This is a genomic window from Polymorphospora sp. NPDC050346 (assembly GCF_040655695.1).
GTDB classification, from domain to species: Bacteria; Actinomycetota; Actinomycetes; order Mycobacteriales; family Micromonosporaceae; genus Polymorphospora; species Polymorphospora lycopeni.
The window spans coordinates 183472-241142 of sequence record NZ_JBFAKM010000008.1 but is presented as its reverse complement, the minus strand read 5'-3'; the positions used below and the strand labels follow the sequence as shown (position 1 = coordinate 241142).

Sequence of the window (57671 nt, the reverse complement as noted above, 5' to 3'; positions counted from 1 at the left end):
CGGTCGACAGGGCCACGTGCACATCGGCCAGGGTCCCGTGCGTGAACGTGACGATGTCGTCGCGTCCGTCGCCGTTGAAGTCGCCGGTCAGCGTCGTCTCACCGGACAGGCCGAAGAAGTCGTTCCACTTCACCGACGTACCCGCGAAACCCGAACCCGTCGAGGTCGAGACGTACACGTCGGCGAGTGATCCGTGGGTGAAGGTGACGATGTCGTCGCGTCCGTCACCGGTGAAGTCCGTCGGCGAACCACCCATCGGCCGCGCTCCCGACGGGCCGGAGTTGACCAGCGCGATGTAGTGGTTCCAGTTCCAGTGCGGGCCCGGGTCGGTGTGGGTGTTGCCGGGGATCTCGTGGTGGCCCTTGATCGCCGCCCGGGTCTTCGGCAGGCCGAACTTGTCGGCCAGGTGCCGGGTCAGCGCCGCCGACGAGCGGTACATGGCTTCGGTGAACCAGGCCGGATTGTCGACGAACCCCTCGTGCTCGATGCCGATGCTCGACGGATTGGCCGACCGGGCGTGGTAGGCGGTGTCGCCGTCGCGCACCATCTGCGTGATCTCACCGTTGCTCGACTTCACCACGTAGTGCGCGCTGACGCTCGACGACGGGTTCTGGAACCAGCTGATGGTGCCGGCGTACGAGCCCTGGGTCACGTGCACGACGATCGTGGTGACCCGCTGCGAGCGGCCGGGCGCGTAGTTGCTCGGGTGGGCGGCGACCCAGCGGGCCGGCGGGTATTCGGGCAACGCCAGTGGGGTCACCTGCCGCTCCCCCGCCGCGCCGGCCTCGTGCCGGCCCAGCTCGGGCCGGACCCGCTGGGCGGGCACGCTGACGTGGTGGCCGGTGCTGGCGTATCCGCTGATGCCCTGCCGGAGCAGTTCGTAGACATGGTCGGCGTAGAACCGCGCGGTCGCGTCCTCCCGGGCACCGGAGTAGCGGGCCACGACCGGATACCAGGCCCCGAGCCGGTCCCGGTCCGCGCCGGTCAGCCCCAGTTCGTCGGCGTACGAGCGCAGCACGGCGGCGGCACCGTCGATGTTCGCCGGCACGGCGGCCTTCAGTCGTTCCACCGGCTGGCCGGTCAGTTCGGCGGCCCGTTCGAGAGTGCGGCTGGTCGGGTTGCTGACCAGGTGCATCATCCCGTAGCCGTTGGCGGAGCTGGGTTTGCCGTCGTGCTGGTCGAGCCGGCTCTCGCCGTACCCGACGGCGACGAGCAGGTCACGTGGTACGTCGTGGCGGGCGGCGGCGGCGCCGAACGCGTTGTCGAGCCAGTGTGCGGTGCCGGCTGGTGCGGCGGACGCGGGCGCGGTGCCGAGCAGGAGACTGCCGGCAAGTGCCGCGCCCAGCAACGCGGCGGTCCGGCGCCGCCGCCGGATGGCGGAAACGGTCATCGTGGTGCTCCTGTCTAGAGCGTGGTTTCGCCGTTGAGGCCGAAGAAGTCGTGCCATTTGGCGGCGGGGCCGAAGGTGGTGCCGGTGGAAAGTGCGACGTGTACGTCGTTGGTGGTGCCCTTGGTGAAGACGACGATGTCGTCTTTGCCGTCGCCGTTGAAGTCGCCCAGGTAGGGGAACTCTCCGGCGATGCAGAAGAAGTCGTGCCACTTCACGGTGGTGCCGGCGAAGCCGGTACCGGTGGAGGTGGCGGCGTAGACGTCGGCGTTGGCGTCGCAGGTGAAGGTGACGATGTCGTCGCGTCCGTCGCCGTTGATGTCGCCGATCCTCGGCTGTTCGTTGCCGACGGCGAACAGGTCGTGCCATTTCTGGCTGGCGCCGAACCCGGAGCCGGTGGACAGGGCGACGTAGACGTCGGCGAGGGTGTTGGGTCCCTGGGTGAAGACGATGATGTCGTCGCGTCCGTCGCCGTTGACGTCACCGACCGCCGGGAACTCGCCGTTCAGACCGAAGAAGTCGTGCCACTTCTGCTCGGTGCCGACGAAGCTCGAACCGTTCGACAACGCCACGAACACGTCGTTCGTCGAACCCCTCGTGAACGTCACGATGTCGTCGCGGCCGTCCCCGTTGAAGTCCCCCACCGCGGCAACCTCCCCGCCGGGTGCGAACCAGTCGTGCCACTTCGTCGCACCCGCGAACGCCGACCCGGTCGACAGGGCCACATGCACGTCGGCCAGGGTCCCGTGGGTGAAGGTGACGATGTCGTCGCGTCCGTCGCCGTTGAAATCACCGGTCAGCGTCGTCTCACCCGACAGGCCGAAGAAGTCGTTCCACTTCACCGACGTACCCGCGAAACCCGAACCCGTCGAGGTCGAGACGTACACGTCGGCCAACGACCCGTGCGTGAACGCCACGATGTCGTCACGGCCGTCACCGGTGAAGTCCGTCGGCGAACCACCCATCGGCCGCGCCCCCGACGGAGACTGGCCGCAGTTGTCGCTGGTGAGGTAGCGCTGGTGATAGGAGCCGGGGTACGGCGCCAGCGACACCCCGTTGATCCGGATGGTCTGGCCCACCCCGTTGAGTAGCTGCTCGTAGTGGACGTGCGCGCCGGACGAGTTGCCGGTGCTGCCGGTCAGTCCGATCTGCTGCCCCTGCCGGACGAAGGCGCCGTTGGGCACCGAGAACGCGTTCAGGTGGAAGTAGTACGTCGTCCAGCCGCCACCGTGGTCGATGACGATGTAGTTGCCGGCCCCGTTCGGCTGCGAGTGGTGCCGGGCGACGCCGTCGGCGGACGCCACCTGCGGGGTGTTGTTGGTGACGCCGCCGTCGGCGCGTACGAAGTCCAGGGCGAGACGTACCTCGGCGCTGTGGTGGCTGTACGTCCACCGCTGCCCGCACGGGAACGGTGCCTTGAAGTTCGGTGCCGCGTACGCGACGGCGGGCGCGACCACGATCGCCACCGCGGCGACGGCCGACGCGACGAGGACGCGGAGCAAATTGGTCATGGATCGGCGGGACATGCGGCTCCTTCCGGCCGGCGCACTCGGCGAACGGCTCTGTCGAGACGGTGGGTCGGCGCGTGGGCGGCCCACCGTAGGCGGAGGGTCTGGGCAGGCGCGAAGGGTCAGGGCACGCTCGGCCGGGGCAGTTGGCTGCCGGCGGCCAACTGGTCATGCCACTTCCAGGCGTTCTGCACGAAGCGGGACCCGTCGGAGAGCGACACGTAGACGTCGGCGGCCGTGCCCCGGGTGAACGTGACGACGTCGGCCCGGCCGTCGCCGTCGAAGTCACCGACACCGGGCGCCTCGGTGCCGACCGCGAAGGTGTCGTGCCACCTCGCAGCGGCTCCGAAGCCCGAGCCGGTGGAGCGGGCGACGTACACGTCGGCGGCCGCGCCGCGGGTGAAGGTGACGACGTCGTCGCGGCCGTCGCCGTCGACGTCGGCGAGGGCGGGCAGCGCGGTGCCGGCGGCGAGGTTGTCGTGCCACTTCCAGCCGTCCTGCACGAAGCGGTTGCCGTCGGAGAGCGACACGTAGACGTCGGCGGCCGTACCGCCGGTGAAGGTGACGACGTCGTCGCGGCCGTCGCCGTCCACGTCGCCGACGACGGGGGTCTCGGTGCCGACCGCGAAGTTGTCGTGCCACTTCACGCCGGGACCGAAGCCGGAACCGGTCGACAGCGCCACGTACACGTCGGCCCCCGCACCACGGGTGAACGTGACGATGTCGGCCCGACCGTCACCGTTCACATCACCGACCGCCGGGATCTCGGTGCCGACCGCGAAGAAGTCGTGCCACTTCACGCCCGGACCGAACCCGGAACCGGTCGACAGCGCCACGTACACGTCCGCCGCCGCACCACGGGTGAACGTGACGATGTCCGCGCGGCCGTCACCGTCGACGTCGCCGGTCAGCGGGATCTCGGCGTCGATCGCGAAGAAGTCGTGCCACTGGGCGGCCGGACCGAACGCCTGCCCGGTGGACCGGGCGGTGAAGACGTCCGCCGCCGTACCCCGGGTGAAGGCCACGGCGTCGTCGCGGCCGTCGCCGTCGACGTCGCTGGTGTTGCGGGCCCGGGTGGTGGCGGAGACCTCGGCCGAGGCCGGGCCGGTGTTGCCGGCGGCGTCGAACGCGACGACCCGGTAGTGCCAGCGCTGCCCGGCCGGCAGCGGCCCGTGCCGGAACGTCGTGGTGCCGCTGGTGCCGACCAGGTTCGCCGGGTTCACCGGCACCCCCGGGGTGCGCGAGCCGTAGATCCGGTAGCCGGCCACGCCGGCGTTGTCGGTCGCCTCGGCCCAGGTCAGGGCCAGAGCGTGGGTACGCCCGCCGGTCGTCGCGATGCTGCCGACCGGACCGGGCGGCTGCGTGTCGGCGTACGGCGGCACGAGGCTGTGCGCGGTGTAGCGGCTGGCTGTCCACGCCGGCTGGCCGGCGGCCGGGGTGAGGGTGACGGTGACCGTCGACTTCCCGGCCGTCACCGACGCCGGCAGCGGGAACTCGTCGGTCAGCCAGCGCTGGAACGTGTTGCCGGTCGCCTGCAGCCACACCCCGACCGGTACGCCGTCGACGGCGACCGCCGCCTGCTGGCCGGCGACCCGCTGGTCCCCGGTACGACGCAGCCGTACGCCCTGGTTGGCGGGGTCGACGGCGAGCCGGAAGCTGATCGCGGCGGTGCCGGCGCGGACCTGGCCGTCGACGCCGACGTTGTCGTCGTCGCCCTCGAAGGTGGCGGTGAGCGGGTACTGGTTCGCGGCCCCGTCGCCGTAGGCGTGGGCGGTGCGGCTGGCCGGGTCGCCGACGACGAGGGTGTCGGTCCGGGCCGCGGCGACGGTCGGCTGGGTGTAGAGGTAGGCCGTCGAGCCGTAGTCGGCCGGCATGTCGTTGGCCGGGCCGTGCTCGATGCCGAACCGTAGGCTGGTCGCGTACGACACCGCGTCGCCGATCATCAGCCGGTAGGCGACGTCGCATTCGTCGCCACAGCCGCCGGAGCGCACATTGTGCGCGGTGTTGCCGGTGAAGACGCCGCTGTAGACACCGCGGTTGAAATACCAGCCGGACTCGTAGAAGTCCTCGGTGCCGGTGCCGTAGATCTGGGGTGTGGCGGCGCCGTCGACGTACACCCGCTCGTCGCCCTCCAGGTAGTTGCGGGTGTTGCCGGCGGGGATGTGGCCGCGCATGGTCTGGGTGACACCGACGAAGCGACCCCGGCCAGCCTGGTCGGCGAGCGTCCAGTCGCGGCCGGCGACGGCGGCGCCACGCCGGGACTGGGTGGTGAAGTGGCCGGAGTCGCCGCCGGCCGCCAGGGCAGCGGTCCATTGTGCACCGGGTGCGGAGGTGACCTCGGCCTGCAGGCCGGTGACCGGGATGCCGGTGGGGTTGGTGACGGTGACGGTCGCGCCGGTGCGGAACGGCATCGGCCACCAGGTGCTGTACCAGCCGCCGGGTGCGGTGTCCATGGCGAACATCAGGGACCGGACGTGCCGTTCACCGAGTCCGGCGCCGAAGAACTCGGCGATCGGCGAGTCGACGGTGGTCCGGCCGTCGAAGGTGATCCGCAGTCGCAGCCCGGTCAGCAGTGGATCGGTGGCGGCGGCGTCCGGCACCCGTAGCCGCAGTGCCGTGATCGCCCGTGGGCCGGTGAGGGTGGCCAGGGTCGCCTGGCCGCCGGAGGGCACCGACACGGTGGTGGCCGTGGTGGCGGCGCCGGGCTGGGCCGGCTTCGGGTCGCGGGTGCCGGCGGCGCGCAGCAGGTTCACCACGTCGGTCGCCGGGTCGGTCGGGTCGAAGGTGCTGATGCCGGTGGCGTCGGCGAAGGTGCGGTAGGTGACGTGGTGGAAGAGGGGATTGTGCTGGGTGGTGATCCGCATCGACCGGCGGTAGGGCATCGGCACCTTGACCGTCACCCCGCCGGAGGTCTGGTCGGCGTTGGTGACCAGCGGGAAGACGAACGGGGCGCCGAGGCCGCCGTCGACCAGGCGCTGCAGGCCGGTGTCGACGACGGTGACGCCGTCGAACTCGATCCGGATCCACCCGGTCGCGGTCACGTTGCCCTCGTCGCGGGTGAACCAGATCGACTGGATCTCACCGGCGCCGCGGTCCTCGGCGATGACGCAGCCGCCGGCCGTACGCAGGCAGGAGTGGGCGCCGCTGAATCCGTCGTCGTTGGAGCCGTCGCGGGCGAAGCTGGAGAACTGCTTCGTACGGGTGCCGGCGGCGAGGTGTGGAAGCTGGTCGAGCCGGCGGTAGACGTCCCAGCCGACCGGCCCGCGGGCGGCGGTCGTGACGACGGCAGTGGGCGACGTGGGCCCGGCGGTCGCGGGTACGGCGACGGCGACGGCGGCGACGGTCGCCGGCAGGGACACGGCCAACGCGGCGGCGATGACGGCTCGTCGGATCGTGTGGACGCTCATGATGGCCCCCGAACTGCCGGGCACGGATCAGTGTGCGCAGTCAACCCCGGACTTCGATACATGTCAATAGTTGACTGTCTGCAACGACTGGCCGAAACTTAGCTCCAAACGACCGCACCCACCATGGCCATGACGTGCGAAAACCGCCACCCGGCGACCAGCGGGGCCCATCGCGGGTTCCGCCATCACATCGATTGATCTCATTTGATTGATGGCGAGGTGCAGAATGCGACGACGCCTTCCGAGCGGCCACCGGCGCCGCCCCGGCCCATCCACCCTGGCGGCCGCACTCGCCGCCGTACTGCTGCCGGGCGCGCTGCTGCCGGCCCCGGCGTCGGCGTCGACCGCCGCCGGCCCCGGCGCGCCGATCGGCACGCTGGCCTGCCCCTCGATCCCGGCCAACCACGACCCGTCGATCATCATCATCGTCAACCGGGTCGGCCGGAGCCTGAACGTCAACGACAAGGTCATGCTCGCCGGCTTCGAGGCCGGCTGGGTCGAGTCGCACATGAACAACCTGCCGTGTGGCGACAAGTCGTCGCTCGGCGTCTTCCAGCAACGCCACGACTTCGGCTGGGGCACCCCCGAGCAGATCATGGACCCGGTGTACGCATCGACCCAGTTCTTCGTACGCGCCATCGACTGTGACCGCCGCTACCCCGGCTACACCGCCGGCCAGGTCGCCCAGTGCGTGCAGCGGTCCGGCTTCCCGACCCGCTACGACCAGTCGGAGGCGAAGGCCCGCAGCCTGCTCGCCGAGGCCCGGCGGGCGATCGGCACCATCGGCGGCACCCCGACCGACTTCACCGGTGACGGCCGCGACGACATCGTCACCTTCACCCACGGTTCGCTGGCCGACGTGTACGTCTCGTCCTCGACCGGTTCCGGCTTCGCGGGTACGTCGGTGAAGTGGAACGACTTCTTCGGCCTGTCGGGTGAGACGACGCTGACCGGCGACTTCAACGGCGACGGACGCGACGACATCGTCACCTTCACCCACGGATCGCTCGCCGACGTACACGTGGCCCTGTCCACCGGTGGTGGATTCGCCGGCGCCTCGAAGTGGCACGACTGGTTCTCGCCACGGGCCGAGATCGCGGCCGTCGGTGACTTCAACGGGGACGGCCGCGACGACATCGCCACCTTCACCCGGGGAACCACCAACGACGTCTACGTCGCCCTGTCCAACGGATCGGCCTTCATCGGCACCGAACAGAAATGGCACGACTTCTTCGGCCTCAACGGCGAATTCCCCGCCATCGGCGACGTCAACGGCGACGGACGCGACGACATCATCGTCTTCACCCAGGGACCCAACACCCTCGCCGACGTCTACGTCGCCCTCTCCACCGGCAGCGGCTTCGGCGCCAGCCAGAAATGGCACGACCTGTTCGCCGTCGGCAACGAACAACCGAGGATCGGCGACATCAACGGCGACGGACGCGACGACATCGTCACCTTCACCTGCGACGGCAACGCCGACGTCTACGCCGCCACCTCCACCGGTACCGGCTTCGCCGGCACCACCGTCAAATGGCACGACTTCTTCTGCATCGCCGGAGAGTTCCCCTACCTCGGCGACTTCAACGGCGACGGCAAAGACGACATCGTCGTCTTCACCAAGGGCACCACCAACGACGTACACGTCGCACTTTCCACCGGCACCACCTTCGGCCCCGCCGCCAAATGGCACGACTTCTTCGGCCTCAACGGCGAAACCACCCTCTAGGAGCCCAGCGGATACCGGTGCTCGGCGGTGAAGCCGAGCACCCGGGCGGCGGCGCCGACATCGATCGGCGCTGCCCGTCCGGGCAGCGGCAGCCGCCGGGGCACGCCCGGATAGAACCGGCCGAGCAGTTCCCCGGTCGGCTGCGGCGCGAGCGTGTCCGGCGCGGCCACGAACAGCACGTGGCAACCGGTGATCGGCCGGGTGACCGCCAGCCAGACGACGGTGGCCGCGTCCCGGGTGTCCAGATAGCCCCACAGATGGGCGGCCCCGAACCCCGGATCGTCGACGTAGCGGGCGGCGATCTCCGGCAGGGTGTCCCGCGGACCGCCGAGCAACGGGAACCGCAACGCCACCACGGTCATCCCGTAGCGGCGCGACATCATCGCCGCGGTCGCCTCGTCAGCCTGCTTGGACAACGCGTACGGGTCGGCGACCTGCGCCGGCACCGCCTCGTCGACCGGCAGGTAGGCCGGGCTCAGGGGGCGGGGCGCGAACGACAGCCCGAGCACGGCGATGCTGCTGGCGATGGCGGCCCGCCGGACACCGGCCCGAGCCGACTCCTCCAGGGTCACGAACGTCGCCCGCGCGTTGCCGGCAAACACCTCCTCGGGGCTGCCCATCGTCGGCGCGGCAAGCGCGGCGCAGTGCACCACCGCGTCGACATCGGCCAGCGCGGCCCGTACGGCGACCGGATCGCCGGCACCGCCGACCACCACCCGGTCGGCCGGCAGGTCGCCGGGGTCACGCAGGTCGAGCGCGGTCGCCGGGACATCCCGGGCGGCGAGCAGGTCGAGCACCGCCCGGCCGAGCCGGCCGGCCGCACCCGTCACGAGAACCCGGCGGGGAGCACTGGTCAATCGGATCACCACCCGGTGTCGTGCGGATCGGACGTCCGGATCAGGGTGGCACCCGGCACCACCCCCCGTCACCCCGCGGTCGGCTGTCCCGTCCGGGCCGCTCGGTCCGGGTCGCCCCAGCGGGTCCAGGCGTCGTCGACCACCGCTTCGACGGCATCCGCCGCCGCGCGCAGGTCGTCGACGGTGAAGGTCTCCCCGCCACCGCCGCGCCAGCGCACCGCGCGGTCCTGCAACGCCGTCCAGGCCGGGAAGAGCCGGCCCAGGTACGCCCCGGCGTCCGCCTTGGCGACGACGGTGCCGTGGGCGAGCGTGTGGTGCAGCCGGGCCGGGCCGAGGACCAGCCACGACACCGCCTCGCCGGGCACCGGTTCGGCGCCGCCCAGGTCCCCGGTCTCCTGCCGCGCCCGGCGTGCCAACGGCCGCCAGTAGTCGCGCAGGTTCTCCAGGTTGTAGCGGCGCAGGGCGGCGGGGTCCACGGTGATTCCCAGGTCGGCGACGGCGGGTCCGCGTACGGCGATGCCGTGCTGCCGCAGGATCGTCCACAGTACGGGGTTCAGTTCGCCGCACGGCCGGTCGGCGTGGAACTCGCCGTTGACGACGAACGGGACGACGCGCCGGTCGTCGGGCCGCGCGGCGAACGTCGCCGGGTCGAGGTAGACGCCGTCCAGGTGCGGTCGCCCGGCCAGGCCGGCGTGTACGGCGCGCAGCGCGGTCAGGTCGTCGGTGGTCGCCGGGCGCGCCGTCCCGATCACCAGGTCGATGTCGCTGTGGGCGGGTTGCCAGGCGCCGAGGGCGGCGGAGCCCGCGATGTAGAGCTTCGTCACGAAGCCCGGCAGCGCCGTGTCGACTGCCCGCAGGTAGCGGTCGGTGTGTTCGGCGAACATCGGGACACCGTACCGGCCTCGGCCGGGTGGGTGGGGCGGGCTCAGCCGGTCGCGAGGCGGGCGGCGCGCAGCACCAGGTAGTGCCGTTCCGGCAGGCTCGTCGTGCGCCCGGCCGCCGCCCGGTACGCCTCGGCCGCCGCCGGCCGGTCGCCGGCCATCTCCAGCAGGTGCGCCCGGGCCGCGAAGAGCCGGTGGTGCCCGGCCAGACGGGGGTCTTCGGCGAGCGGGGCGAGTGCCTCGAGGCCGGCGGCCGGCCCGTGCACCATGGCCGCCGCCACGGCCCGGTTCAGGGCCACGACCGGGCTGTCGGTGATCCGTTCGAGGACCCCGTAGAGGGCGAGGATCTGCGGCCAGTCGGTCTCGTCGGCGGTCAGCGCCTCGTCGTGCAACGCGGCGATGGCGGCCTGGACCTGGTATTGCCCGACCGGGCCACGGGGCAGCGCGTGGGTGACCAGCGCGATCCCTTCGCTGATCGCGGCGGCGTCCCAGAGCCGGCGGTCCTGGTCGGCCAGCGAGATCAGTTCGCCGCCCGGACCGGTGCGGGCCGGGCTGCGGGCCTCGGTCAGCAGCATCAGCGCGAGCAGGCCGGTGACCTCGCTGTCGCCGGGGAGCAGGGTGTGCAGGGCCCGGGCCAGCCGGATCGCCTCCGTCGACAGCTCGACCTGGCGCAGGTGCGGCCCGGCGCTGCGGGTGTGCCCCTCGTTGAAGATCAGGTAGAGGACGTGCAGGACGGCGCCGAGGCGACGTACCCGGTCTTCGGCGTCCGGCTGCCGGAACGGGATCCCGGACGTCTTGATGCGCTGCTTGGCCCGGCTGATCCGCTGCGCCATGGTCGCCTCCGGAACCATGAACGCGCGGGCGATCTCGGCGGTGGTGAGGCCGCCGACGGCCCGCAGCGTCAGCGCGATCGCCGACGCCGGTGACAGCGCCGGGTGGCAGCACAGGAAGAGCAGCACCAGCGGGTCGTCACGGTCGGCGAGCATCTCCTCGTCGGCGGCCGGCGCGGCCAGCCGGTCGGCCGGTTCCCGCCGGGCGACGACGTCCTCGCGTCGCCGCCGTGCCTGTTCGGCGCGGATCTGCTCGACCAACCGGCGGTGGGCGACCTGGATCAGCCAGCCACGCGGGTTGTCCGGGACGCCGTCGGCCGGCCACTGCCCGAACGCGGCCAGCAGCGCCTCCTGCACGGCGTCCTCGGCGGCGGCGAAGTCACCGGACCGCCGGGTGAGCACGCCGACGACCTGCGGCGCGAGTTCGCGCAGCAGGTCGTCGACGGCACGGTCGTCGCCGGCCAGGGGTCACACCTCCACGGGCGGGGCGGACATGACCGGGCGTACCTCGATCGGCATGTTCAGCGGCCGGCCGCCGGGACCGGGTGCGGCCGACACCCCGGCGGCGATCTCGACCGCCCGCTGCGGGGTCTCGCAGTCGACGATCCAGTAGCCGGCCAGGAACTCCTTCGTCTCGGGGAAGGGGCCCTCGGTGACGACGGGGCCGCCGTCGGCGCCGGCGCGTACGATCCGGACCTGGTCGGGGCCGGCCAGGCCCTGCCCCTCGACCAGTTCGCCGGTCGCGGTGAGCTTGTCGTTGGTGTCGCGCATGAACTCGATGTGGGCCCGGATCTCCTCGGGCTGCCACGTGCCGATCTCCGGGAAGTCGGCGGTCGCCGCGCTGAACTGCATCAACAGCATGTACTTCACGTCCTGCTCCTCACACCCTGGGCGCCGGTCGTCCGACGCTCTCATGGTCAGGTCGAGGCGGCGGGACGGTTCTCGACATCCCGCGCGGATTTTTCCCGGGGATTTTTCCGCTCGACGGTGGCGCGGGCGACGGCGCCGACCTCCGGCCCCGCCGCGGCGACCCGGACGCCGTCCGGCGCCCAGATGCCGGACCGGCCGGCCGCCCGGTCGTATCCCTCGCCGGTCGACCCGGCGAAGCTGGCCATCGCGACCCAGACGCCGTACCCGGTCGCGATCCGGCGGGCACGCTCGTCGTGCACCCCGGCCTCCGGTTCGTTGTCGAGCACCCCGGCGGCGTAGATGTCGATGCCGAGGGCGGCGGTGTCGGCGGCGTGCCGGGGGATCCCGGTGTCCTTGCAGACGGCCAGGCCGAGCCGCCAGCCGTCGACCTCGACGACGGCCGGGGCGGGTCCCGGGGTGAACCGGGTGGTCTCGGCGGCGCCCAGCCACTGCTTGCGGTAGGCGACGGCGGCTCCCGCGCCGTCGACGGCGAGGACGGCGATGTGTGACCGGCCGTCCGCACCGGCCACCGGGGCGCCGACCAGCGCCACCGATCCGGCGGCGGCGCAGGCGGCCACAAGGGGTGCCAGGCGCGGATCGCCGGGCTCGACCTCCGGGGTGTCGAACTCGTACCCGGTCAGCGACATCTCGGGGAAGACCACCACCCGGGCGTCGGCGCGGCGGACCAGTTCGGCGTGCGCGGCCGCGTTCGCCCCGACGTCGTGGGCGATGCACGACGGTTGGGCGACGGCAACGGTGAGCGGCGTCCGCATCGGGTCTCCTCGCAGGGTCGGCACCGGGCCCAGGTTCTCACGTCCGTCGGGCAGCAAACGGATGCCCGTACGGGCCAAACGGGCAGACCCTATGCCGATTAGATCGTGTTTTGTACGCCTATACCCCACCGCCACCGTTCGCCCATCCGGGCAAACCCAAACCCGATTCAGGGCATTTCACCGCTTGGAGCCAACGTTTCGACGGTGTTAGAAATTCATTACGGTCAACTCATGTGAGCTGGGGCACAGCGAGGAGGTGCGGGATGAGCGCTGACGAGCGTCAACACCGGATCCTCGCCCTGGCCCGCGGCACCGGCGACGTCTCCGTACTCAAGCTCGCCGCCGACCTCGGCGTGTCACCCGAGACCGTCCGGCGCGACCTGCGCCTGCTCGAACAGCACGGGCTCGTCCGGCGCACCCACGGCGGCGCGTACCCGGTCGAGACCGCCCGCTTCGAAACCACCCTCGCCACCCGGACCACCCGGCAGGTGCCGGAGAAGCGACGGATCGCCGCCGCGTCCGTCGCGCTGCTCGGCGACGCCGAGACCATCTACATCGACGAGGGCTACACCCCACAACTCATCGCCGAGGCGCTGCCCACCGACCGGCCGCTGACCGTCGTCACCGCGTCGCTGGGCACCGCCGCCGCGGTGGCCCGGCTGCCGTCGGTCACCGTACTGCTGCTCGGCGGCCGGGTCCGCGGCCGGACCCTGGCCACCGTCGACCACTGGGCCACCCGGATGCTGGCCGACTTCGTCCTCGACCTCGCCTTCGTCGGCGCCAACGGGATCTCCCGCGAGCACGGCCTGACCACCCCCGACCCGGCGGTCGCCGACGTCAAGGCCCAGGCGGTACGCGCCGCCCGCCGCCGCATCTTCGTCGGCGTGCACACCAAGTTCGGGGTCAGCAACTTCTGCCGCTTCGCCGAGATCGGCGACCTCGAGACCATCGTCACGGACTCGGCCCTGCCGGCGTCCGAGGCGCACCGCTACTCGCTGCTCGGACCGGCGGTCATCCGCGCCTGACCGGCCGCACCGCGCACCCACTCCCACCCTTTTGGAGGTTCGCTGTGCCCATTTCCCGGAAGGTCATAGCCACACTCGCCGCCGCCGGCCTCGGCCTGGGCGCCTGCTCGGGGGCCGGTGGTGGCTCCGGTGGCGGCGACGACAAGACGATCACCGTGCTGATGGTCGGCAACCCGCAGATGGAGGACATCGCCAAACTCACCGCCGAACAGTTCACCAAGGAAACCGGCATCACGGTGCGGTTCACGATCCTGCCCGAGAACGAACTGCGCGACAAGGTCACCCAGGACATCGCCAACCAGGGCGGTCAGTACGACGTCGCCACCATCGGGGCGTACGAGGCACCGATCTGGGCGAAGAACGGCTGGCTGCAGGAGCTGAGCACGTTCGCCGACGCCGATCCCGCGTACGACCGCGCCGACCTGCTGGAGCCGATCGTCGAGTCACTGTCCGGAGAGGACGGCAAGCTGTACGCCGCACCGTTCTACGGCGAGTCGTCGTTCCTGATGTACAACAAGGAACTCTTCGCCGCCAAGGGCATCACGATGCCGGAACGGCCGACCTGGCGGCAGGTGGCCGGCTTCGCCGCCCAACTCGACGACAAGGCCGGCGGCGTCGCCGGCATCTGCCTGCGCGGCCTGCCCGGCTGGGGCGAGGTCTTCGCCCCGCTGACCACGGTCGTCAACACCTTCGGCGGCACCTGGTTCGAGAAGGACTGGACCCCGAAGGTCAACGCGCCGGAGTTCACCGAGGCGACGAAGTTCTACGTCGACCTGGTCCGCGCCCACGGCCAACCGGGCGCGTCCCAGTCCGGCTTCACCGAGTGCCTGAACACGTTCGGCCAGGGCAAGGCCGCGATGTGGTACGACGCCACCTCGGCCGCCGGAACGCTGGAGGACCCGGCGGCGAGCCGGGTCGCCGGCAAGGTCGGCTACGCGTACGCCCCGGTCGAGAAGACCGGCGCCGCCGGCTGGCTCTGGGCCTGGGCCTGGGCGATGCCGAAGACGACCACGCACTCCGAGTCGGCGTGGGAGTTCATCTCCTGGGCCACCAGCAAGGAGTACGAGAAGCTGGCCGGCGAACAGCTCGGCTGGTCCCGGGTGCCGTCGGGCAAGCGGGCCTCCACCTACGAACTGCCGCAGTACCAGGAGTCGGCGCGGTCGTTCGCCGACGTCACCCTGCGGGCGATCGAGGAGGCCGACCCGGTCAACCCCGGACTCCAGCCCCGGCCGGCGCTCGGCGTGCAGTTCGTCGGCATCCCCGAGTTCGCCGACCTCGGCACCAAGGTCTCGCAGGAGGTAGCGGCCGCGATCGCCGGCGGCACCACGGTCGACCAGGCGCTGGCCGACGGGCAGAAGCTCGCCGAGGAAGTCGCCGCCAAATACAAGTAGCCGTTCGGTGGGGGCGCCACCCGCGCCCCCACCGGCGCCATCGCCGAGGTGACCCCGATGACCCAGACCATCCGACCGGCGCCGGCCCCGGCCCGGAAAAGACCACCGCCGCCGGTCCGCGGCGGTGCCCGGGACCGCCTGATCCGCCGCGCTCCCCTGCTGCCCGCCCTCGTCTTCGCCATCGTCGTGACCCAGATCCCGTTCCTCGTCACGATCTACCTGTCCACGCTCTCCTGGAACGCGCTGCGGCCGGGTGAACGCGACTTCGTCGGGCTGGCCAACTACGCCGACGTGCTCACCGACGACCGGCTGCGGGCCGCGCTGGTCAACACCGTCGTGCTCACCGCGAGCGCCGTCGTCGTCTCGGTGCTGCTCGGGCTCGGCCTGGCCGTGCTGCTCGACCGGCGCTTCCCCGGCCGGGGCGTCGTACGCACCCTGCTGATCACCCCGTTCCTGGTGATGCCGATGGCCGCCGCCCTGCTGTGGAAGCACGCCTTCTACAACCCGGCGTACGGGCTCGTCAACGGTGTCCTCGGCGGCAGCACCGACTGGGTGTCGTCGTACCCGATGGTCTCCGTCGTCGCCACCCTGGTCTGGCAGTGGACCCCGTTCATGATGCTGATCATCCTGGCCGGTTTGCAGAGCCAGTCGCAGGAGACCGTCGAGGCGGCCCGGGTCGACGGCGCCGGCCCGTGGCAGGTCTTCACCCGGCTCACCCTGCCGCACCTGCGGCCGTACCTGGAACTGGGCGCCCTGCTCGGCTCCATCTACCTGGTGCAGACCTTCGACGCGGTCTTCACCATCACCCAGGGCGGCCCGGGTACGGCGACCACCAACCTGCCGTACGAGATCTACCTGACCACGTTCCGCAAGTTCGAGTACGGCGAGGCGGCCGCCGCCGGCGTCGTGGTCGTGATCGGCACGATCATCGTCGCCACGTTCGCGCTGCGGGTCATCTCCGGCCTCTTCCGGATGGAGGACCACCGATGAGCGGGCGCCGAGCAAGCCGGTGGGGCACGGTCGCCTGGGCGGTCGGTGCCTGGGCCGCCGGACTGTTCTTCTTCTTTCCCGTCCTGTGGATGGTGCTGACCGGCTTCAAGCGCGAGGTCGACGCCGCCAGTAACCCGCCCACCTGGACGTTCACCCCGGTACTCGACGGCTACCGGCAGGTCTTCGACCGCGACATCACGCCGTACCTGCTGAACTCGCTGACCGCGAGCCTGGTCTCCACCGCGCTGGTCCTGCTGCTGGCCACCCCGGCGGCGTACGCGCTGTCGCTGCGTCCGGTCGGCAAGTGGCGCGACGTGCTGTTCTTCTTCATCAGCACCAAGATGCTGCCGGCCGTCGCCGCCCTGCTGCCGATCTACCTGCTGGTCCGCGAACTCGGCATGCTCGACAACATCTGGACCATGGTCGTCCTCTACACCTCGATGAACCTGCCGCTGGCCGTCTGGATGATGCGGTCGTTCCTGCTGGAGGTGCCGCCCGCGCTGATCGAGGCGGCGGCGGTCGACGGCGCCGGACTCGGTACGACGATCCGCAAGGTGCTGCTGCCGCTGGTCGCCCCCGGCCTGGCCGCGACCGCGCTCATCTGCTTCATCTTCAGCTGGAACGAGTTCTTCTTCGCGGTCAACCTGACCGCGACCAACGCCGGTACCTCGCCGATCTTCCTGGTCGGCTTCATCTCCTCGGAAGGGCTCTTCCTGGCCCGGCTCTGCGCCGCCGCGACACTGGTCTCGCTGCCCGTCGTGCTGGCCGGCTGGTTCGCCCAGAAGCAACTCGTCCGGGGACTCTCCATGGGAGCGGTCAAGTGAAGGCAGCCGTCATCGTGACACCCGGTCAGGTCGCCCTGGAGTCGGTGCCCGACCCGGCACCCGGCCCGCGCGACGTGGTCGTACAGGTCGCCGGCTGCGGCATCTGCGGCACCGACCTGCACATCATGGACGGCGAGTTCGCACCGGCCTATCCGGTCGTGCCCGGCCACGAGTTCGCCGGTGAGGTGGTCGCCGTCGGCGCCGGGGTCACCGAGGTACGCGTCGGCGACCGGGTCGCGGTCGACCCGTCACTGCACTGCGGCGAGTGCTACTACTGCCGGCGGGCCCGGGGCAACCTCTGCGAGAACTGGGCGGCGATCGGGGTCACCACCGCCGGCGGAGCCGCCGAGTACGCGGTCGCCCCGGTGAAGAACTGCTTCGTCCTGCCCGACGGGGTGCCGACCGCCGACGCCGCGCTGATCGAGCCGCTGTCGTGCGCCGTACGCGGATTCGACGTGCTGCCGCGCCGCCTCGGCGACCACTACCTGATCTACGGCGCCGGCACGATGGGCCTGATGATGCAGGAACTGGCCAAGCGGTGCGGCGCGGCGTCGGTGTCCGTGGTGGACCTCAACCCGGACCGGCTGGCGACCGCCGTCCGGCTCGGCAACTCGGCGGCGGTGGCCAGCGCCGCCGAACTGGACCGGCCGCGCGGCTGGGACGTCGTCATCGACTGCACCGGGGTCGAGGCCGCCATCGCCGACGGGTTGACGCGGGTCGGGCCGGCCGGCACGTTCCTACAGTTCGGGGTCTCGTCGTACGACGCCCGGGCAACCATCGAACCGTTCCGGGTCTACAACAAGGAGATCACCATCACCGGCTCGATGGCGGTGCTGCACAGCTTCGAGCGGGCCGGTGAACTGTTCGCCGCCGGCGTGCTCGACCCCGACGTCTTCGTCAGCCACCGGTTCCCGCTCGACGGCTACGCCGACGCTTTGGCCCAGTTCCGGGCCGGCATCGGCCGCAAGATCCTCATCACCCGGTAGCCGGCTGCCCGAGGACGTGCCCGGCCCCGGCCCCGGGCTGGGCGGTACCGGACAGCAGGCTCTCCATCGCCGGCCGGGGCAGGGACGGGTTGGCGGCGGCCGCCTCGACCACGTCCGGGTCGGGGTCGGCGAGGAGTTCGACGACGGTCCGGGCCGGCAGCGCCGGGTGGCGGGCCGCGACCGGCCGGGCCCGGTCGTCGTCGAGGCAGCGCAGCAGGGCCGGTGCGGTGGCGTTGGCATGCCGGGCGATCTCCCGCAGCGCCTTGCGAGCCGGCGCGTGGACCGCGATGTGGTGCAGCAACCCGGCCGGGCACGCCGGGTTGGCCGCGACGCGGAAGCTGACCCGCGTGCCGTGCCGGTCCACCATCGAGCGCAACCGGCCGGCGGTGAGCACGGGGTTGGCCGCGATGGAGGCGACCACCTTCGCGTCCGGGTCGGCGGCGAGAGCGTCGATCACCGTGGCGGGCAGGTCGGCCCGCTGGGCGAGCAGCATCCGGACGGCGGGCACCGCGGAACCGGCCAGCAGCTCGATCTCCGCGGCGGACGCTGACGAGATCCGTCGCAGCGGCGTCGGGCCGATCCGGGTCGTGGCGGCGAGCCGGACGAGCACGTCGATCGGGACCCGGGGATTGTGCGCCAACTCCCGCCGCACACCGTAGGTGAGGTCCGCGGCCATCTCCCACATCAGCGACTCGTCGATCGCCGGGTTGGCCGCCACCTCGCCGCGCACGCCCGGTATCGGATCGACGGCCAGCCGGCGATAGGCGTCCGGCGGCAGGTCATGCCGCCCGGCGAGCGCCCACCGGACGAACGTCTCCCCGTCTGCGATCAGGGGCGCCACCGCGCCGGGCGGCGTCGCCGGGTTGCGGGCGGCGGCTTCCCGGATGCCGGACACGGCCGACTCGTGACCGCCGCCGCAGTAACGGCCCGGATACGGCTCCGGGTTCGGCTGGCAGACGGGGCAGAACCGCGCCGCCGGCCGGCCGCCGTCGGTCGCCAGCGCCGCCAGCAGGTGCGGTGGGGTGTCGCCGTTGAGAGCGAGTGCCCGACGTACCTGGGTATGCGGATGCCGGGCCAGCGTCTCGGCGTACGGCCGGACCGGCGCCGCCGACAGCGCCACCTCCGTGACCACGTCGACGTCGGCGTCTTCGGCCAGCACCGCCAACACGTCGGCCGGTACGTGCCGGGCGGCGGCGAGCCGCGTCCGTACCGATGGGTCGGGGTGCCGGGCGAGTTCCCGGGCCCACCGCTCCGGCCCGCCGGTGGTGTCGAGCAGGACGAGCCGCACCTCCGGGTCGTCGGCACCGGGGTCACCCTCACCGAGTAGTCCGCGCCGGGCCAGCCGTGCCGCCACCGGACTTCCGCACCGCGCCACCAGCGCCCGCACCTGGGGCCCGGACAGGTCGGCGCGGTCGGCGAGCAGCTCGCCCAGCGCGGTGTCGGCAAGCGCGACCAGCCGGTCGAGCAGGTCGGCCGGCAGAGCCGGATTCCCGGCCAGCCCGGTCAGCACGCGGCATCACCGCGCCGTCGGCCGAAGAGCAGGTCGACCTGGACGGGCTGGTGGAAAGGGCCGGCGCCGACCGCCGCACCGACGCCTTCGGCGAACCGCTCCCGGTCCGGCCCGGTCGGCAGCTCCGAGGCCGGGAACGCGGTCAGCACTTCACCGACGAGGCCCGGCAGGTCCAGGTCGGCGGGGTACGCGACCGAGGTCGCCGAGACGGTCAGCCCGGCGGCGGTCAGGCCCTCGCGGTAGCGCCGCTGGTCGGCGTCGTCGGAGCCGCATCCCCAGGACAGGTCGCTCCCGGTCCACGACTCGAGGAAGGCCCGCAGTTCCCGGGACCAGGGCGCGTCCAGCAGCCACAGCGGCCGGCCGTTGGTGACGACGGCGAATCCCCCGCCCGGCCGGACCAGGTCGGCCACGGCCGGAAACAGCCGCCCGGTATCCATCCAGTGCAGTGCGGTCGCCACCGTCACCACGCCGACCGAGCCGGCGCCGAGGAGCACACCGACCGCCGGGACGTCGGCGTCGTCGCCGAGCATCCAGGCCACGTTGCGTACGTCCCGGCGCGCGGCGGCCCGCCGCGCGAGGGTGAGCATGTCCGGCTCGGGATCGACGCCGACGACGGCCCGGAGCCGGTCGGCGAGCGGAAGGGTGAGTTGGCCGGTGCCGCAGCCGAGGTCGACGGCGACGTCGTCGGCCGAGAGCGCGAACGCGTCGACTATCGCGTCGACGACCGGGGCGGGATAGCCCCGCCGATAGGTTTCGTAGAGTCGGGCGACCTCACCACTGAACCCCAGATCCATGGCCGCAGCGTGTCAGGTCGTGCCGGCGAAAGACAGGCCGGTACGCCGAGAGCGGACAGCGGCCGGCCCCGGGTGCCGGGCGTCGGCTGTCCGTCATCCGGGCATGCGCGTTCACGCCCTCGGATACAGTGACGAAACCGGGCGCCCGGATATCGGCCCTGGACACCACCGCGGAAGGTGGTGGAACCCGAGCCCCGGCGGGAGGTGCGCGATCATGACGGGACTGCCGCTGCCGGCCCGCTTCGACCTGCGCCGCCGTGCGCACGCGAGCGCGTGGACCCGGGGCCGGATCGCCCACGGCGACCAAGCCGCCGGCGCCGAGTAGCCGGCACGTCCGAGCCGGCCGACCGTACGCCGGTCGTCGCTCTTCTCCGGCCGTCCACGGCCCGGATCCCGGCCCGCCCACGGCAGGCCCCGCCATCCCCGCACAGACCGCGATTTCGCGTAGGAGCCCCATGGACACCGACACCATCCCCACGATCTTCGGCGCCCGGCTGCCCGACTGGGTGACCGACGAGATCGCCGACGACCCGCCGGTGCTGGCCGACGTCGAGGAGCGGATGCGGCTGGTGCTCCGCCTCGCCGACCGCAACCACCGTGAAGGGACCGGCGGCCCGTTCGCGGCCCTGGTCACCGACGCGGACACGGGACGCATCCTGTCCGTCGGGGTGAACCTCGTGCTCGCCGCCGACCTGTCCGCCCTGCACGCCGAGATCGTCGCGATCTCGCTCGCCCAGACCCGGTTCGGCACCTGGGACCTCGGTGGCCTCCCCGGGCTGCGGACCGAACTCACCGTCAACTGGCGGCCGTGCGCGATGTGCTACGGCGCGACGGTGTGGTCCGGTGTCGGCCGACTCACCATCGCCGGCCAGGGTGACGAGGTCGAACACCTCACCGGATTCGACGAGGGCCCGGTCCGTGACGACTGGCAGGAGCAACTCGTCAAGCGCGGCATCGACGTACGCACCGACATCCTGCGCGACGAGGCGCTGGCGGTCTTCCGCGCGTACGGCGAACGGACCGACGCCACCGTCTACAACGGCCGCCGCGGGTAGCCCACCCGGACAGCGGGACGGGCGGGGAACAACGCCGTTCCCCGCCCGCCCCGGTCAGGAGCCGGTGCCGCCGGACCGTCAGGAAGTCCTGGTGCCGACCACCTTGACGTCCTTGACCCGGCCGATGTTGTCGAACGAGCCGAAGCCGACCCGACCGGAGCCGAACGTCTTGTCGACCGCGGTCATCAGCGGGTCCTTGGCGCCGTCGAGGTAGACGGCGACCTCGCCGGTCGCCGGCAGGTGCTTGACCCGGACCTGGTGCCACTCGGCGTCGGTGATCGCCGGCGGCGCGCCACGCCAGCCGTTCCACTGGTGGTCGATCCGCTCCCGGTCGGCGTTGTTGACCTTGTAGATGCCGTTGTGCGGGTAGATCATGTTGTCGGTCGACAGGTGCGCGTAGTAGTACTCGGTGTCGGACTTCCAGCCGAAGACGATGATGACGTCGCGGTTGGTGACCTCGACCGGCGTGTCCAGGCGTACCTTGGCGTCGATCTGGACCGCGCCGAACGTCGGTCCGGCGGTCAGGACGGCGTACTCGAACGGGCGGCGCGGGCCGGGCCGCGACACGCCGGCCTCGGCCAGGATCACCTCGTTACGGGTGAACTGCCACTTCGACGGCGTGATCGGCGCCCAGTTCCGCGCCCCGGTGGTGTTGCCGACCCGGTTGGTGCCGGTCTTCTCGCCGGCGAACTCCTTCGTACCGGTGACCTTCCAGATCTTGCCGTTCGCCTTCGAGAACAGGTACAGCTCACCCGAGGCGTCGGCGGCGAACCGCAGGTCGGCGCGGTTCGGGTCACCCTGCGAGCCGGGGCCGGACAGGTCCTGGATGCGAATCCAGTTGCCGGTGGCGCCGTCGACCAGCTTGAGCTGGTGCAGCGGGGCGAGGTCCTTGCCGCGCCGCATCTGGTTGACCTCGGTGTAGAAGACCCGGCCGTCGACCAGGTCGCCGAAGACGTACTTGCCCTTCAGCGCCGGCACGTTCTTGCCCCGGTAGACGAACCCGCCAGCGACCGCGCGGCCGACGTCGGAGGTGCAGTTCCAGCCGGGCGGCGGGTCGTGGTCGTACGCGGCGACCGGGTACGTGTAGCCGTACTGCGCGTCGTCGGCGGGCAGCGGCAGGATCTTGTCGCACGGGTTGGTGGCCGTCTTGTCGAAGACGAAGGCGCCCTCGCGCTCGCTCCAGCCGTAGTTGTCGCCGGCGCGTACCTCGTAGATCGCCTCGATGGCGTGCTCGCCGATGTGGCCGAGGAACATCCGGTTGTTGGCACCCGGGTCCCAGCTGAACCGGTGCGGGTCACGCATGCCGATCGCGTAGATCTCGCCGAGCGTGCCCTCGTCGCCGTGGAACGGGTTGCTGCGCGGCACACCGTACCTGCCGCTGGCGGAGTCGCGGCCGAGCGGGTCGATACGCAGGAACTTGCCGTGCGGCATCGTCATGTCCTGCGGGTCGTCGTTGCGGACCCCGATACCGCCGTCGCCGACGGCGAGGTAGAGCAGGCCGTAGTCACGGTCGTTGCGCTTCGCGGTCGGGTTGAAGTCGATCTGCTGGATGCCGTGGGTCTGGCCGGCGAACCCGATCCGGATGACCTCGCGCCGCGCACCCTCGAACGTGTCGGCGGCCGGCTTGGTGGCCCGCCACTCGGTGACGATGCCGTGGTACGTCGTACCGGGCTGGGCCACCAGGTCGGGCACCTTCGTGGTGGTCGACGCGAGTTCGGTGTGGACGGTGTAGAAGAGGCCGTTCTTCGCGAACTCGGGGTGGAAGGCGACGTATCCGAAGCCCTGGCCGAGGCCGCGGCCGGAGAAGAACTGCGGTGCGAACGTCGCGGCGACGTCGAGGTAGACGTGCTCCTCGCCGTCCTTGACCAGGTAGAGGTTGCCGTTGAGGTCGGGTACGGCCATCCGGCCGGTGCCGTCGGGCAGTTCGATGAGCGCGTTGATCCGGGCGTGCCGCATGAGCCGGCCGTCGGTCGGCGCCGGGGTCGGGAACGAGCGGGGGAACGCCGCGAACTCCTCGAGCACCAGCCCGAGACGTGACTGGACGGGCTGCTCGGGGATCGGGTCGTAGATCGCCTCGGCGGCCTGCGCCGCGGTCGGGGCGACCAGGGTGGACAGGACGAGTGCGGCAGCGGTGAGTGCCGCTGTCGCCAGCGTCCTGCCGCTGCTACGAGCTGAAACGCGCACGCGTGTCACTCCAATCGGGGGACGGTCGGTGGGGTGTGTCAGCGCTGCTTGTCAGGTAGCGATAGGGCCTCTCGGAATCGGGCCGTCGGGTCAGCCGGCCGGCCGGAGAGGGTCGGTGGGAGTTGCAAAGGCGCCGACCGGGACGTGATCGGGTGGCATGATCCGTCCGCGACCGGGCCACTTTGCGGGGGTGCGGTCTTTTCGCAGGTCAGCACCGATTGTGCGAGCCGTTGCCGGCCCTCGGGCCGACGCCTTGCGGGTGCGGACGAATCCGGTCGTCATCCCTGGACGCTCCTTTGCACCGGGACGTAAGCGCTTTCGCAAGCGCTTACGCAGCCTAAGCCGTGATCCGCATCGACGGCAAGACCTACGTCACATTGATCGGCACCGCCGGACACCGCCGGCACCTGCGCAAACTGGGGACTGTCGGAGGTAAATGGACGCGCCACGGCAGAGCATGACGATCACCGAAGAACCGGGTCGACTCCCGTCAACCTCTCAACTGGAACGACCGTCCGTCTTACCTGGAAGATCCGACCGGGCGAGCGTCCACTCGTCGCCGTATGTGGCGATCGTGATCTCGGCGCCACCCAGCCGCAGCCGCAGCCCCGCACAGACCGGGGCGTCCCCTGGACCGAGAACAACGGCGGCGGCGTCCAGCCGGGCGCCGACGATCCCGGCGAGCAGGTCAGGCGCCCGCGACCCGACCCGGACCTCGCCGTACTCGTCCATGTCGTACGACGCGTATGGCTCCTCGACGGACAGCAGCAACTCGTCGCCCTGTCCGTGCAGCTTTGTCGGGGCACCGCGCTCGAAGTGCAGCCACATGTGGAGCAGGCCATCGGCATCGGGTCCGCGCCGTCCGTCGTACCAGTGCCGCGCCTCGGTCACCGCGGTCAGGCGGAGGCCGATCCGGTCCCGCAGCCAGAGGTCGACCAGCTCCGGATCGCCGAATCCCGCGTACGCCGGTCGCGGGTCAACATCCGGTGCCTGCCAGACCGCGCGTGCCGCCGCCTCGTGGATGTCGCCGATGTTGGTGTCGGCGTCGGAGGCGACGATGTCCCGAATGATCACCTGTCGCGGACCGCTGCCCGCCGGCAAAGCGCGCAGCGCCTGCCACGCACCGAGTTCGGCTTCCCGTAGCCGGTACGGGTGGATCCCGTCCGGCGCCCCGACCACCTCGTGCCGGGACGCGGTGCCGACGTCGACCGAGACGGCGGCGAACCGGCACCAGCGTGCCGTCTGCCTCGCCACCCGGTACGTCGTCGCCACGTCCCGCCCCCGTTAGATCCCTTGCCCCACCGCACCTGCCCGGCAAGGATTGCGCGGTGCAGACGGAGTACGGCTGGTTCCGCGAACTCTACGACGAACTGATGTACCGACCGGATGACGCGGATGTCGGGCAGCTGCTGCGTGCCCACCCTGAGCGGTCAGCTGCCCAACTGGCAGCGCTGGCCCCGCTGCGGCACCGACAGAAGCGGCACCGCCCTGCCGGCGACGAACTGTGGAACCAACTGTGGGAGTTGTACGCGCTCAGCCGGATCAGTGACTACCTCCTCGAACTCGGCTGCCCCGACGGCGAACCCACCGAGGGCTCGGGCACGACGGGCGTACGACGGTTGGACCCCACCAACCTGGCGGTGCACGAGACGTTCCTGTCCGGGATCGGATTCGACCGCTTTGAGCACGGTCACGAGTTCTCGCCGTTCCACCACGAGATCTTCGCCGTGGAGACCGACGAGTCCGCGGTTACGGCGACGCTCCAGGAGGTGCTCTGGCCCGGCTTCCGCTTCGGCGACCTCCAGTTCTGCCGGGCCGGCGTACGGGTCAGGGCGCCCTCGTGGCTCATCGACCCGGACGTGGCGACTCGGTCGACGCTGCACTTCACCTTCCGGCGTGGCTCTCGCACGACACACGACCTCTCGCACGGCTGGGGGTCCAACTCGCAGTGGCGTACCGAGTTCACCCGCTTCTACGAGGACGGTGACGGCCTGCACCTCAACTGGGACGGCAGAACCGACATCGGCGTCGACGCTCCCGTGATCCCCGAAGGGTCCTTCGACGCCGACGAGAACCATCCGATCGACCGGCGGCGCGAGATGCTGCTGCACCGTTGCCTCGTCCGCGCCCCGCTGCCACCGGACGAACAGCACGACTGGTATCCCTTCGAGGACCGGCTGACCCTGCGACGCAGCACCTGGCCGCTGGCCGCCGACGCGATCGTCTGAGCACGGGAACGCTCGGGTGTGGTGAAGCGTCGTAGGGTTGACCATTGCCGCTCGGAGCCTTGCGGAGGTGCCCGGTGCGAATGCTGCTGACCCGGCTCGCCGGCGTACTCGTGCTGACGCTCAGTGCCACCGCGTGCGTGGCGGTGGGCGTGGCGGAAAGCCAGGTCGACTACCCCTACTACGAGTCGCAGGCGGCGCTGTTCGACCGGGCGGATCTCGTCGTGGAGGCCGACCTCTCCCCCGACTCCCGGGTCACCCTGTTGAAGCCGGACCCGCCGACGGGCACCGATCCGGCGGCCAATCCGCAGGCCGGGGTGGAGCCGGATGCCGAGTCGGTGTCCGGCGCCATGGTGATCACGGTCTACACCGCCCGGGTGGTCACCGTCTTCAAGGGCGAGGTGCGGGTCGGACAGAGCATCGAGGTCAAGGAGATGGGCGGAACGCTGCGCGGCGTACGGCACGAGGTTGCCGGCGCGGTGCCGCTGAGCGGCGGCGAGCGGTACGTGCTGTTCCTGTCGACGTACCCGAACGCGCCGGCGTCGCTGCTCAACCCGCAGCAGGGGCAGTACCGGGTGGATGACTCGGGCACGCTGTCCGTCGTACCGGGCAACGAACTGACGCTGACCCGCGCGGACCTCGAACGCCTGGCGGCGGCTGGCTAGCCCTCCCCACGGCTGGCGATCTCCGCCGCCCGGTGTGCGATCGTCTCGCCGAAGACACCGCCGACGTAGCCGCAGCCCGGGCACTGGAGGTTGCGGTCGAGGTGGCCGCCGCAACCACTACAGCGGCCGTGGTCGTCCGGGTCGGTGTAGCGCGCGAGTGCCTCGCACAGCGCCCGCGCCGACCGCTCGGTCAACTCGAAGCCACCTCGCACGCGACCGGCCCGCATCTCGACCGACACCACCTTGGCGCCGGGTCGCGGGTCGAACGGTGCGATCCGGGCAAGGAACTGTTCCATCGCCGCCATCACGTCGGCTGGTTGGGAGTCCACCCGCAGAACCCTACGAGGTGACCGGATGCCGAATCAGCCGCGGCTCGCTCCGTTGACTTCCACCAAGGTTGAAGTTTTAGCGTCGCCGTCATGCCCCAGAAGAACCCGGTCCACTCCGGAACCCGGCAGACTGGCGGGCGCCGGTGGCTCGGCCTCTGCGTGCTGATGCTGCCCGCACTGCTCGCCTCACTCGAACTGACCGTGACCCACCTCGCGCTGCCGACGATCGGCGCGGATCTCGGCGCCAGCAGCAGCCAGCAGTTGTGGATCGTCGACATCTACGCGTTCACCCTCGCCGGAGCGATGTTGGCCATGGGCTCGCTCGGTGACCGGATCGGGCGCCGCCGCCTGTTGATGCTCGGCGCGGCAGTGTTCGCGGTGGCCTCGACTTTGGCCGCGTACGCCCCGAACGCCGAAACACTGATCGCCGTACGCGCGCTCATGGGTATCGCCGGATCGACCCTGATGCCGTCGGTCCTGGCCCTGACCGCCACTCTCTTCACCACCGCGAGCCAGCGACGCGTCGCGATCGGCGCGGTCATCGCGAGCGTCTCCGCCGGCACCGCGATCGGGCCACTCGTCGGCGGCTGGCTGCTGGACCGGTTCTGGTGGGGCTCGGTCTTCCTCATCGGCATGCCGGTCATGGCACTCCTGCTGATGCTCGGCCCATGGCTGCTCCCCGAGCGGCACGGAGACCAACGCGGCCGGATCGACGTGCTCAGCGCTCTGCTCACGGTCGGCGCCGTACTGCCCGTCGTCTACGCGCTCAAGCAGATCGCGACAGGCAGCGGCGAATGGACCTGCCCACTCCTGCTCGCGCTCGGTCTGGCCCTCGCCACCGCCTTCGTACGCCGGCAGCGAAGGCTGCCCGACCCGATGGTCGACCTCACCCTCTTCCGTAACCCCGCCTTCGGCGCGGCGCTGGCGACCCTCGCCTTCGGCATCTTCGTGCTCTGGGGCGCGAACTACGCGATCGCCCAATACCTCCAACTCGTGCAGGGGCTGTCGCCTCTGCAGGCCGGCCTGTGGACCGCACCCTCGGCGCTCGGCGTCATAGCCGGATCGACGGCCGCACCGCAGCTGGTCAGGCTGGTCCGGCCGGCAACGGTCATCGCCGGCGGGCTTCTCGTCGCCACCGCGGGCTTCGTCGTCCTCACCCGGATCGGTCCCACCGACGGGCTCGCCACACTGGTCACCGGCGCCGTCATCGTCTCGGCCGGACTCGGCCCGATGATGGCCCTCGCCACCGACCTGGTGATCGGCAGCGCACCCCCGGAACGCGCCGGATCAGCCTCGGCGATGGCCTCGACATCACCCCAGCTCGGTGGCGCCCTCGGCATCGCCGTCCTCGGCAGCGTCATCGCGGCCCGCTACCGGGACCTGGTCGGCGACCGGATACCGACCGGTGTCCCCGCCGATGCCGCTGCCAGCGCCACCGACAGCCTCGCGGCCGCCGTCGACCTCGGCGCCCGTCTGTCCACACCGGCCGGACCGGCACTCGCCGACGCCGCCCGGGCGGCATTCGTCAGCGGATTCCAGCTCACCGCGGCCGTCAGCGCCGCCGTCACGCTCACCCTCGCCGTCGCGACGATCGCCGTACTCCGATCGGCGCGAAGCCGGCCTACACTCGGCGGCGGCGGACCGTAGCGCAGAGGTCGTCGCGCCCGGTTTCCCACCGGGAGGACGCCGGTTCGATTCCGGCCGGCCCGCCACCCTGCGTCCTGACGAGCGGATCGGGCAGCTCATGCTCCGTCGTAGCCACCGCGAGAAGCATGCGCGGAACCTCGGCTATCTGTCGCCGCCGGCGATGGTCGCCGCCGTGGCCGACCGGCGGCGGGCCGGTGACTGGCGGGGCGTCTGCGCGGCCGGTCTCGTCGACGTACACGTCGACCCGCGGGACGTGGCCGCCCGGTTCGGCGCCGAACAGGCGGCCGCCATCGAAGCCGACCTGCTCGGGTTCGCGCCCGATCTGCTGCGCCGGTTCGCGCCACGGACAGCGTCGCTGGAGCTGTGGCCCCGTGCCCGGATCGTGTTGTCCCGGCTGGCGGGTGCGATCGGTGACCGGGCGGTACTGGTCGCCGACCTGCCGGCCGGCGAACGGTTCCGGCAGCGCATCGAACTGCGGGTCCTGTCCGCCGCGAAGCTCGACCGCCCCTGGTACAACCTGTACGACCTGCCCGACTGGTGTTGGCACGCCGACGCGGTCGCCGCCCGGCGTTGGGCGTACGGCGCGTCGGCGACCCGGCTGGCCTGGCACGACCCCGACGGCCGGCCGTACCCGCCGGGTGTCGCCGTCGCGCGGCGGCCGGCCGACCGGGCCGACGAGGTCGAGGTGCTGGCGGAGCTGCTGGAGACGGGCCAGGTGACGGCGGCTTACGAGGCTGCCGGCCGCGCGGTCGACCCGAAGCCGCCGCCGCGGTGGTACGGCGGCCAGACGTTGGAGCCGTGGCTCGCCCGGTTCGGGGCGTCGCTGCCGGTGCTGGCGGCCGAGTCCCGCCGCCTCGCCGGGCGGTACGCGCGACCGTCGCTGCGGGCCCTGTCCCAGTCGATCGCGGTCGACGTGGCGGACGACGGAGGTCTGACCGTACGGATGGCGGCCTGGGAACGGGACTTCGCCGGGCCGATCGCCTTCGGGGTGGCGGCTCCGGTCGACGTGGCGCTGCTGCGCCGGGGTGCGCTGCGGGTCGACGACCTGCATCCGCTCGTGCACGAGGCGCTGTTCCCGGGGCAGCCGCGGACGCCACCGGCTCCGGTACCGGTGGAACGGCCGGTGATCCGGATCAGGTGCGGGGGGCAGTGGCATCCGGTGCGGGTGACCGGCGCCCGGATCACCACCCTGGAGCACTCCGAGCGGGAGATCGACCGGGAGTTCACGCTCGCCGTGCTCGGCGGTCCGATCGGCGGCTGCGCCGCGGCGGTCCGCGCGTTCCGTACCGGGGCGAAGCCGGTGCCGAAGGATCTCCGCCGGATCCGGCAGGACCTGTTCGCGCTCGCCTTCCACGGCGACACCGACACGTTGCTCGCCATCGTCGCGGCGGGCCTGGATCCCGGTCTGCGCGACAGCGACGGCGGCACGCTGATGCACTGGCTGCACCACCTCGACCACCGACGGGCGCTGCCGGTCCTGCTCGCCGCCGGGCTGGCGGTCACCGACCACGACCGCAACGGTGACACACCGCTCCACCGGGCTGCCGCTTCCGGAGCCGCCGATGTCGTGGCGGCGCTGGTCGAGGCGGGTGCCGACCCGGGCTCGGTCGACGGGCGGGGCCGGACCGCCGCGCAGGTGCTCGCCCAGGCCCGCCGTGGGTCGAAGCGGTAGCCGTCGGGGCTGTCGGTGGTGTTGGGTATGCTGCCGCGCGGCGAGGCCGTAGCGCAGAGGTCGACGCGCCTTGACTGCAATCTGGAGGACGCCGGTTCGAATCCGGCCGGTCTCGCCACCAACCGCTTCCGGGGAGGCACCGTGTCCGTCGACCGCGCCGAGTTGGCGGCCTGCCTGGCCGTGCTCGCGCGCCTCGACGGCGACGACCTCGACGACCCGACGCGCCAGCGGCTGGAGCGGGCGGTGGTCACCGCCGCCCGCGGGGTGAAGAAGCGGGCGAAGTCGCGCCGCGACGCGCGTACCCGCGAGGCGGACCGGGCGGTGCTGGCGAGCGCCACCCGGTTTCACACCGAGATCCCCGGCACCGGGCCGGCCGAGGGCCGGGCGGGGGCCGGCGGCGGCACGCTGGTGCGGGCCCGGCACTGCTACGTGTGCAAGGTGGCCTACCGGGAGGTGGACGTCGACTACCACCTGATGTGCACGTCCTGCGCGGCGGAGAACAGGCTGCGCCGGCACGCCCGCTGCGACCTGACCGGCCGCACGGCGGTCGTCACCGGCGGCCGGGTGAAGATCGGCTTCCACACCGCGCTGAAGTTGCTGCGCGACGGTGCCGACGTCATCGTCACGACCCGGTTCCCGCGTGACGCGGCCCGCCGCTACGCGGCCGTCGCCGACTTCGACGACTGGGCGGACCGGCTCTACGTGCACGGCGTCGACCTGCTCGACCTGCCGGCGGTGCTCGATCTCGTCGCCCTGGCCGGCCGGCGGTTCAGCGGGCTGGACGTCCTGGTCAACAACGCGGCGCAGACGCTGCACCGGCCGGTGGCCTACCACCGGGAGGTCCGCGAGGGTGAGTCGGTGGCGCTCGACGGGCCGGCGGCCCGGATCGCGATCGGCGGGGCGCCGCCCGTCGCGACCGGGGCGGGGCTCCCGGCGGTGCTCGACACGTTCTTCCCGGCCGGCCGGGTCGACGAGACCGGCCAGCCGCTCGACCTGCGCGAGGTCAACTCGTGGGTGCTGCGCGACGCCGACGTGACCCCGCAGGAGTGGTTGCAGGTGCATGTGGTCAACGCGTTCGCGCCGTTCCTGCTCACCTCGCGGCTGCGGCCGCTGATGGCGGCGAGCGCCCACCCGCAGCGGCACGTGGTGCAGGTGTCCGCGATGGAGGGCAGCTATTCGCGGGCCGGCAAGACCGTCCGGCATCCGCACACCAACATGGCGAAGGCGTCGCTGAACATGCTGGTCCGCACCGTCGCCGCCGACTACGTGACCGACGGCATCCACATGAACAGTGTGGACACCGGCTGGGTCACCGACGAGCGCCCGCACCCGAGCAAGACCGCGCAGCGGGAGCAGGGTTTCCGCCCGCCGCTGGACGTGGTCGACGGTGCCGCCCGGGTCTACGACCCGGTCGTGCGCGGCGTGTCCGGGACGCCGGTGAGCGGCCTGTTCCTCAAGGACTACCGGAGTGTGCCCTGGTGACCGATCCGACCCCGGTACGCTGCCCGGCCATCACCCATCCGGAGGCCGGGCTCGCCGACGAGGGTGACTTCGACCCGCTGCTGACCCGGCTCGCGGTGCCCGACGCGGTCCGCGACGCGGAGGTGTTCCCGCGCGGGACCATGCAGGTCGACGGCCGGCTCGACCTGTGCAAGCAGGGCATCGGGCCGGTCCGGACCGGCCGGATCGTCGCCGCCGCGGTCGACTCGCCGCTGGTCCGGCACCTGCTGCTGGGCACGAACGGGCTCGGCAGCGACGGCGCCCGGGCGGTCGCCGACGCGCTGCGGCCGGGGCACGGCCTGGAGACGGTCTACCTGGGCTGCAACCGGATCGATCCGGCCGGCGTCGACGCGCTCGCCGGCCGGATCGAGAGCGACGAGACGATGCGCGCGCTGTGGCTCAAGCGCAACCCGATCGGCGACGAGGGCGTGGCCCGGCTGGCCCGGGCACTCGCCGTCAACTCCACGATCCGGACCCTCGACCTGGTCAACGTCGGCATGAGCGGGCGTGGGCTGGCGACGCTGGCCGAGGCGCTCGCCGGCCGGCGGCAGAAGCTGCAACGGCTGTTCCTCGGCGGCAACGGCTTCGGCCCGGAGGTGGTGCCGGCGCTGCGTACGCTCGTCCACGACGCCGGCATCCGCGAGCTCTACCTGGCCGCCAACCACCTCGGCGACACCGGCGCCGCCGCGCTGGGCGCCGCCATCGACGGGGTGCCGATGACGCTGGGCCTCGGCGGCAACGGCCTGACCCCGGCCGGGGTGGCGGCACTGGCCCGGCACCTCGCGGCGTGGCAGGCGCTGGACCTTGCCCGGCCGCCGTCCGAGCGGGCGCTGGGCGCGCACGGCAACCGGGTCGGCGACGAGGGCGCGGCCATCCTCGCCGGGGCGCTGCCGGCGGCCCGGCTGCGCCGGCTCGACGTCCGGCGCACCGAGATCGGCGGGCGGGGCGCCCGGCTGCTCGTGGCGGCTCTCGACGGGCACCCGACCCTGGAATACCTCGGCATCAACGGCGGCGTGCCACGCCGGATGCGCCGGCAGGCGGCCGCGTTGGTCGCCGACCGGCCGGCGACCCAACCGCACCCGGACATCCAGGCGATCGCGAGTGTCTACAGGTGACAGTGCTCGGCATCCCCCACCTCACCGTCTGGCGACGCATCCGGCGGTACGCCGTACCGGCGGCGATGATCGAGGCGTGCGCCGCCGCCCGGGAGGCCGGTGACTGGCGGGCCGCCTGCGCGGCGGGACGGATCGACGTCGCCTTCGACCTCGCCGACGTACGCCGCGAGCACGGCGACCGGCAGGCCGACCTGATCGAGGCCGACCTCGCCGTGTTCGCCCCTGACCTGCTGCGCTGGCACCTGCCCCGGGCGCTCGGCGGGCGCACGAGCATCGCCACCCACGAGAACTATCTGCTGTCGGTGCGGGAGGGCCGGATCGGCACCGACGACGTCGGCCTGGTGCTGACCACGCCGAAGACCGTCGACGGCTCCCAGCGGCTGCGACTCACCGTCGGGAAGACCCGGATCGGCGGCGACGAGGGCCTGATCGACCTGTCGCCGGTCTTCTGGAGCGCGGCCCACGTCGGCGGGCTCGCCGCGGCCTACGGCGGGTCCCCCGACCGGCTTCCCGGCTTCGAGCCGGACGGCACGACTCGCCCGTTCGAGGCGTACGCGACCGAGGTCGTGCCCGGCGACCCGGCGAGCCGGTGGGAGGTCCACGACCGGCGGCTGGTCGACGGCGACATCGTCGGTGCGTGGGCCGTCGGCGGCGCCGACCTCGACCCGACCGAGCCGGACCGCCGATCCGTGCGGCTCTCCTCGATGGGCAACTCGGTCGTCGCGCTCGGCGTCGCCGCCGAGATGGCCCGGCTGCACGCGCGCCACGGCGTCGACGAGGCGAAGATCGCGGGCCACTGGGGGCCGATCGCCGTGGTGAGCCGCGATGCTCACGGCCGCCCCGGCGTACGGATGATCGGCTACGACCCGAAGACCTGGCGGCTGCCCCAGTTTGCGGCGCTGGTGCACACCCGGCCGGCCGACCTCGAACTGGTCCGCGCCGGTTGGATCGAGCACGCCGACCTGCACCCCCTCGTACGGCAGGCGCTGTTCCCGGACAGCCCCGCCCCGGCCGCGCCCTCGGCGGGCACCGACCTGAGGGTGAGCGTGCCCGTACGGTGCCGGGGCGCCTGGCACACCGTCGTGCACGCCGACGGCCGGCTCACCCCGGTGTCGCATTCGCCGGAAGAGGTCAGCCGCGAGCGGATGCTGCGTACGCTCGGCGGGCAGGTTTCCGGCTGTTTCGCCGCCGTGGAGGCGTGGCACGGCTCCGGCGACCGGCTCCCCCGCCCACTGCGGGAACTGCGCCGACACGTGCTGCAACGCTTCCAGCACGGCGGCTCGGCCGCGCTGGCCGAAATGCTCGACGCCGGCCTCGACCCGCGGATGGTCGACGGTCGCGGCGGCACACTGCTGCACCACACCCGGGCGATGGACGATCCCGCCCTGGTCCGGCGCCTCGTCGACGTCGGGGTGCCGGTCGACGCCGCCGACCGCCGGGGCCGCACCGCCCTGCACGTCACCGTCAGCGACGGCGGCACCGTCGAACAGGTGCGCGCGCTGCTCGAAGCCGGTGCCGACCCGCACCTGGGCGGCGGGGACACGACCGCCGCCGAGATCGCCGAATACAAGTCCGAACTGCACGAGGACGACGACGATCCCCATCCGATGACCGCCATCCGCAAGCTGATCGACGAGTGGGAAGACCGGTGACCGACCAGGCTCTCGCCGCCGCCGACGCCCTGATCGCCGCCACCCGGAGCTGGCGCACCGAGCCGGCCCAGGACCCCAAGGTGGCGGCACTCGCGCTCGCCGTGTCGGCCAACCTGCCGGTGCTGCTGTGGGGTGAGCCCGGCATCGGCAAGTCCGCGACGTTGCAGCAGCTCGCCGACGGGCTCGGCACGCCGATGGAGACGGTCATCGCGAGCGTCCACGAGCCGTCCGACTTCGCCGGGCTGCCGATCGTCGGCGACTCGCCGGCCACCGACGGCGTGCCGATGGCCCCACCGGACTGGGCGGTACGGCTGGCCCGTACCGGGTCCGGGCTGGTCTTCTTCGACGAGCTGTCGTCGGCGCCGCCGGCCGTACAGGCGGCACTGCTGCGGGTGGTGCTCGAACGCCGGGTCGGCAGCCTGCAACTGCCGCCCGCCGTACGGATCGTCGCCGCCGCGAACCCGCCGACCAGTGCCGCCGACGGCTGGCACCTCAGCCCGCCGCTGGCGAACCGGTTCGTCCACCTGCACTGGACGCACGACGCCCGTACGGTGGCCCGTGGACTCGCCGGCACCTGGCCGGCGGTGACCGTGCCGGCCGTCGACCCGCGACGTGCCGCGACCGCGCTGGCGAAGGCGCGCGGCGCGATCGCCGGCTTCCTCACCGCCCGCCCCGGCCTCACCCACCACCTGCCGGCCGACACCGAGGCCCGCGGCGGCGCGTGGCCGTCGCCACGCACCTGGGAGATGGTGCTGCGGCTGCTCACGTTCCACCACAGCGCCGGCACCGGCCCGGACGTGCTGGCGCTCGCCGTCGTCGGCGCGATCGGTGACGGTGCCGGCCTGGAGTTCGTCAACTACCTCGACAACCTCGACCTGCCCGACCCGGAACGGGTGCTCGCCAACCCGGAGGCGTTCCAGCTTCCCGAGCGCGGCGACCGGCAACTCGCGTTCCTCACCGCCGTCATCTCCGCCGTCCAGTCCAAGGTGGACCGGCAGCGCTGGGAGGCCGGCTGGGTCGTACTGGAGAAGGCGGTGCAGGCCGGCGTACCCGACGTCGCCGCCCGGGCCGCGATGGACCTCGCCGCGCTGCGCGACAGGTCGTGGCCGGTGCCGCCGGCCATCGACGCGTTCGCCGAGGTGCTGATGCTCTCCGGACGCCTGACCGGATGACCGGTGCCCTCGACCGGACGAAGCTGCTCGCCGCCCGGTTCCGGGCCGCCCAGGACCGCCCCTACCTGGCGACGGCGCTGTTCAGCATCACCGTCGTCGCCTCCGACCAGGTGCCGACGATGGGCGTCGACCGCCGCTGGCGCTGCTACGTGTCGCCGGACTTCGTCGACCGGCAGCCGGTCCCCCAGCTCGCCGCCGTCTGGATCCACGAGGTCGCCCACCTGCTGCGCGACCACCACGGGCGGGCCGACCGGCTACCGGCCGGCGACCGGCACGACCACTACCGGGTCAACGTCGCCCAGGACTGCGAGATCAACGACGATCTGGTCGCCGACCGGCTGCCGCTGCCGGCCGACCGGATCGAACCGAAGACGTACGGGCTGCCGAACGGCCAACTGTTCGAGCAGTACCTGAAGACGCTCCCGCCCGGCGTCAAAGGCCACGACTGCGGGTCCGGCGCGCACGGCGTCGACCGGCCCTGGGAGAGCGGAACCGGCGGCGGGCGCGGGGTCAGCGACGTCGAGGCCGGCGCCATCCGCCGGGACACCGCCCACGCGATCCGCGCCCACACCCGCGGCCGGGGAACCGTACCCGACGGCTGGGGCCGGTGGGCGGCCGAGATCCTCGAACCACGGGTCGACTGGCGGCGGGCGCTGACCGGCGCCGTACGCGAAGCCGCCGCCTGGGCCAGCGGCGCGGTCGACTACACCTACCACCGGCCGTCCCGCCGGTCGGCGGCGCTACGCGGCGTGGTGCTGCCGAGCCTGCGCCAGCCCGTCCCCCGCGTCGCGATCGTAGTCGACACGTCCGGGTCGATGGGCGACCCGCAGCTCGCGGCGGCACTCACCGAGGTGTCCGGGGTGCTGCGGGCGGTCGGCATCGGCGGCAACCGGGTCACGGTCCTGTCCTGCGACGCGGCGGTGCACGTGGTGCAGCAGGTGCACACCGCCGGGGAGGTGCGGCTCGCGGGTGGTGGCGGCACCGACATGCGGATCGGGGTCGAGGCCGCGCTCAAGGTACGCCCGCACTTCGTCATCGTGCTGACCGACGGCCACACGCCGTGGCCCGGCGAGCCGCTGGAGTCCACCCGGATCATCGCCGGCCTGATCGGCGCCGACGCACCCGAACCCCCGTCGTGGATAACAAGCATCCACATCGACGACTGACTCGGCCGTTGCCCGGTCAGCGCGACCGCGCCAGATCCGGGCGGACGTTGTCGATCTGGGCGGGAGGGACCTTATCCGGGCGGGATAACGTCCCTCCCGCCCAGATCAACTCAAGTACCACCCCTGGCGCCGGTCGCCCCGCGAGTACTTCCCCGACGAGCTGAGCGTGGGTGGGGTTATGGCGCCCGCGTAACCCCGCTGGCGCTCAGGTCGTCACCGCACGCCGCCGCGCACGGGCTCGGCGGTATCTTCGCTACCGGTGACGTCGGAGGGGGTAGTCGTGGCCAGGGAGACCGGGCGGAAGGTCATCGCCTCGAACAAGAAGGCGCGGCACGACTACACGATCCTGAAGACGTACGAGGCCGGGATCGTGCTGGCCGGCACCGAGGTCAAGTCGCTGCGGGCCGGCCGGGTGTCGCTGGTCGACGCGTTCGCGCAGGAACGCGACCGCGAGATCCTGCTGTACGGGCTGCACATCGCCGAGTACGGCTTCGGCTCGTGGACCAACCACGCCCCCCGCCGTACCCGGAAGCTGCTCCTGAACCGGGTGGAGATCGACCGGATCCTGGAGAAGCTGCGCGACGGCGGGACCACGCTGGTGCCGCTGTCGATGTACTTCGACAACGGCTGGGCGAAGGTCGAGTTGGGCCTCGCCCGCGGCAAGAAGGAGTACGACAAGCGTCAGGCGCTGGCCGAACGCGACGCCAACCGGGAGATCGCCCGCCACCTGGGCCGCCACCTCAAGGGCATCGGGCGAGCGGGACGTTGACATATCGCCTGAATGGGCGTCGCCCTGACGGACGGGTATGAGATATGCTTCCGGCACGGCCAGCGAATGGCCGGATCGTTGTTCGGGTACCCGGCTTACTCGAATCGACCAACGGTCGAAGGGTCTTCGGCCCATCTGAACTCAGCAAGCAGGTTGTACTCGCGGTAGTCACCAATGGTCGCCGCGCCGGGGCGGTGGGATTGGTTGAGCACTGCCCATGATCTCCCTCTCTTATCGGCCGTTACGGCTGATCGTGCTCGCAATGGCCTTCGTTCCGCTCCTCTGGTTGGCCCTACTGTGTTCGCCCTACCTGCTTGTCGCGCCGTTTCTCCCTGATCCAAGACACTGGCCACGCGTGCTCAGCCTCTTGCAATTGCTACGTAGCTGGACCCGGGACATCATGACCCGTTGCGAGACGGCAGGCAGCCGATGACGCACAGCTCGCGCAAACACCTGGTAAGACGGCGGATGTCGTACACCGGCGAGACATATCAGCAGGCCCTTACCGCCCTACAGCGTGACGGCCAGCCCCTGCCCTCCGCGTACGCGGAGTCACAGCAGAGACTGGAGGCGGAGATCATGGTCTCCCTCGCCTGCCTCGGCGAGTCGAACAGAGAATGGTTACCGTCGGGTCGACGGTGGTGGGCCGAAGATTTCCCGTTGACGATCACTCGTGTCCACCCACTACCCGGACACCTCGAACTGGAAATACCTGATGAGTTGCTCAAGGCCTTCTGCTGGGCCGTTATGCCGGTCCTCTCCGGCGACTCATTCCTGTCCTGGGGCTCTCGCGGCCTGATCACTTCCTACGACCGAAATCAAGTCGTCCTGCACAGAGCGGACGACTCTGCCTCGGTGAGGATCCGTTCCAGGCCGCACCGATGGGACACAGCGATGAAGACCGCGGCGGGCATCCCAAGGACGGATCCTCGGACCGGAGGATTTCTTCTCAACCCGAGGTGGGCTCGCAACGACAGCGAGTGCCGATTCGCCGGGCAATCTCTGGTGGCCAGCGAGCTACTGCGCCGGGCGGCCCTCTTCGTTGGCGGACGCTCCGCACACTGGATCGCCACGTGGAACGACATCTACCTGTTGGGGCCGCTACATCGCAGCGAATGGCTTCCTGACCCCGTGCCCGCCGAGCTGGCTAAGCTGTTGACCGACAGCGTTTTCGGTGTCCGCATTCCCAAGCCCGCCGTATTCACGTCCGACGAATACACGGTGCACAAACACACCCACGACCCCCGGTTCATGACCGGACCGGTGTACGAGGACATGATCTGAGCATCGGCATCCTCCGTGCCTGCTGTCGCAAGGCACGGAGGAGGCCGCACCGGTCAACAACTTGTCAGCCGGCGGAGATCAGGGCCATGCCGGTCGCCGGGTCGTACCGCTTCGCGAGTTCCGGCGCGACCTCGGTGACGATCACCTCGAGGGTGGGCCAGACCTCGGCCTTGAGCAGGTGGCCGCCGACCGTGCTGCCGTCGCGCCGGCCGAGCACGGTGTGCACGTGCAGGGCCGGCTCACCGTCCTGCTCGGCGACGTCGCCGAGCAGCGACAGCACCTCGACCTGCTCCCGCACCGGGATGCGCAGGTATTCGCCCCGGCCGTCGTGTTCGAGATAGCCGACCTCGGCGCTGGCGAACCCGCCGACCCCGGTCACCTGGGCGGCCCGGATGCCCTGGTCGGCCAGGGCGCGACCGATCGCACCGACCGGCTCCTCCCCCTTGTCGCAGACGACGACCAGGACGCGGCTGGTCTGGTGGCGCATCTCACGCAGTCTCATCGACGTCCTCCGGTCGGTGCGGCGGGTCCCCTGATCCGCCGGCTACCCGGGCGGGCGACCGGCAAACCGGATGCCGCCGGGAAAGATCTTGTCCGGCCGCTCGGGGGCCAGCCAGAATGCTCGGATGGGCTCAGGGATTGTGGTCACGGAGGCGTCCCAGCCGGCGCTGCACCACCTCGTCACCGACGTGGTCCGATGGCTCGACCTGCCGGTCACCCCGGTCCGGCTGACCCTGGAACCGGAGATCGCCGCCGGGTTCGACGCGCGGCGCACCCGCCAGCTCAGCATCGGACTGCCGCTGCTCGCCTGCCTGAACGTGGCCGAGGTGCGGGCCCTGGTCGGCCACGAACTCACGCTGCTGCACCGACCCGACGCCCGGCAGGTCATCAAGACGCTCGGCCGCCGCCAGCAGGCAATCCTCGACGAGGAGTACGAGGACGGCCGGGCCCGCCGCCGGGTCGGCACGGTCCGCCGCAAACTCGATCCGCTCGCCGCCGAGGTCCAGCACCGCGCCGACGGGGCGGCGATCACCGCCGCCGGTGGCCGCGAGCCGGCGGCGCGGGCGTTCGCGCTGGCCAGCCTGGTCCAGGACGAATACGTCGACTTCCTGGTCGAGTCCGGCATCCCGCCGTACGCGTTGCGGCTCTTCGAGGCCGGGATCAGCGACCTGGACGACGGCTGGCGGCGGGTGGTGCGGCGCGGGACGGCCGAGTCGCTCTGGGACGAGGAGGCGGCGGCGTTGCTGGCGACCGTCCACCCCCGGCTGGCCGAGGCGATGACGGCGCTCGGCGCCGGGCCGCTGCCGGTGGCCGAGGCGGCCCGGCCGGTGCCGGTGACGCCGCTGACCGTACGTGAACAGCGGCGGCTGGTCCGCGAACTGCGGGCGATCGACGCGCTGAAGATCGTACGGTGGACGACCTTCCAGGAGGCACCGGCCGGCTGGTGGCGGCGACGGGCCGCGAAGAAAACCAAGGGGGTACGTGCCGACGTGGCCGCCGTGCTCGGCCGGGAGCCGGTCGACGACGTGGAGGCGATCCAGGTGATCCACGATCGGGCGCCGGAGCTGACCACGCTGGTGTTCGACGTACCGGTGGAAGAGGTGACCGGGGACGACGGGCCGCACCCGTCGCAGCTGTGGCTGCTGGAGAACCACCTGCTGCGCCGGGGGTGGCGGCTGGAGCACCCCGCGGTACGGGGTGTGCTGGTCGCCCCGGACGGGCGGCGGGTCGACGGGTACGAGGTGCTGCGGGCCGACCCGACCACCGTCCGGGACCTGCTGGGTTAGTCCTACTCCCAGCGGAAGAAGCGGGCGGCGCCCAGGCTGCTGAGCACGATGGCGGCGACGAGGCTGATCAGGTGCAGCGGCTCCGGGGTCTGGCCGGCCCAGGCGTCGCCGACCGCCGCGGTGACGGCGCCGAACGGCAGCACCTCGCCGACGCGGGCGACGGCGTCGGGCAGGTTGACGACCGGCCCGAACATGCCGCCGGTGGCGCCCATGCCGAAGAAGAGCACCAGGCCGATCGCGACGGCGGCGTTGCCGGTCGGGGCGACGGCGGCGATGAGGATGCCGACGGCGTACATGGCCAGCGCGGCGAGCACCACCACCGCGAGTGCCATCCCGGGGTTGCGTGGCGGGTTGGCGTCGAAGGCCAGCATGGCGACGGTCAGGGCGATGACGATGCCGACGGTGGTCTGGACGATGCTGGTCACGACCTGGGCGGCGAGCACCATCGCCGGGTGGGCGGGGGTGACGGCGAGGCGACGCAGCACCCCGGTACGCCGGTAGTAGGCGAGGAAGCTCGGCATGTTCACCACCCCGATGGTCGCCACGACGATGGCGATGACGATCGGGATGACGTACACGTCGAAGGCGGTGAGGCCGTCGAGGCCCGGCAGTTCCTGGGTGCTGGCGCCGAGGCCGTTCATGACCAGGATCAGCAGCGGCAGGCCGATCGGGATGAGTAGGCCGGCGGTGTCGCGTACGACCGACTTGGTCTCGGCGCGGATCAGGGCCAGCCAGGCCCGGGGACCGGGCCGGTGCACGGCAATGTCCGTTTGGGCGGTCATGCGGCACCTCGCTTCGCTCGGCGACCGCATGGCTGCGGCCTGAGCCAACTGATTCCCTCGCTACGCTCGGTCATGAGTTCTCCTGGGCGAACGGACGGCCGGTGAGGGCCAGGAAGGCGTCGTCGAGGGTGGCGCGTTCGAGGCGGGTCTCGGTGGCGACGACGCCGGCGTGGACAAGGGCGGTGCTGACGTTGTGCAGCAGCTCGCCGTCGCCGGTGACGGTCACCTGTTCCCCGGCGACCTCGACCCCGGTGACGTCCGGCAGCCGGTCGAGGACGGTGGGGTCGAATCCCCGGGCGGCCCGGAACCGTACGCGCTGGGCCAGGCCGGCAGCGGCGATCAGCCCGACCGGGGTGTCGACCGCGACGACCCGGCCGTGGTCGATGAGCGCGACCCGGTCGCAGAGCCGTTCGACCTCCTCCATGAGGTGGCTGACGAGCAGGACGGTGACACCGCCGGCGCGCAGGTCCTCGATCATGGACCAGATGTGCCGGCGGGCTTCGGGGTCCAGGCCGGTGGTGAGTTCGTCGAGCAGCGCCACCCGGGGGTCGCCGACCAGCGCGAGCGCGATCGACAGCCGCTGCTGCTGGCCGCCGGAGAGTTTCTCGAACCGGGTCCCGCGGCTGCCGGTGAGCCCGACGGCTTCGATCAGCTTGTCGGGGTCGGCGCCGGTGGCGTAGAAGCTGCGGTAGAGGCCGACGAGTTCGCGTACGGTCAGCGCGCTGTGCAGGGCGCTGGACTGGAGCTGTACGCCGAGCACCTGACGGACCCGGGCCCGGTCGCGGTGCGGGTCGAGCCCGAGGACCCGTACGGTGCCCCGGTCGGGTCGGCGCAGGCCGGCGATCGCTTCGACGGTCGTCGTCTTGCCGGCGCCGTTGCGGCCGAGTACGCCGACGATCTCGCCCTCGTCGACGGAGAGGCTGACGTCGTCGACGGCGACGACCTGACCGTACCGTTTATGTAGATTACGAACCTCGATGGCTAGCACGCTGGCCCTCTCCGGTTGATGGCGGTACATCGACGCTAGGTGTCGGGGCGGGCTGGCCGCGCGTGCCGGAGGTCATGACCGACACCCATGACCTTTGGCAGGGTCTGTGCCGTTCACCAGCGCATACGCTGGACGATGATGAAACGGTTCGAGCCAGATCTGTGGGCGGGGATCCTCGGCACCCTGCTGTGCGCCGCCGTCAGCCTGTCGGTGCTGGTCGCCCAACTGCAGGGCGGAGACGTCACGCTCGGGCCGGGCTGGGTGTGGTGGCTGTGCTTCGGCGCGTACGTCGTCGCGTGGACGACCTGCGCCTGGCTGGTCGACCTCCTGCCCCGGCGGATCCTCCAAGCGGTCTTCGCGGCGCAGGTCCTGCTCGGCGCGACCGTGGTCCTGCTGGCGCCCCGGGCCGGATTCATCCCGATCGTGCTGGTGTTCACCGCGGCCCTCAGCGTCTACCTGGTCCCGTGGCAGGTCACGGCCGGCCTCATCGTGTTCAACACGGTCGTCGTGGCGGGGGCGGCCGTGTCGGTCACCTCGAACCTCGCGTCGGTCCTGGGGACGGCATTCATCTACCTGCTGCTCCAGCTCGGCACCACCCTCGGGACCATGGGCCACCTGCGGGAGATCCGGACCCGGCGGAGGCTGGCGGCGGCCCACACCGAACTGCGGGCGGCCGGCGCGCTGCTGGCCGAGTCCAGCCGGGCCGACGAGCGGCTGCGGATCGCCCGCGAACTGCACGACCTGCTCGGCCACCAGCTCACCGTGCTCACCCTCGAACTGGAGATCGCCTCCCACCAGAGCACCCCGCCGGCCAGCGAGCACGTCACCCGCGCCGCCCGGGTCGCCCGCGAACTGCTCGCCGACGTACGGACGACGGTCGGCGAACTGCGGCACCGGGCCCCGGACCTGCGGCACACCCTTGAACACATCGTCGCGGAGCTGCCCGAACCGGCGGTGCACCTGCGGATCGACGACGCCGTACAGGTCGACGAGGGGCGTACGACGGCGCTGATCCGGTGCGTGCAGGAGGTGGTCACGAACACGATCCGGCACTCCGAGGCCAGCCAGATGTGGATCGAGATCACCGCCGGCCGCGACGGCGGGATCACCTTCACCGCCTGGGACGACGGTCGCGGCGCCGAGCGGATCGTGGTCGGCAACGGCCTGCGCGGCATCGTCGAACGGGTCACCGAACTCGGCGGCCAGGCCCGGTTCTCGGCCGACCGCGGCTTCAAGGTCGTCGCGGAGGTGCCGGCCCCATGATCCGGGTGTGTCTCGTCGACGACCAGAACCTTGTCCGGCAGGGCATCCGTAGCCTGCTCGGCCTCGCCGCCGGCATCGAGGTCGTCGCCGAGGCCGACGACGGCAGCACCGCCCTGGCCGCGATCGAGCGGGACCCGCCGGACGTCGTCCTGCTCGACCTGCGGATGCCCGGGTACGACGGGATCTGGACCCTGCGGGCGCTGCGCGACCGGGGAATCGAGGTGCCGGTCCTGGTGCTGACCACCTTCGACGACGACGAACTGGTGCTCCAGGCGCTGCGGGCCGGCGCCAAGGGCTACCTGCTCAAGGACGTCACCCTCGAACAGCTCGTCGGCGCGGTCCGTACCCTGGCCGGCGGCGGCACGCTGGTGCAGCCGGCGATCACCGACCGGCTGCTGCGCGCGATCCAGGGCAACGCGGTCGTCGCCCGCGACGATCCGGCGCCGGTACGCGAGCTGACCGACCGCGAACTCGACGTGCTGCGGCTGCTCGCCAGCGGCTACGCCAACAAGGAGATCGCCGAGGCGCTGTTCCTGGCCGAGGGCACGGTGAAGAACCACGTCTCCAGCCTGCTGCTCAAGCTCGGCGCCCGGGACCGGACCAACGCCGTACTGCTCGCCCTCCAGCACGGCCTGCTGAAGTAGGGGCGGCCCGGCACTGTCGGCGAGCCGACCACCGGGCCGGTATCAGCGACCCGTTCCCGGCCGTCAGCTCTGCAGACGATCCCACCGGAAGGGGAGACGAAAATGCAGAGCTACGCGGTCCTCTACGAGCCTTCGGGGCGGTTCCTGATCGCAACGAAGTTCGACCTGGGCTACTTCTTCTTCGAGCACGGCGTCGGGCAGATCAAGACGGCCGGGCAGGTGCTCAACGGGGCGGGCAAGGCGGCGCTCCCCGGCGGCCGGATCGACGGGAACGAGTCCATCGCCGCCGCGGCGCACCGCGAGTTCCGGGAGGAGACCGGGGTCGACATCGCCACCGCCGTCCCCACCGTCCAGGTCACCCAGCACTCGTTCGGCGCGTACGGGGCGGGCTACTTCCGGGTCAGCGCCGCCGAATTCAACACCCTGGCGATGCGGATCGCCACGGTGACCCTGCCGGCCGGCGAACAGGCCGCCGCCGCCATCCGGAACCGCACGATCAACAACTACACCGACGTACACGCCCGGTTCCCGGCCGCGCCGCCGTCGAACGAGCTGCGGTACTCGTACACCTGGAACGTGACCGATCCGATGGACTGGCAGCAGATCCAGCAGTTGCAGCACGACCGCGACACGAACTGGTACCACGCCGTCCTGGTGCACCTGCGGGTCAACCTCATCGGCGTCCCGGTCTACTGACCGGCGCCGGCCCGGGGGCGGGCGGCGCCGCCCCCGGGTCCGCGGGACCGGGGTCAGGTGATCCCGAGGGTGGCCCGGGCGGCGAGGATGTGGGCCCGCATCACCGAGCCGGCCCAGGCCCGGTCACCGGCCTCGAACGCGTCGATCAGCTCCCGGTGATGGGCCATGCTGCGCGCCATCGCGGCCTCGTCGTAGCGCCGGAACGTCCGGTTGACCAGCGGGGTCTGCACCACCGCGCCGAGCAGGGCGCTGAGCCGCCGGTTGCGGCCGGCCCGCAGGATGATCGCGTGGAACTCCGCGTTGCACACCGCGATCCGGTCGGCGTCGCGGTTCGCGGCGTGGCGCTCCATCTGTGCGCTCAACTCCCGCAACTGGGCGGTCTCCTCCGGGGTGATCCGGCTGGCGGCCAGTTCGGCGCCGTAGCCCTCCAGCAGGGCCCGCAACTCGAAGATCTCCTCGAGGTCCTGGTCACTCCACGCGGCGACGGTCGCGCCACGGTTGGCCTCCCAGTCGATGAGCCCCTCGGCGTGCAGCCGGCGCAGCGCCTCACGGACCGGGGTGCGGCTCACCCCGACGGCCGTCGCCAGATCCTCCTCGGAGAGCTTCGCGCCGGGGCCGTACGTGTTGTCGAGGATCAGATTCTTGATCGACTCGTATGTCTTCTGCGAGGCGCGCGCCATGTTCCACCTTCCGTCGCCGTCGAAGAGTAACGCCTAGACCGATGCCGTTCCGCCCGCGTTCACCGGGTATTCCGAACCGGTCACCTGCCGGGACCGGTCGCCGGCCAGGAAGAGCACCACCTCGGCCACGTCCTCGGGCTCGTTCATCCGGCCCAGCGGGAGCCCCCGCATCTGGTTGACGAAGCGGTCGGCGGCCGCGTCGACGTCGATCTCCAGTTTTCCGGCCAGTGCCGTCAGGAACGAGTCCATCGTGGACGTACGGGTCGGGCCGGGCGCCACCGTGTTGACCCGTACGCCCCGCGACCCGTACTCGATCGACAGGGCCTTGGCCAGACCGAGCAGCGCGGCCTTGGTGACGGCGTAGTCGACCAGGTAGGGCTTGGGATGGCGGGCCGCCTCGGACCCGATGTTGACGACGCTGCCGCCGCCCCGGGCCGCCATCAGCGGGATGACCGCCCGGCACAGCCGTACGCAGGACATGACGTTGACGTCCCAACTCCGCTGCCAGGCCGCGTCGTCGATGGCGGTGAACGTGTCACGGTACGGGGCGAGGGCGACGTTGTTGACCAGTACGTCGACACCGCCGAACCGGGTCGTCGCCGTCTCGACCACGGTGGCCACCCCGTCGGGTGTGCCGAGGTCGACCGCGACCGGGACACCCGAGCCGGCCGGCCCGACGTCGACGCAGGCCGACGGGTCGAGATCGGCCATCACCACCCGGCAACCGGCACCGGCCAGCGACCGGGCCACCGCCAGCCCGATCCCGGAGCCGGCCCCCGTGACCACCGCGACCTTTCCGGCCAGTCCGTCGCTCATCCACCGCTCCTCACGTCGATCTCCGGACCGGCGGACCAGGCCAGCGCTTCGCCGCCGGCCCGCACCACCCGCCCGATCCCGTCCTCCAACTCGTGCTCGGTCGGCAGGTCCCGCCAGGCCCACAGCCGGCGGGTGAGCCGTTCCAGCCCCAGCTCCCGGGTGATGCCGATCGCGCCGTGCACCTGGTGGGCGCAGCGGGCCACCACCCCGGCGGCGCGGGCCGCGGTGGCGAGCACCGCCGGCACCGTCACCGCGCCGTCGTCGGCCGCCGCCAGCGCGGCGTCCAGGGCCGCCGCGGCCAGCACCGTCTGCGCATGGGCCTCCGCGACCAGGGCGGCGACCGCCTGGAACCGGGCGATCGGGCGGCCGAACTGTTCCCGGGTCGCGGCATAGGCCGCCGTCCGCCGGGCGGCCCCCTCGGCGGCGCCGACGAGGCGGGCCGCGTGCAGCAGCCGCCACCGGGTCCCGGCGGGATCCGGGCCGTCGTCCGGTGCCGGCCGAGCCAGGGTGTCCACCGGCTCGTGCGCCAGGTTGACCGCCGGCCGCAGGTCGGCGCACGCAACGGTCGTGCCCGCCACGACCGCCGCGTCGAGGTGCCGCCCCCAGGGCACCGCGACCTCGGCACCCCGGGGCAGGGCGACGCCGATCCGGCCGGCGAGCGCCGCGGCGGGGTCGCGCCCGGCGGCCAGCGTCCCGAAGACGCCGGTGTGCAGTTCCGGCAGCGGTGCCGAGAGCCCGGCGGCGGAGATCGCCCGGACGACGTCCGCGAGGTCGGCGAGGTCGCCGCCCATGCCGCCGTCGCCCTCCGGTACGGCGAGCAGGTGCCAGCCCTGCTCACCGGTGGTCCGCCACATGGCGGCCATCTCGGCGGCCGGGTCGTCGCGGTGCGGAGCGGCCCGCGCCGCCAGCACCTGCACGGCCGCCTCCGCGACCGCCCGCATCCCGGTCATCGGGCTGCCCTCATCGCCTCGCGGCCGACGACCACGGTCAGCACCTCCGTCGTACCGCCGCGCAGGGAGAAGCCGGGCGCGGCGAGGACCGCGTCGTCCAGCGCCGCCCGTACGTCCACATCAGACGGAAGCGTCTCGCGGGCGGCCTCGATGACGTCGACCTCGAAGCGGTTGCCGAGCAGTTTCAGCGTCGCGGCGGCGGCGACCGGCGCCTGCCCGGCGTCCATGCGTACGGCGACCTGGAAGGCGAGCCGGCGCAGGGCGACCAGCCGGCCCACCAACTCCCCCACCCGGCCGGCCGGTCCGGCAGCCCGGTCGAGCAGCAGCCGCAGCAGTGGGTACGTGCTCAGCACCCGCTCGGGACCGCCGCGCTCGAAGGCGAGCTGCTCCGTCACCTGCGCCCAGCCGGCGCCGATCTCGCCGAGCACCCACGCGTCGGGCACGAACGCGTCGTCGAGGAAGATCTCGCAGAAGTGGCCGGGGCCGCGCAGGTCGGGAATCCGCCGCACGGTCACCCCCGGCGCGGTCATGTCGAGGACGAACTCGCTGAGCCCGTCGTGCCGCCGCTCGCCGTCCGACGTACGGGCCAGCACGTAGGCATGGGTGGCCCGGTGAGCGTTGCTCGACCACACCTTCTGCCCCGAAAGCAGCCAGCCGCCGTCGGCCCGGCGGGCCCGGGTACGTACCGAGGCGAGGTCGCTGCCGGCGTCGGGTTCGCTCATCCCGAGACAGAAGCGGGCCTCGCCGGCCGCGATCGCGGGCAGCAGCTCCCGCCGGAGCGCCCCGGTGCCGAGCCGGGCGATCGCCGGACCGATCTGCCGGTCGGCGATCCAGTGCGCGGCGACCGGTGCCCCGGCCCGCAACAGTTCCTCGGTGAGCACGAACCGGTCGACGAAACCCCGGCCGTGACCGCCGTACTCCGGGCTCCAGGTCAGGCCGATCCAGCCCCGGGCGCCGAGCCGGCGGCTGAAGTCCTCGTCGTAGCCGACCAGCCAACTGTCGCTGCGCGGGGTGAAGACCCCCTCGGCCCGCCACACGTCAAGCTGGGCCCGTACCTCCGCGCGCAGAACCGCCGCCCCGCTCACGGCGCGACCTCGCTTCGCTCGGCGGCACCGTGAGCGACACAGAGCCCAACGGTTCGCTCGCTCCGCTCGCTCACGGCGCCACCCCGTCCAGTTGGGCAAGGATCTCGGCGGTGTGCTCGCCCAGGGTCGGCGCGTGCCGTCCGGCGACCACCGGCGAGCGGGAGAACGCCATCGGTGACCCGATCTGACGCAACCGCCCGGCGACCGGGTGCTCGACGGTCGACACGAACCCGCTCTCGTGCAGGTACGCCTCGGACAGGATCTCCTCGTAACCGGCCAGCGGAGCGCACGGGACGTCGATCTCGTCGAGTACGGCCAGCCACTGCGCGGTCGGGCGCTCCCGCAGGATCTCCGCGACGATGGCGTAGAGGGCGTCGGCGTTGGCGATCCGCCTGCCGACGGTGTCGAACTCGGGCCGGGTGAGCACGTCGGCGCGGCCGGCCCGGTCGAGGAACCGCCGCCACTGCTCCTCGGTGTAGAGCAGCACACAGAGGTGACCGTCGGCGGTCGCGTACGGCCGCCGGTTGACCGCCGCCGTACGCGGATAGAGCGGTGGCCCGGTCGGCGGGTCGAAGGTCCAGCCGTCGAGCTGTTCGAGCAGCCCGAAGGCGGCCATCGTCTCGAACATGGGCACCTCGACCCGCTGCCCGGCCCCGGTCGTGTCCCGGTGCCGCAGGGCGGCGAGCACGGCGACCGCCGCCGTCAGTCCGGCGATCTTGTCGGCGAGTGGGGTGGTGACGTAGCCGGGCCGGTCCTGGTTGACGCTCTGGAGGGCGGCCATGCCGGCGGCACCCTGGATGACGTCGTCGTACGCCGGCCGGTCGGCGTGCGGGCCGGTACCGCTGAAGCCGGGAATGGCACAGTAGACGACGTCGGGCCGAACCCGCTCACAGTCCTCGTAGGACAGTCCGAGCCGTCGTGCGGCGCGCGGGCGCATGTTGTGCACCACCACGTCGGCGGTGCCGACCAGGCGGCCGACCGTGGCCCGGCCCTCGGCCGACTTCAGGTCGAGTACGACGCTCTTCTTGCCCCGGTTCATGTTGAGGAACACCGCCGCCAGGCCCGGGGTCCGCGCGGCGCCGAGCTGGCGGGCGATGTCGCCGCCGGGCGGCTCGACCTTGACCACCTCGGCGCCGAGGTCGGCCAGCACGAGCGTGCAGTACGGGCCGGAAAACGTGCTGGTCAGGTCGAGGACCCGGATCCCCGACAGCGGCGCCGTCACGGCCGCGCCGCCCGGCGCCGCAGCGACCACATCTGGGCCGCCCGCTCGGCCTCCACCGCAAGCTCCCAGCGCGACGGTGACGGGTCGACGGCGCGCCGGAACGACGCCGTCGTACGGCGACTCAGCTCGGGATCGGCGGCGGCCGGGGCGGCGAGCGCGTACGCCCGCTCGTCGACCTCGGCGTCGTCGACGCACTCCAGGGCGAGGCCGACCTCGACGGCGCGTACGCCGTCGAGTTCCTGGCCGAGCAGGGTGAAGGCGGCGGCACCCTGGCGGCCCAGCGCGGTCGCGGCGAGCAGGTGGTGGCCGCCGCCGGGATGCAGCCCGATGGCGCCGAAGCCGGCGAGGACGCGGGCGTCGCGGGCCACGACCCGCACGTCGGCGGCGAGCAGCAGGTTGACGCCGGCACCGACGGCCGAGCCCCGGACCGCCGCTATCACCGGTACGCCGAGCCGGCCGACCCGGACGAACGAGTCGTAGACGGTGCCGAGGTCGCCGTAGTTGGCGTCGTCGGCCGGATCGGCACCGACAGCGGCGAGCAGCGCCCGGTGGGCGCCGGCGCAGAAGTGGCCGCCGGCGCCACGTACGACGACCGCGCCCACCGACGCGTCGGCGTCGGCGGTCGCGGCGGCGTCGGCGAGGTCGCGGGCCATCGCCACGGTCAGCGCGTTGCGGCGCCCGGGGGCGTCGAGGGTGATGACGGCGACGCCGTCGCGAACGGTCAGGTCGACCTCGCCGCTTCCGCCGGTCACGCGGCCTCCTTCCGGTCGGGGACGGCCGGGTACGGGAACCCGCCGGCCCGGCTGAGCAGGCCCGGCACGTCGGCGCCGAGTACGTCGCCGAGCCACCGGGCGTTGTCGATCGCGGCGTCCAGCGCCACCCCGGTGCGGTAACCGGAGCGTTCCAGCGCGTAGACGACGTCCTCGGTGGCGACGTTCCCGGTCGCCCCGGGCGCGAACGGACAGCCGCCGATCCCGCCGATGCTGGCGTCGACCGCGCGGGCGCCGGCCGCGACAGCGGCGAGCACGTTGGCCGTACCGAGATTGCGGGTGTTGTGGAAGTGGCAGCGCAGGTCGGCGCCGGTTGCCGAGCGGACGGCGGTGAACGCCGCCCCGACCGCCGACGGCACCGCGACCCCGATCGTGTCGGCGAGCGCCACCTCGTCGGGGTTGGCCGTGCCGAGCGCGTCGACGATGCGCAGCACGCGGTCGAACGGCACCTCGCCCTCGAACGGGCAGCCGAACGTGGCCGCCACGGTGACCGACGCCCGCCGGCCGGCGTCGTGGACCCGGGGCAGCAGCCGGCGTACCTCGGCCACCGCCGGTTCCGTCGGCTTGCCCTGGTTACGCAGGCTGAACGTGTCGCTGGCGACGACGACGAAGTTGACCTCGTCGACGCCGGCGGCCAGCGCCCGGTCCAGGCCGCGCTCGTTGAGCACCAGCCCGATCGAGACGAGACCGGCATCGCCCGCGACCTCGCCCATGACGGCCTCGGCGTCGGCGAGCCGGGGCACCTTGGCGGGGTTGGTGAAGCTGGTGACCTCGACCCGCCGGGTGCCGGCGGCGACCGCCCGGCGCACCAGCGCGACCTTGTCCGGGGTGCCGAGGTGGGTCGGATGGTTCTGCAGACCGTCGCGGGGGCCGACCTCGACCAGCTCGACGGGCGGGCCGGCCGGCGTACGGCTCAAGACAGCACCGCCAGGCCGGCCTTGGCGACCTCCATGTCCTGGGTGTAGTGGCCACCGCTGACGCCGATGCCGCCCACGACCACGTCGTCGACCTTGATCGGGTAGCCGCCGCCGAACGTCACCAGCCGGTCGATCCCGCTCGGCGCACCCATCGCCAGCGGGCCGTCCTCCTTGATGAAGTCGTACCAGCCGTCGCTGCTCAGGCCGAACCCGACAGACGTGTACGCCTTGTCCTGCGCGAGCTGCACCGACACGAGCGCGGCGCCGTCCATCCGCTCGTACGCCTTCAGGACGCCGCTCTCGTCGACCACCGCGACGGTGACGGCGAACCCCATCTCCTCGGCCTTCGCCACCGCCGCCGCGATCACCGCGCGGGCGGCGCGCAACGAGATCGTCTGCTTCTTGACCACGATCGCCTTCTTGGACATGGTTTTTCCTCTCTGCTCAGATTGCTCCGCCGCTACGCGGCTCAGATTGCTCCGCCAGCGCGCAGCGCGGCGATCCGTTCGTCGTCGAGGCCGACGACCTCGCGCAGTACCTCGTCGGTGTGCTCGCCCAGCCTCGGGCCGACCCAGCGCAGCCGGCCGGGTGTCCGGGACAGCCGGGGTGCCACGTTGTGCATCGGGAACGGGCCGAAGTCCGGGTGCGGCAGTTCGACGATCGCCTCACGGGCCGCGAAGTGCTCGTCGGCGAGCATCTCCCGGGCCGTGTAGACCGATCCGGCCGGCACACCGCCCGCGTGCAGCAGCTCCAGCAGCGGGTGCTGGTCGAGTTTCCCGGTCCAGGCGGCGATCAGCTCGTCCAGCGCCACCTGGTTCTCGCCGCGCTTGGCGTGCGACGCGTAGCGCGGGTCGTCGGCGAGTTCGGCCCGGCCCATCACCGCGGCCAGCCGACGGAACACGGTGTCCTGGTTGGCGGCGATGAGCACGGTCGCGCCGTCCTGGGTGGGGTACGCGTTGCTGGGGGCGACGTTCGGCAGGATCGAGCCGGTCCGTTCCCGTACGTAGCCGGTCAGCGCGTACTCCGGCAGCAGCGACTCCATCAGGGCGAGCACCGACTCGTAGATGGCGCTGTCGACGACCTGGCCGCGACCGGTGCCGGCGGCGACCCGCAGCGCCATCATCGCGCCGAGCGCGGCGAAGGTGCCGGCGAGCGAGTCGCCGAGGCTGACCCCGATCCGGCTCGGTGGGGTCGACGGGTCGCCGGTGACGTGCCGGATGCCGCCCATCGCCTCGCCGATCGAGCCGTACCCGGCGCGGGAGGCGTACGGGCCGTCCTGGCCGAACGCGGTGACCCGGACGACGACGAGCCTCGGGTTGATCTCGTGGAGCTGTTCGGGTCCCAGGCCCCAGCGTTCCAGGGTGCCGGGCCGGAAGTTCTCCACGAAGACGTCGGCGTGGGCGAGCAGTTCCCGCATCACCCGCTGCCCGTCGGGCACCCGCAGGTTGCAGGTGACGGACTTCTTGTTGCGGGCCACGACCGGGAACCACAGCGACTTGCCGTGCGGTTTCTCGCGTCCCCACTGGCGCATCGGGTCGCCGTTCGCCGGCTCCTCGACCTTGATGACCTCGGCGCCGAAGTCGCCGAGGAGCTGCCCGCAGAACGGGCCGGCGAGCAGGACGCCGGCCTCGACGACCCGGACCCCGGTCAGCGGACCGTCCGCGAACGCCTGCTCCGGTGCCGGGGCCGTCATCGGTCGCCCTCCGCGGTGTCCAGGCCGAACATCGCCGCGATGCGGGCCTCGGCGAAGCGGGACACGTTGCCGCGCCGGGAGACCGTACGGACGCCCTCGACCTGGAGCAGTGCCGGCGTCACGAGAGAGCCCATGGTGACCGGGGCGGACGGGCAGGCCGCGCAGCGGCCGTGGAACGTCACGTGCGCGTCGCCGTCGGCGCCGACGTCGACGGTGACCCCGCCGCCGTGCGCCTCGACGAGCTGGCGCACCTTGCCGTCGAGGGCCCGGTCGGCGGCGCGCGCGGTCTTCTTCCTACTTGCCATGGGAGCCGGCCTTCTTGTTCTTCTTCGCCTTCTTGCCCTTGGGGCTCGGCGCGCCGTACAGCTCGGCCTTCTTCGCCTCGACGTCGATGCCCATGACGCGGGCGAAGTTCAGTCCGAAGATCTTCGCCTTGACCTGGTCGGTCAGCTCCGGGTAGCCGTAGCCGTCCTGGAGGTCCTCGGGCATCGTCATGTCGGCGAACAGGTCGATGTACGCCTGCACCTTCGGCCAGACGAACGCCTCGGAGCCCCACAGCAGGCGGTCCTCGCCGACATGCAGGAGGCACTTGCCGATCGCGTGCAGCGCCGCCCTCGGCGCCACCGGGTACTGGTTGATCCAGGCGGTCAGCGCGAGGCTGATGTTCTCGTACCGGGACGCGATGTTGATGGTCTCGTCGATGAACGGTTCACCGAGGTGGTGCACGATGAACGTCATCTCGGGGAAGTCCTGCGCGGCCCGCTCCAGGTCGTACGGGGCGAGGTCGATGATGTGCTGGGTGTTGAACGCGAGTCCCTTGTGGAACTGCACGTTGGTCACGCCGTTCTCCAGGCACGCCTCCCAGATCGGGTACGCCACCTGCCGGTCGTCGATGCGCCACGACACGCCGCCGGAGTGCGCCTGGTAGAACTTGAAGCTGACCGCGCCCCACTCGGTGATCTGCCGGATCGCCTCCTTGACCGCGCCGTAGCGGCCATGGGTGATCGGGTCGACGCCGCCGCAGAAGAGCACCCGGTCGGGGTACGCCTCCTTGAGCTTGTAGTTGTTCTCCGCCGGGGAGAAACCCAGCTTCCAGCCGCCGTGGCTCGGCACCGTCTGCGCCATCGCGATGTCGGTGTCGGACTCGTCGAACATCAGCCGGTGGGCGTCCTCGACCGACAGTTCCCGCCCGGAGATGTCGTCGTACGGGTATCCGGGCCGGGAGTAGAGCTTCGCGTACTCGACCAGGGCGTTCGTCGACTTGCGTCCGCCGGTGCGCTCGTCGAGATTGTCGTCGGTGAGCTTGTACATGTGGATGGCGTTGTCGAAAACGAAGTAGTCGTTCTTCATGACCCAGCTTCCGTGTCCGAAGGGTTGGGGGTTCGCGTCAACTGCCGCGCGGTGCCTGTCGTTCCAGCCGCTCGACATGCCGTACGGCGAGCTGCCGCCGACGCCGTACGGCGAAGCCGGCGAGCGAGACGCCGACGATCACGGCGAGCCCGTTGAAGATGCGCTCGATCCAGGTGGCGGCACCGAGGTGTTGCAGGCCCGCGATGGTGAAGCTGACGAAGTACGCGGCGATGACGGTGCCGAGCATGTTGACCCGGCCGGGGCGCAGCACGGCCGCGCCGAGGAACGCCGCCGCGAACGCCGGCAGCAGGAACTGCTCGCCGACGGTCGGCTGGGCGGAGCCGACCCGTGACGCGAGGAGCACCCCGGCGATCGACGCGAGTACGGCGGCGCCGACGAACGCCCGGATCGTGTAGCTGTTGACGTCGATACCGGCCCGGGCCGCGCCCCGCAGGTTGCCGTCCATGGCGTAGAGCCGCTGCCCGAACGGGGTCCAGACGACCAGGAACTCCAGCAGCACCACCAGGACGGTGAGATAGATCAGCGGCAGCGGGATGCCGGCCAGGTCACCACGGGCGATGGCGGTGAAGCTCTCCGGCACGTTCTGGAAGATGACCCGACCACCGGTGATCATGTAGAGGCTGCCCATCAGCAGGCTGCCGGTCGCCAGCGTCGCGATGATCGACGACATCCCGAACTTCAGCACCAGCAGGGTGTTGAGCAGACCCACGGCGACCGCGAGCACCAGGACCGCGACCAGCGCCAGCCAGATCGGCACGCCCTGCACCGCGATCAGCCAGACGCTCACCCCCTGCGCCAGGCCGAGCATCGGGCCGACCGAGGCGTCGAGGTAGTGCGCGAGCAGCGGCAACGTCGCCGCCAGCGCGACGATCACGGTCACCGTCTGGTTGACCAGGATCAGCCGGAAGTTCGTCGTCGTGAAGTACGTCTCCGGGCTGGCCACCGAGAACACCGCGATCACCAGGAAGAGCAGGCCGACCAACCCGTACCGGCTGACGCCCTCGACGGCGCGCTCGCCGGCGCCCTGGCGCGACCGGTCGGCGCTCTGCCGGACCACGGTCCGGTCCGGCGGCGTCTTCGTCACCGTCTCCATCACGCCGGATCCTCCTTCCCGAGCGCGTCGGCTCCCCGGACGATCAGTTGCACGCACCGCTCGACGTCGAGCGCGCCGGTCGGCCCGTGGTAGACCCGCCGGCCGCCCTTCATCACGAGCAGGCGGTCGGCCAGGGCCAGCACCTCCGGGATGCGGTGACTGATGACGATCACCGCGTAGCCGCGGTCGCGCAGCCGTACGATCAGGTCGTTGACGCCCTGCGACTCGGTGGTGCCCAGCGCCGCCGTCGGCTCGTCCATCACCATCACGCGCGGCTCGTTCTCGGTCACCAGGGCCCGGGCGATGGCCACCATCTGCCGCTGGCCGCCCGACAACCCCTCGACGAGCACGTTCATGTCGTGCAGGTCGATACCGAGCCGCTCCAGCACCTCCCGGGTGCGGGCCCGCATCGCCTTCTTGCGCAGCACCGGCAGTCCGGGCGGCCCGGCCGTCCACTCCCGGCCGAGGAAGACGTTCTCGACCACACTGAGGTTGTCGGACAGCCCCAGGTCCTGGTAGATCATCTCGATGCCCCGGGCGCGGGCGTTGCCGATCGTGTGCGGCGCCAGCCGGTCGCCGGCGATCCGCAGCTCGCCGCTGTCCGGCGCGACCGCCCCGCTGACCATGTTCATCAGGGTCGACTTGCCGGCGCCGTTGTCGCCGACGATGCCGAGGATCTCACCGGGCAGTACGTCGAAGGAGACGTCGGTGACCGCGCGGACCCGGCCGTACGACTTGGACAGTCCGACGACCTCCAGCACGGGACCGTCGGTCCGGACGCCCTTCGCCAGGGACGCGGGGGCGGCCGTCACGAGGCGGCCCGCCACATCTGCTCGTACCGCTGCGCGTAGTCGACGTAGCTGTCCCAGTCGACGACCCCGTCGGCGGGCGCGTTGTCCTTCACGAAGATGGTGGCCGGGATGCCCTGCTCCGCGTCGGGCAGCGGCTCCTGCCCGGCCAGCAGCCGGACGACCTGGTCGATCGCGGCGTACGCGTTCCAGCCCCGGATCGCGCCGAAGTCGGCGAACTGGTCGCCGGTGGCGACACTGCCCAGACGCTCGGGTTCGGCGTTCTTCGACAGCACCTTCACGTCGTCGCGGCCGGCGGCCTTCAGTGCGGCGATGATGGACTCCACCCCGTTGCCGTACGGGGTGAAGATGTACTGCAGGTCGTTGCCGTGTTTCTGCAGCAGCGACGTGGTGATGTTCTGCATCTCGATCGGGTCGACCGCCTGGGCGAGGGTGCGTTCCCTGACCTCCAGCAGTTGGCAGCCGGTGCAGCCGGCGAGGACACGCTTACTGGCCTCCAGGGCCTCGACCAGGTGCGGGTAGCCGACGTCCCACAGGAAGACGGCCTTCGCGGTGCCCTTGGAGTCGGCCACAGCCTTGGCCACCTCCAGCACCGCCTGGAACGTCTCCCGGCTGGACACGTTGGCGTCGTAGCCGACCGCCCCGCCCTCGTCGATCGCGGACACGCCGACCACCGGGATGTTCTGCCGCTGGAGTTCGGCGATGCCGTCGGCGACCTGGTTCTCCGGGATGGCGACCGTGATGACCGCGCTGGGCTTGTTGGCGGCGGCGGTCGCGAACGCCTTCTGGAAGCCCTCGGGATTGCCCTGGCCGTCGTGGATGTTCGCGGTCCAGCCCAGCGACTGGGCGATGCTCTGCGCCTTCTTGCCGACCTCTTCGCAGGAGGTGCCGATGCGGCACACGATGATGTCCAGCTTGGCGCCGGGGACCGGCTTGACCGACTCGGTCGGTCCGGACCAGTCCTGATAGACCTTGATCTTGTCGAGGGTGAGGTCGGCTTCGTTGCCCTCGAAGAAGAGCAGGCCGTCCGTGCCGGCCTCGACGAGGGTCGCGGCCTGTTCGGTGTACGCGTCGTTGACGGGGCCCGGGGCGGCGGTGTCGCCGCCGTCGCCGCAGGCGGCCATGGTTACGAGCAGTGCGGCGGCGCCCAGCGAGGCGGCCGCGGAACGGAGCCGGCGGGCTCCGGAAGTCCTGACCAACATGCCACTCCCTACAGAGGTCCGCGACCCGCGCGGCAGGGGGCTCTTTTGTCGTGGTGGAGTGCCGCCGCGGCCGTGGCCGATGGCTGTCACGACGGCGGTGGGGACGGTCCCCGGAGGCGGCTTGGGTGACACCCTCGCCCCGAGGTTGTACGCAATTGACGGTAAGCAGCGACCCCAGGGGTGTCAATAGTTCATCGGCTCGAAACAGTTAGCCCAGCTAAAGCGGACAGTAGCCAACATTAGGCCGAGAGCCACCTCACATCGATCGAGGCAGATTGTATGCAGTGATGGGTCGGCGGCGCGCTTCAGCAGCGACCGCCCCGCAGCGCGGTTTCGGGCTCCATGGCGGTTCGGGCCCGAGGCGGCTTCGGCCCCAGGCGGTTCGGGCCCGAGGCGGTTCGGGCTCCAGGCAGTTGGGGATCCAGGCGGTTAGGGCTCCAGGCGGCGCGACGACGTCCGGTCGACTCGCGACTCGGCGGGCGATGGCAAGCCCTCGCCTGCCTTGCCGACCTGTGTGGGGCTTGAGGTGGAGTCGCGGAGAAGGGCGGTCCAGTTCTCACGGCCCAGGCCCGGCGGGCGATGGGGCCGCCGAACGGCCATGCGACCAAGCGGCCAGGCCGCCGGCAGGACCGAGCAGCGGACGCCGGACGGCAGGGCCGGACCGCCG

The 57671-nt window shown here is 71.9% G+C and carries 52 protein-coding genes and 2 tRNA genes (1 of these 54 running past the window's edge); 24 read left to right on the top strand and 30 right to left on the bottom strand.

Features of this window, described 5'->3' with window-relative positions; translation table 11 throughout:
- The 3 genes from AB0I42_RS11535 to AB0I42_RS11525 all read right to left on the bottom strand — a co-directional run.
- A protein-coding gene (locus AB0I42_RS11535) for an N-acetylmuramoyl-L-alanine amidase (protein ID WP_357536400.1) crosses the window boundary here: on the bottom strand, positions 1–1390 show its 5' portion. 692 nt of this gene lie to the left of the window's left edge; the window shows 1390 of its 2082 coding nt (coding positions 1–1390); it begins with the start codon at positions 1388–1390; its stop codon lies off the left edge, out of view.
- Positions 1391–1404: 14 nt separating this feature from the next.
- Positions 1405–2898 (bottom strand): VCBS repeat domain-containing M23 family metallopeptidase, encoded by a 1494-nt coding sequence (locus AB0I42_RS11530; protein WP_357536454.1) that lies wholly within the window; start codon positions 2896–2898, stop codon positions 1405–1407.
- Positions 2899–3017: 119 nt separating this feature from the next.
- Positions 3018–6302, bottom strand: coding sequence for a DUF2961 domain-containing protein (locus tag AB0I42_RS11525; RefSeq protein ID WP_357536398.1), 3285 nt, complete (start codon positions 6300–6302; stop codon positions 3018–3020).
- A 226-nt stretch (positions 6303–6528) separates the two neighbouring features.
- Here AB0I42_RS11525 and AB0I42_RS11520 point away from each other — a divergent pair, with 226 nt between their 5' ends.
- On the top strand, positions 6529–8031 hold the full coding sequence (locus tag AB0I42_RS11520) for a VCBS repeat-containing protein (protein WP_357536397.1): 1503 nt from the start codon (positions 6529–6531) through the stop codon (positions 8029–8031).
- Here the strand turns inward: AB0I42_RS11520 and AB0I42_RS11515 are convergent.
- The 5 genes from AB0I42_RS11515 to AB0I42_RS11495 form a co-directional block, all read right to left on the bottom strand.
- Positions 8028–8888 (bottom strand): NAD(P)-dependent oxidoreductase, encoded by an 861-nt coding sequence (locus AB0I42_RS11515; RefSeq protein ID WP_357536395.1) that lies wholly within the window; start codon positions 8886–8888, stop codon positions 8028–8030. The two genes, AB0I42_RS11520 and AB0I42_RS11515, sit on opposite strands and share 4 nt — an antisense overlap.
- 68 nt (positions 8889–8956) lie before the next feature.
- Positions 8957–9772, bottom strand: coding sequence for a nucleotidyltransferase domain-containing protein (locus AB0I42_RS11510; protein WP_357536393.1), 816 nt, complete (start codon positions 9770–9772; stop codon positions 8957–8959).
- Positions 9773–9813: 41 nt separating this feature from the next.
- Entirely contained in the window at positions 9814–11064 is a 1251-nt protein-coding gene (locus AB0I42_RS11505; protein WP_357536452.1) for a sigma-70 family RNA polymerase sigma factor, read from the bottom strand.
- A 3-nt stretch (positions 11065–11067) separates the two neighbouring features.
- Positions 11068–11460, bottom strand: a complete 393-nt coding sequence (locus AB0I42_RS11500) for a YciI family protein (RefSeq protein ID WP_357536450.1) — start codon at positions 11458–11460, stop codon at positions 11068–11070.
- A gap of 56 nt (positions 11461–11516) precedes the next feature.
- Complete coding sequence (locus AB0I42_RS11495; protein ID WP_357536392.1) at positions 11517–12281, bottom strand: carbon-nitrogen hydrolase family protein; 765 nt, start codon at positions 12279–12281, stop codon at positions 11517–11519.
- A gap of 263 nt (positions 12282–12544) precedes the next feature.
- Between AB0I42_RS11495 and AB0I42_RS11490 the strand changes: the two genes are divergently transcribed.
- Genes AB0I42_RS11490 through AB0I42_RS11470 form a run of 5 tightly spaced genes read left to right on the top strand, consistent with a single transcriptional unit; the run spans position 12545 to position 17497 of the window.
- Positions 12545–13306: a DeoR/GlpR family DNA-binding transcription regulator gene (locus tag AB0I42_RS11490; RefSeq protein WP_357536390.1), complete on the top strand. Its 762-nt coding sequence runs from the start codon at positions 12545–12547 to the stop codon at positions 13304–13306.
- Positions 13307–13350: 44 nt separating this feature from the next.
- A complete protein-coding gene (locus AB0I42_RS11485; protein WP_357536388.1) occupies positions 13351–14697 on the top strand; it encodes a sugar ABC transporter substrate-binding protein in 1347 nt (448 codons plus the stop codon).
- Positions 14698–14754: 57 nt separating this feature from the next.
- Entirely contained in the window at positions 14755–15687 is a 933-nt protein-coding gene (locus AB0I42_RS11480; RefSeq protein ID WP_357536386.1) for a sugar ABC transporter permease, read from the top strand.
- On the top strand, positions 15684–16511 hold the full coding sequence (locus AB0I42_RS11475) for a carbohydrate ABC transporter permease (protein ID WP_357536384.1): 828 nt from the start codon (positions 15684–15686) through the stop codon (positions 16509–16511). Before AB0I42_RS11480 ends, AB0I42_RS11475 begins: the two co-directional genes overlap by 4 nt.
- On the top strand, positions 16508–17497 hold the full coding sequence (locus tag AB0I42_RS11470; protein ID WP_357536382.1) for a zinc-dependent alcohol dehydrogenase family protein: 990 nt from the start codon (positions 16508–16510) through the stop codon (positions 17495–17497). Before AB0I42_RS11475 ends, AB0I42_RS11470 begins: the two co-directional genes overlap by 4 nt.
- Here AB0I42_RS11470 and AB0I42_RS11465 read toward each other — a convergent pair.
- Both AB0I42_RS11465 and AB0I42_RS11460 read right to left on the bottom strand, forming a co-directional pair.
- Complete coding sequence (locus tag AB0I42_RS11465) at positions 17487–19007, bottom strand: hypothetical protein (RefSeq protein ID WP_357536380.1); 1521 nt, start codon at positions 19005–19007, stop codon at positions 17487–17489. The genes AB0I42_RS11470 and AB0I42_RS11465 overlap by 11 nt on opposite strands.
- Positions 19001–19801, bottom strand: coding sequence for a class I SAM-dependent methyltransferase (locus AB0I42_RS11460; RefSeq protein ID WP_357536378.1), 801 nt, complete (start codon positions 19799–19801; stop codon positions 19001–19003). Before AB0I42_RS11460 ends, AB0I42_RS11465 begins: the two co-directional genes overlap by 7 nt.
- A gap of 455 nt (positions 19802–20256) precedes the next feature.
- On the opposite strand from AB0I42_RS11460, the gene AB0I42_RS11455 reads away from it, so the two are divergent.
- Positions 20257–20856: a nucleoside deaminase gene (locus AB0I42_RS11455; RefSeq protein ID WP_357536376.1), complete on the top strand. Its 600-nt coding sequence runs from the start codon at positions 20257–20259 to the stop codon at positions 20854–20856.
- 78 nt (positions 20857–20934) lie between these two features.
- On the opposite strand, the gene AB0I42_RS11450 is transcribed toward AB0I42_RS11455, so the two are convergent.
- Together AB0I42_RS11450 and AB0I42_RS11445 are read right to left on the bottom strand one after the other, a co-directional pair.
- Complete coding sequence (locus AB0I42_RS11450; RefSeq protein ID WP_357536375.1) at positions 20935–23040, bottom strand: PQQ-dependent sugar dehydrogenase; 2106 nt, start codon at positions 23038–23040, stop codon at positions 20935–20937.
- Positions 23041–23538: 498 nt separating this feature from the next.
- Positions 23539–24312 (bottom strand): hypothetical protein, encoded by a 774-nt coding sequence (locus AB0I42_RS11445; RefSeq protein ID WP_357536373.1) that lies wholly within the window; start codon positions 24310–24312, stop codon positions 23539–23541.
- A gap of 56 nt (positions 24313–24368) precedes the next feature.
- Here AB0I42_RS11445 and AB0I42_RS11440 point away from each other — a divergent pair, with 56 nt between their 5' ends.
- Complete coding sequence (locus AB0I42_RS11440; RefSeq protein ID WP_357536371.1) at positions 24369–25268, top strand: hypothetical protein; 900 nt, start codon at positions 24369–24371, stop codon at positions 25266–25268.
- A gap of 74 nt (positions 25269–25342) precedes the next feature.
- Positions 25343–25930: a hypothetical protein gene (locus AB0I42_RS11435; protein WP_357536370.1), complete on the top strand. Its 588-nt coding sequence runs from the start codon at positions 25343–25345 to the stop codon at positions 25928–25930.
- Here AB0I42_RS11435 and AB0I42_RS11430 read toward each other — a convergent pair.
- Positions 25927–26259, bottom strand: coding sequence for a hypothetical protein (locus AB0I42_RS11430; protein ID WP_357536369.1), 333 nt, complete (start codon positions 26257–26259; stop codon positions 25927–25929). The genes AB0I42_RS11435 and AB0I42_RS11430 overlap by 4 nt on opposite strands.
- 90 nt (positions 26260–26349) lie before the next feature.
- On the opposite strand from AB0I42_RS11430, the gene AB0I42_RS11425 reads away from it, so the two are divergent.
- The 11 genes from AB0I42_RS11425 (at position 26350) to AB0I42_RS11375 (ending at position 38236) form a co-directional block, all read left to right on the top strand.
- Positions 26350–27906: an MFS transporter gene (locus AB0I42_RS11425; RefSeq protein WP_357536367.1), complete on the top strand. Its 1557-nt coding sequence runs from the start codon at positions 26350–26352 to the stop codon at positions 27904–27906.
- A tRNA-Gly gene (locus AB0I42_RS11420) sits at positions 27896–27970 on the top strand. The genes AB0I42_RS11425 and AB0I42_RS11420 overlap by 11 nt, the downstream gene beginning before the upstream one ends.
- A gap of 33 nt (positions 27971–28003) precedes the next feature.
- A complete protein-coding gene (locus AB0I42_RS11415; RefSeq protein ID WP_357536365.1) occupies positions 28004–29578 on the top strand; it encodes an ankyrin repeat domain-containing protein in 1575 nt (524 codons plus the stop codon).
- 42 nt (positions 29579–29620) lie between these two features.
- Positions 29621–29696 (top strand) — tRNA-Cys (locus AB0I42_RS11410).
- Between the two features lie 23 nt (positions 29697–29719).
- Positions 29720–31060, top strand: a complete 1341-nt coding sequence (locus AB0I42_RS11405) for an SDR family oxidoreductase (protein ID WP_357536364.1) — start codon at positions 29720–29722, stop codon at positions 31058–31060.
- The gene (locus AB0I42_RS11400; protein ID WP_357536363.1) at positions 31057–32193 is read left to right on the top strand and encodes a gala protein; all 1137 of its coding nucleotides are present in this window, start codon (positions 31057–31059) and stop codon (positions 32191–32193) included. The genes AB0I42_RS11405 and AB0I42_RS11400 overlap by 4 nt, the downstream gene beginning before the upstream one ends.
- Complete coding sequence (locus AB0I42_RS11395) at positions 32190–33845, top strand: ankyrin repeat domain-containing protein (RefSeq protein ID WP_357536361.1); 1656 nt, start codon at positions 32190–32192, stop codon at positions 33843–33845. Before AB0I42_RS11400 ends, AB0I42_RS11395 begins: the two co-directional genes overlap by 4 nt.
- A 29-nt stretch (positions 33846–33874) precedes the next feature.
- A complete protein-coding gene (locus AB0I42_RS11390) occupies positions 33875–35017 on the top strand; it encodes an AAA family ATPase (protein ID WP_357536448.1) in 1143 nt (380 codons plus the stop codon).
- The gene (locus tag AB0I42_RS11385; protein ID WP_357536359.1) at positions 35014–36183 is read left to right on the top strand and encodes a VWA-like domain-containing protein; all 1170 of its coding nucleotides are present in this window, start codon (positions 35014–35016) and stop codon (positions 36181–36183) included. Before AB0I42_RS11390 ends, AB0I42_RS11385 begins: the two co-directional genes overlap by 4 nt.
- A 280-nt stretch (positions 36184–36463) precedes the next feature.
- The gene (smpB, locus tag AB0I42_RS11380; protein WP_357536357.1) at positions 36464–36952 is read left to right on the top strand and encodes an SsrA-binding protein SmpB; all 489 of its coding nucleotides are present in this window, start codon (positions 36464–36466) and stop codon (positions 36950–36952) included.
- 468 nt (positions 36953–37420) lie between these two features.
- Complete coding sequence (locus AB0I42_RS11375) at positions 37421–38236, top strand: hypothetical protein (RefSeq protein WP_357536356.1); 816 nt, start codon at positions 37421–37423, stop codon at positions 38234–38236.
- Between the two features lie 64 nt (positions 38237–38300).
- Here the strand turns inward: AB0I42_RS11375 and AB0I42_RS11370 are convergent, their stop codons facing one another.
- On the bottom strand, positions 38301–38738 hold the full coding sequence (locus AB0I42_RS11370) for a DUF296 domain-containing protein (protein WP_357536354.1): 438 nt from the start codon (positions 38736–38738) through the stop codon (positions 38301–38303).
- 124 nt (positions 38739–38862) lie between these two features.
- On the opposite strand from AB0I42_RS11370, the gene AB0I42_RS11365 reads away from it, so the two are divergent.
- Positions 38863–40023: a hypothetical protein gene (locus AB0I42_RS11365; RefSeq protein WP_357536353.1), complete on the top strand. Its 1161-nt coding sequence runs from the start codon at positions 38863–38865 to the stop codon at positions 40021–40023.
- Positions 40024–40025: 2 nt separating this feature from the next.
- Here AB0I42_RS11365 and AB0I42_RS11360 read toward each other — a convergent pair whose 3' ends face one another.
- Together AB0I42_RS11360 and AB0I42_RS11355 are read right to left on the bottom strand one after the other, a co-directional pair.
- A complete protein-coding gene (locus tag AB0I42_RS11360; RefSeq protein WP_357536352.1) occupies positions 40026–40805 on the bottom strand; it encodes an ABC transporter permease in 780 nt (259 codons plus the stop codon).
- Between the two features lie 70 nt (positions 40806–40875).
- Positions 40876–41793, bottom strand: a complete 918-nt coding sequence (locus AB0I42_RS11355) for an ABC transporter ATP-binding protein (protein ID WP_357536350.1) — start codon at positions 41791–41793, stop codon at positions 40876–40878.
- 138 nt (positions 41794–41931) lie between these two features.
- Here AB0I42_RS11355 and AB0I42_RS11350 point away from each other — a divergent pair, with 138 nt between their 5' ends.
- The 3 genes from AB0I42_RS11350 to AB0I42_RS11340 all read left to right on the top strand — a co-directional run bounded on the left by AB0I42_RS11350 (position 41932) and on the right by AB0I42_RS11340 (position 44396).
- The gene (locus AB0I42_RS11350; RefSeq protein ID WP_357536348.1) at positions 41932–43056 is read left to right on the top strand and encodes a histidine kinase; all 1125 of its coding nucleotides are present in this window, start codon (positions 41932–41934) and stop codon (positions 43054–43056) included.
- Positions 43053–43700: a response regulator transcription factor gene (locus AB0I42_RS11345; protein WP_357536346.1), complete on the top strand. Its 648-nt coding sequence runs from the start codon at positions 43053–43055 to the stop codon at positions 43698–43700. The genes AB0I42_RS11350 and AB0I42_RS11345 overlap by 4 nt, the downstream gene beginning before the upstream one ends.
- Positions 43701–43802: 102 nt before the next feature.
- Positions 43803–44396, top strand: a complete 594-nt coding sequence (locus AB0I42_RS11340) for an NUDIX domain-containing protein (RefSeq protein ID WP_357536344.1) — start codon at positions 43803–43805, stop codon at positions 44394–44396.
- A 53-nt stretch (positions 44397–44449) separates the two neighbouring features.
- Here AB0I42_RS11340 and AB0I42_RS11335 read toward each other — a convergent pair whose 3' ends face one another.
- The 14 genes from AB0I42_RS11335 to AB0I42_RS11270 all read right to left on the bottom strand — a co-directional run bounded on the left by AB0I42_RS11335 (position 44450) and on the right by AB0I42_RS11270 (position 57004).
- Positions 44450–45076: a GntR family transcriptional regulator gene (locus AB0I42_RS11335; protein WP_357536342.1), complete on the bottom strand. Its 627-nt coding sequence runs from the start codon at positions 45074–45076 to the stop codon at positions 44450–44452.
- A 33-nt stretch (positions 45077–45109) separates the two neighbouring features.
- Positions 45110–45892 carry an SDR family oxidoreductase gene (locus tag AB0I42_RS11330; protein ID WP_357536341.1) on the bottom strand — a complete coding sequence of 261 codons (783 nt, stop codon included), beginning with the start codon at positions 45890–45892 and terminating at the stop codon, positions 45110–45112.
- Entirely contained in the window at positions 45889–46842 is a 954-nt protein-coding gene (locus AB0I42_RS11325; RefSeq protein ID WP_357536339.1) for an acyl-CoA dehydrogenase family protein, read from the bottom strand. Before AB0I42_RS11325 ends, AB0I42_RS11330 begins: the two co-directional genes overlap by 4 nt.
- A complete protein-coding gene (locus AB0I42_RS11320) occupies positions 46839–47927 on the bottom strand; it encodes an acyl-CoA dehydrogenase family protein (RefSeq protein ID WP_357536337.1) in 1089 nt (362 codons plus the stop codon). Before AB0I42_RS11320 ends, AB0I42_RS11325 begins: the two co-directional genes overlap by 4 nt.
- Before the next feature lie 70 nt (positions 47928–47997).
- A complete protein-coding gene (locus AB0I42_RS11315) occupies positions 47998–49149 on the bottom strand; it encodes a CoA transferase (RefSeq protein WP_357536335.1) in 1152 nt (383 codons plus the stop codon).
- The gene (locus AB0I42_RS11310; RefSeq protein ID WP_357536333.1) at positions 49146–49901 is read right to left on the bottom strand and encodes an enoyl-CoA hydratase-related protein; all 756 of its coding nucleotides are present in this window, start codon (positions 49899–49901) and stop codon (positions 49146–49148) included. The genes AB0I42_RS11315 and AB0I42_RS11310 overlap by 4 nt, the downstream gene beginning before the upstream one ends.
- Entirely contained in the window at positions 49898–50836 is a 939-nt protein-coding gene (locus tag AB0I42_RS11305) for a hydroxymethylglutaryl-CoA lyase (RefSeq protein WP_357536332.1), read from the bottom strand. Before AB0I42_RS11305 ends, AB0I42_RS11310 begins: the two co-directional genes overlap by 4 nt.
- Complete coding sequence (locus AB0I42_RS11300; protein WP_212816721.1) at positions 50833–51264, bottom strand: heme-binding protein; 432 nt, start codon at positions 51262–51264, stop codon at positions 50833–50835. The genes AB0I42_RS11305 and AB0I42_RS11300 overlap by 4 nt, the downstream gene beginning before the upstream one ends.
- A 41-nt stretch (positions 51265–51305) precedes the next feature.
- Positions 51306–52529, bottom strand: coding sequence for a CoA transferase (locus tag AB0I42_RS11295; RefSeq protein ID WP_357536330.1), 1224 nt, complete (start codon positions 52527–52529; stop codon positions 51306–51308).
- Positions 52526–52834 carry a NifU family protein gene (locus AB0I42_RS11290; RefSeq protein WP_357536329.1) on the bottom strand — a complete coding sequence of 103 codons (309 nt, stop codon included), beginning with the start codon at positions 52832–52834 and terminating at the stop codon, positions 52526–52528. The genes AB0I42_RS11295 and AB0I42_RS11290 overlap by 4 nt, the downstream gene beginning before the upstream one ends.
- Positions 52824–53879, bottom strand: coding sequence for an amidohydrolase family protein (locus tag AB0I42_RS11285; RefSeq protein WP_357536327.1), 1056 nt, complete (start codon positions 53877–53879; stop codon positions 52824–52826). Before AB0I42_RS11285 ends, AB0I42_RS11290 begins: the two co-directional genes overlap by 11 nt.
- A 37-nt stretch (positions 53880–53916) precedes the next feature.
- Entirely contained in the window at positions 53917–54993 is a 1077-nt protein-coding gene (locus tag AB0I42_RS11280) for an ABC transporter permease (protein ID WP_357536326.1), read from the bottom strand.
- Positions 54993–55820 (bottom strand): ATP-binding cassette domain-containing protein, encoded by an 828-nt coding sequence (locus tag AB0I42_RS11275; RefSeq protein ID WP_357536325.1) that lies wholly within the window; start codon positions 55818–55820, stop codon positions 54993–54995. Before AB0I42_RS11275 ends, AB0I42_RS11280 begins: the two co-directional genes overlap by 1 nt.
- Positions 55802–57004, bottom strand: coding sequence for a substrate-binding domain-containing protein (locus AB0I42_RS11270; protein WP_357536324.1), 1203 nt, complete (start codon positions 57002–57004; stop codon positions 55802–55804). Before AB0I42_RS11270 ends, AB0I42_RS11275 begins: the two co-directional genes overlap by 19 nt.
- Positions 57005–57671: the final 667 nt, after the last annotated feature.

Coding starts and splice junctions, on each gene's coding strand:
- AB0I42_RS11530 (WP_357536454.1), bottom strand. CDS start 2,898: ATGACCAATTTGCTCCGCGTCCTCGTCGCGTCGGCCGTCGCCGCGGTG.
- AB0I42_RS11525 (WP_357536398.1), bottom strand. CDS start 6,302: ATGAGCGTCCACACGATCCGACGAGCCGTCATCGCCGCCGCGTTGGCC.
- AB0I42_RS11520 (WP_357536397.1), top strand. CDS start 6,529: ATGCGACGACGCCTTCCGAGCGGCCACCGGCGCCGCCCCGGCCCATCC.
- AB0I42_RS11510 (WP_357536393.1), bottom strand. CDS start 9,772: ATGTTCGCCGAACACACCGACCGCTACCTGCGGGCAGTCGACACGGCG.
- AB0I42_RS11500 (WP_357536450.1), bottom strand. CDS start 11,460: ATGCTGTTGATGCAGTTCAGCGCGGCGACCGCCGACTTCCCGGAGATC.
- AB0I42_RS11495 (WP_357536392.1), bottom strand. CDS start 12,281: ATGCGGACGCCGCTCACCGTTGCCGTCGCCCAACCGTCGTGCATCGCC.
- AB0I42_RS11490 (WP_357536390.1), top strand. CDS start 12,545: ATGAGCGCTGACGAGCGTCAACACCGGATCCTCGCCCTGGCCCGCGGC.
- AB0I42_RS11480 (WP_357536386.1), top strand. CDS start 14,755: ATGACCCAGACCATCCGACCGGCGCCGGCCCCGGCCCGGAAAAGACCA.
- AB0I42_RS11475 (WP_357536384.1), top strand. CDS start 15,684: ATGAGCGGGCGCCGAGCAAGCCGGTGGGGCACGGTCGCCTGGGCGGTC.
- AB0I42_RS11460 (WP_357536378.1), bottom strand. CDS start 19,801: ATGGATCTGGGGTTCAGTGGTGAGGTCGCCCGACTCTACGAAACCTAT.
- AB0I42_RS11455 (WP_357536376.1), top strand. CDS start 20,257: ATGGACACCGACACCATCCCCACGATCTTCGGCGCCCGGCTGCCCGAC.
- AB0I42_RS11425 (WP_357536367.1), top strand. CDS start 26,350: ATGCCCCAGAAGAACCCGGTCCACTCCGGAACCCGGCAGACTGGCGGG.
- AB0I42_RS11415 (WP_357536365.1), top strand. CDS start 28,004: ATGCTCCGTCGTAGCCACCGCGAGAAGCATGCGCGGAACCTCGGCTAT.
- AB0I42_RS11385 (WP_357536359.1), top strand. CDS start 35,014: ATGACCGGTGCCCTCGACCGGACGAAGCTGCTCGCCGCCCGGTTCCGG.
- AB0I42_RS11375 (WP_357536356.1), top strand. CDS start 37,421: ATGTCGTACACCGGCGAGACATATCAGCAGGCCCTTACCGCCCTACAG.
- AB0I42_RS11370 (WP_357536354.1), bottom strand. CDS start 38,738: ATGAGACTGCGTGAGATGCGCCACCAGACCAGCCGCGTCCTGGTCGTC.
- AB0I42_RS11365 (WP_357536353.1), top strand. CDS start 38,863: ATGGGCTCAGGGATTGTGGTCACGGAGGCGTCCCAGCCGGCGCTGCAC.
- AB0I42_RS11360 (WP_357536352.1), bottom strand. CDS start 40,805: ATGACCGCCCAAACGGACATTGCCGTGCACCGGCCCGGTCCCCGGGCC.
- AB0I42_RS11350 (WP_357536348.1), top strand. CDS start 41,932: ATGAAACGGTTCGAGCCAGATCTGTGGGCGGGGATCCTCGGCACCCTG.
- AB0I42_RS11345 (WP_357536346.1), top strand. CDS start 43,053: ATGATCCGGGTGTGTCTCGTCGACGACCAGAACCTTGTCCGGCAGGGC.
- AB0I42_RS11340 (WP_357536344.1), top strand. CDS start 43,803: ATGCAGAGCTACGCGGTCCTCTACGAGCCTTCGGGGCGGTTCCTGATC.
- AB0I42_RS11335 (WP_357536342.1), bottom strand. CDS start 45,076: ATGGCGCGCGCCTCGCAGAAGACATACGAGTCGATCAAGAATCTGATC.
- AB0I42_RS11330 (WP_357536341.1), bottom strand. CDS start 45,892: ATGAGCGACGGACTGGCCGGAAAGGTCGCGGTGGTCACGGGGGCCGGC.
- AB0I42_RS11325 (WP_357536339.1), bottom strand. CDS start 46,842: ATGACCGGGATGCGGGCGGTCGCGGAGGCGGCCGTGCAGGTGCTGGCG.
- AB0I42_RS11300 (WP_212816721.1), bottom strand. CDS start 51,264: ATGTCCAAGAAGGCGATCGTGGTCAAGAAGCAGACGATCTCGTTGCGC.
- AB0I42_RS11295 (WP_357536330.1), bottom strand. CDS start 52,529: ATGACGGCCCCGGCACCGGAGCAGGCGTTCGCGGACGGTCCGCTGACC.
- AB0I42_RS11290 (WP_357536329.1), bottom strand. CDS start 52,834: ATGGCAAGTAGGAAGAAGACCGCGCGCGCCGCCGACCGGGCCCTCGAC.
- AB0I42_RS11285 (WP_357536327.1), bottom strand. CDS start 53,879: ATGAAGAACGACTACTTCGTTTTCGACAACGCCATCCACATGTACAAG.
- AB0I42_RS11280 (WP_357536326.1), bottom strand. CDS start 54,993: ATGGAGACGGTGACGAAGACGCCGCCGGACCGGACCGTGGTCCGGCAG.
- AB0I42_RS11270 (WP_357536324.1), bottom strand. CDS start 57,004: ATGTTGGTCAGGACTTCCGGAGCCCGCCGGCTCCGTTCCGCGGCCGCC.